General features: G+C 61.3%; 57 protein-coding genes and 2 pseudogenes (2 of these 59 cut by a window edge). 35 read left to right on the forward strand and 24 right to left on the reverse strand.

Annotated elements, in window-relative coordinates:
* On the reverse strand, window positions 1–67 hold the 5' portion of the coding sequence (locus LB554_RS17950; protein ID WP_140620253.1) for a hypothetical protein. The gene continues 140 nt to the left of window position 1, outside the view; only the first 67 of its 207 coding nucleotides appear in the window; its start codon is at window positions 65–67; its stop codon lies beyond the left edge, outside the window.
* A 56-nt stretch (window positions 68–123) separates the two neighbouring features.
* Between LB554_RS17950 and LB554_RS29535 the strand changes: the two genes are divergently transcribed.
* Both LB554_RS29535 and LB554_RS17960 read left to right on the forward strand, forming a co-directional pair.
* Window positions 124–621, forward strand: a complete 498-nt coding sequence (locus LB554_RS29535; RefSeq protein ID WP_318013208.1) for a hypothetical protein — start codon at window positions 124–126, stop codon at window positions 619–621.
* A gap of 369 nt (window positions 622–990) precedes the next feature.
* Complete coding sequence (locus tag LB554_RS17960) at window positions 991–1,212, forward strand: DUF768 domain-containing protein (RefSeq protein ID WP_140716696.1); 222 nt, start codon at window positions 991–993, stop codon at window positions 1,210–1,212.
* A 316-nt stretch (window positions 1,213–1,528) separates the two neighbouring features.
* Here LB554_RS17960 and LB554_RS17965 read toward each other — a convergent pair whose 3' ends face one another.
* The 8 genes from LB554_RS17965 to LB554_RS18005 all read right to left on the reverse strand — a co-directional run bounded on the left by LB554_RS17965 (window position 1,529) and on the right by LB554_RS18005 (window position 11,009).
* Entirely contained in the window at window positions 1,529–2,044 is a 516-nt protein-coding gene (locus tag LB554_RS17965) for a response regulator (RefSeq protein WP_224585976.1), read from the reverse strand.
* 1,301 nt (window positions 2,045–3,345) lie between these two features.
* The gene (locus tag LB554_RS17970) at window positions 3,346–3,933 is read right to left on the reverse strand and encodes a cytochrome b (protein ID WP_224585977.1); all 588 of its coding nucleotides are present in this window, start codon (window positions 3,931–3,933) and stop codon (window positions 3,346–3,348) included.
* Window positions 3,930–4,421: a DUF4142 domain-containing protein gene (locus LB554_RS17975; protein ID WP_224585979.1), complete on the reverse strand. Its 492-nt coding sequence runs from the start codon at window positions 4,419–4,421 to the stop codon at window positions 3,930–3,932. The genes LB554_RS17970 and LB554_RS17975 overlap by 4 nt, the downstream gene beginning before the upstream one ends.
* 536 nt (window positions 4,422–4,957) lie before the next feature.
* Window positions 4,958–6,190 (reverse strand): allantoicase, encoded by a 1,233-nt coding sequence (gene alc, locus LB554_RS17985; RefSeq protein WP_224585981.1) that lies wholly within the window; start codon window positions 6,188–6,190, stop codon window positions 4,958–4,960.
* Window positions 6,187–6,966 carry an aspartate/glutamate racemase family protein gene (locus LB554_RS17990; protein ID WP_224585983.1) on the reverse strand — a complete coding sequence of 260 codons (780 nt, stop codon included), beginning with the start codon at window positions 6,964–6,966 and terminating at the stop codon, window positions 6,187–6,189. The genes alc and LB554_RS17990 overlap by 4 nt, the downstream gene beginning before the upstream one ends.
* A gap of 1 nt (window position 6,967) precedes the next feature.
* A complete protein-coding gene (gene allB, locus LB554_RS17995; RefSeq protein ID WP_224585985.1) occupies window positions 6,968–8,350 on the reverse strand; it encodes an allantoinase AllB in 1,383 nt (460 codons plus the stop codon).
* A 91-nt stretch (window positions 8,351–8,441) separates the two neighbouring features.
* Window positions 8,442–9,896, reverse strand: coding sequence for a hypothetical protein (locus LB554_RS18000; protein WP_224585986.1), 1,455 nt, complete (start codon window positions 9,894–9,896; stop codon window positions 8,442–8,444).
* A 156-nt stretch (window positions 9,897–10,052) separates the two neighbouring features.
* Window positions 10,053–11,009 carry a LysR family transcriptional regulator gene (locus tag LB554_RS18005; protein WP_224585988.1) on the reverse strand — a complete coding sequence of 319 codons (957 nt, stop codon included), beginning with the start codon at window positions 11,007–11,009 and terminating at the stop codon, window positions 10,053–10,055.
* Window positions 11,010–11,240: 231 nt separating this feature from the next.
* Here LB554_RS18005 and LB554_RS29630 point away from each other — a divergent pair.
* A pseudogene (locus LB554_RS29630) lies at window positions 11,241–11,330 on the forward strand (helix-turn-helix domain-containing protein); the annotation flags it as partial.
* A gap of 94 nt (window positions 11,331–11,424) precedes the next feature.
* On the opposite strand, the gene LB554_RS18015 reads toward LB554_RS29630, so the two are convergent.
* Both LB554_RS18015 and LB554_RS18020 read right to left on the reverse strand, forming a co-directional pair.
* Window positions 11,425–12,216 (reverse strand): hypothetical protein, encoded by a 792-nt coding sequence (locus tag LB554_RS18015; RefSeq protein WP_224585990.1) that lies wholly within the window; start codon window positions 12,214–12,216, stop codon window positions 11,425–11,427.
* The gene (locus tag LB554_RS18020) at window positions 12,213–13,085 is read right to left on the reverse strand and encodes a recombinase family protein (protein WP_224585992.1); all 873 of its coding nucleotides are present in this window, start codon (window positions 13,083–13,085) and stop codon (window positions 12,213–12,215) included. Before LB554_RS18020 ends, LB554_RS18015 begins: the two co-directional genes overlap by 4 nt.
* 696 nt (window positions 13,086–13,781) lie before the next feature.
* On the opposite strand from LB554_RS18020, the gene LB554_RS18025 reads away from it, so the two are divergent.
* Window positions 13,782–14,240: a MucR family transcriptional regulator gene (locus LB554_RS18025; protein WP_224585994.1), complete on the forward strand. Its 459-nt coding sequence runs from the start codon at window positions 13,782–13,784 to the stop codon at window positions 14,238–14,240.
* Between the two features lie 1,263 nt (window positions 14,241–15,503).
* On the opposite strand, the gene LB554_RS29460 is transcribed toward LB554_RS18025, so the two are convergent.
* The 8 genes from LB554_RS29460 to LB554_RS18065 form a co-directional block, all read right to left on the reverse strand.
* A complete protein-coding gene (locus tag LB554_RS29460; protein WP_263485860.1) occupies window positions 15,504–15,638 on the reverse strand; it encodes a hypothetical protein in 135 nt (44 codons plus the stop codon).
* 191 nt (window positions 15,639–15,829) lie between these two features.
* On the reverse strand, window positions 15,830–16,621 hold the full coding sequence (locus LB554_RS18035) for a sugar isomerase domain-containing protein (protein WP_224585996.1): 792 nt from the start codon (window positions 16,619–16,621) through the stop codon (window positions 15,830–15,832).
* Between the two features lie 36 nt (window positions 16,622–16,657).
* The gene (locus tag LB554_RS18040; protein WP_015316345.1) at window positions 16,658–17,428 is read right to left on the reverse strand and encodes a GntR family transcriptional regulator; all 771 of its coding nucleotides are present in this window, start codon (window positions 17,426–17,428) and stop codon (window positions 16,658–16,660) included.
* Window positions 17,425–18,300 carry an ROK family protein gene (locus tag LB554_RS18045; protein ID WP_224585998.1) on the reverse strand — a complete coding sequence of 292 codons (876 nt, stop codon included), beginning with the start codon at window positions 18,298–18,300 and terminating at the stop codon, window positions 17,425–17,427. Before LB554_RS18045 ends, LB554_RS18040 begins: the two co-directional genes overlap by 4 nt.
* A complete protein-coding gene (locus LB554_RS18050) occupies window positions 18,297–19,037 on the reverse strand; it encodes a PIG-L deacetylase family protein (RefSeq protein WP_224585999.1) in 741 nt (246 codons plus the stop codon). The genes LB554_RS18045 and LB554_RS18050 overlap by 4 nt, the downstream gene beginning before the upstream one ends.
* Window positions 19,034–19,891, reverse strand: coding sequence for a carbohydrate ABC transporter permease (locus LB554_RS18055; RefSeq protein ID WP_015316342.1), 858 nt, complete (start codon window positions 19,889–19,891; stop codon window positions 19,034–19,036). The genes LB554_RS18050 and LB554_RS18055 overlap by 4 nt, the downstream gene beginning before the upstream one ends.
* Window positions 19,888–20,820 carry a carbohydrate ABC transporter permease gene (locus LB554_RS18060; protein ID WP_224586001.1) on the reverse strand — a complete coding sequence of 311 codons (933 nt, stop codon included), beginning with the start codon at window positions 20,818–20,820 and terminating at the stop codon, window positions 19,888–19,890. The genes LB554_RS18055 and LB554_RS18060 overlap by 4 nt, the downstream gene beginning before the upstream one ends.
* Before the next feature lie 50 nt (window positions 20,821–20,870).
* The gene (locus LB554_RS18065; RefSeq protein ID WP_224586003.1) at window positions 20,871–22,142 is read right to left on the reverse strand and encodes an extracellular solute-binding protein; all 1,272 of its coding nucleotides are present in this window, start codon (window positions 22,140–22,142) and stop codon (window positions 20,871–20,873) included.
* Window positions 22,143–22,463: 321 nt separating this feature from the next.
* On the opposite strand from LB554_RS18065, the gene LB554_RS18070 reads away from it, so the two are divergent.
* The 3 genes from LB554_RS18070 to LB554_RS18080 are packed head-to-tail and all read left to right on the forward strand — an operon-like array spanning window position 22,464 to window position 25,518.
* On the forward strand, window positions 22,464–23,756 hold the full coding sequence (locus LB554_RS18070; protein WP_224586005.1) for an ABC transporter substrate-binding protein: 1,293 nt from the start codon (window positions 22,464–22,466) through the stop codon (window positions 23,754–23,756).
* Window positions 23,756–24,646, forward strand: a complete 891-nt coding sequence (locus LB554_RS18075) for a carbohydrate ABC transporter permease (protein ID WP_224586007.1) — start codon at window positions 23,756–23,758, stop codon at window positions 24,644–24,646. Before LB554_RS18070 ends, LB554_RS18075 begins: the two co-directional genes overlap by 1 nt.
* Window positions 24,643–25,518 (forward strand): carbohydrate ABC transporter permease, encoded by an 876-nt coding sequence (locus LB554_RS18080; protein ID WP_224586008.1) that lies wholly within the window; start codon window positions 24,643–24,645, stop codon window positions 25,516–25,518. Before LB554_RS18075 ends, LB554_RS18080 begins: the two co-directional genes overlap by 4 nt.
* Window positions 25,519–25,645: 127 nt before the next feature.
* Here the strand turns inward: LB554_RS18080 and LB554_RS18085 are convergent, their stop codons facing one another.
* Window positions 25,646–25,918, reverse strand: a complete 273-nt coding sequence (locus LB554_RS18085) for a hypothetical protein (protein WP_224586009.1) — start codon at window positions 25,916–25,918, stop codon at window positions 25,646–25,648.
* Window positions 25,919–26,603: 685 nt separating this feature from the next.
* Here LB554_RS18085 and LB554_RS18090 point away from each other — a divergent pair.
* The 4 genes from LB554_RS18090 (at window position 26,604) to LB554_RS18105 (ending at window position 30,002) form a co-directional block, all read left to right on the forward strand.
* Window positions 26,604–27,572: a GAF domain-containing protein gene (locus LB554_RS18090; RefSeq protein WP_224586010.1), complete on the forward strand. Its 969-nt coding sequence runs from the start codon at window positions 26,604–26,606 to the stop codon at window positions 27,570–27,572.
* A 134-nt stretch (window positions 27,573–27,706) separates the two neighbouring features.
* The gene (gene adh / locus LB554_RS18095) at window positions 27,707–29,224 is read left to right on the forward strand and encodes an aldehyde dehydrogenase (RefSeq protein WP_224586011.1); all 1,518 of its coding nucleotides are present in this window, start codon (window positions 27,707–27,709) and stop codon (window positions 29,222–29,224) included.
* A 64-nt stretch (window positions 29,225–29,288) separates the two neighbouring features.
* Entirely contained in the window at window positions 29,289–29,675 is a 387-nt protein-coding gene (locus LB554_RS18100; RefSeq protein ID WP_224586012.1) for a DUF779 domain-containing protein, read from the forward strand.
* A 111-nt stretch (window positions 29,676–29,786) separates the two neighbouring features.
* Window positions 29,787–30,002, forward strand: coding sequence for a DUF1858 domain-containing protein (locus tag LB554_RS18105; protein ID WP_224586013.1), 216 nt, complete (start codon window positions 29,787–29,789; stop codon window positions 30,000–30,002).
* On the opposite strand, the gene LB554_RS18110 is transcribed toward LB554_RS18105, so the two are convergent.
* Window positions 29,999–30,703: a Crp/Fnr family transcriptional regulator gene (locus LB554_RS18110; RefSeq protein WP_224586014.1), complete on the reverse strand. Its 705-nt coding sequence runs from the start codon at window positions 30,701–30,703 to the stop codon at window positions 29,999–30,001. The two genes, LB554_RS18105 and LB554_RS18110, sit on opposite strands and share 4 nt — an antisense overlap.
* A gap of 327 nt (window positions 30,704–31,030) precedes the next feature.
* Here LB554_RS18110 and LB554_RS18115 point away from each other — a divergent pair, with 327 nt between their 5' ends.
* From LB554_RS18115 to LB554_RS18135, 6 genes and pseudogenes are all read left to right on the forward strand, one after another.
* On the forward strand, window positions 31,031–31,474 hold the full coding sequence (locus tag LB554_RS18115; RefSeq protein ID WP_224586015.1) for a pseudoazurin: 444 nt from the start codon (window positions 31,031–31,033) through the stop codon (window positions 31,472–31,474).
* Between the two features lie 244 nt (window positions 31,475–31,718).
* Window positions 31,719–32,825 (forward strand): copper-containing nitrite reductase, encoded by a 1,107-nt coding sequence (gene nirK, locus LB554_RS18120; RefSeq protein ID WP_224586016.1) that lies wholly within the window; start codon window positions 31,719–31,721, stop codon window positions 32,823–32,825.
* A 74-nt stretch (window positions 32,826–32,899) separates the two neighbouring features.
* Window positions 32,900–33,289, forward strand: a pseudogene (locus LB554_RS29545) (SUMF1/EgtB/PvdO family nonheme iron enzyme); the annotation flags it as partial.
* A gap of 79 nt (window positions 33,290–33,368) precedes the next feature.
* On the forward strand, window positions 33,369–33,773 hold the full coding sequence (locus LB554_RS29550; RefSeq protein ID WP_318013209.1) for an SUMF1/EgtB/PvdO family nonheme iron enzyme: 405 nt from the start codon (window positions 33,369–33,371) through the stop codon (window positions 33,771–33,773).
* Between the two features lie 26 nt (window positions 33,774–33,799).
* Window positions 33,800–34,252 (forward strand): group III truncated hemoglobin, encoded by a 453-nt coding sequence (locus LB554_RS18130; protein ID WP_224586018.1) that lies wholly within the window; start codon window positions 33,800–33,802, stop codon window positions 34,250–34,252.
* Window positions 34,253–34,334: 82 nt separating this feature from the next.
* Window positions 34,335–34,766, forward strand: coding sequence for a potassium channel family protein (locus LB554_RS18135; protein ID WP_224586019.1), 432 nt, complete (start codon window positions 34,335–34,337; stop codon window positions 34,764–34,766).
* Window positions 34,767–34,787: 21 nt separating this feature from the next.
* Here LB554_RS18135 and hemN read toward each other — a convergent pair whose 3' ends face one another.
* Window positions 34,788–36,137, reverse strand: a complete 1,350-nt coding sequence (gene hemN / locus LB554_RS18140; RefSeq protein WP_224586129.1) for an oxygen-independent coproporphyrinogen III oxidase — start codon at window positions 36,135–36,137, stop codon at window positions 34,788–34,790.
* 149 nt (window positions 36,138–36,286) lie between these two features.
* Here hemN and LB554_RS18145 point away from each other — a divergent pair, with 149 nt between their 5' ends.
* A complete protein-coding gene (locus tag LB554_RS18145) occupies window positions 36,287–37,015 on the forward strand; it encodes a Crp/Fnr family transcriptional regulator (RefSeq protein WP_224586021.1) in 729 nt (242 codons plus the stop codon).
* 90 nt (window positions 37,016–37,105) lie between these two features.
* On the opposite strand, the gene LB554_RS18150 is transcribed toward LB554_RS18145, so the two are convergent.
* Window positions 37,106–37,627 carry a hemerythrin domain-containing protein gene (locus LB554_RS18150; RefSeq protein ID WP_224586023.1) on the reverse strand — a complete coding sequence of 174 codons (522 nt, stop codon included), beginning with the start codon at window positions 37,625–37,627 and terminating at the stop codon, window positions 37,106–37,108.
* A 147-nt stretch (window positions 37,628–37,774) separates the two neighbouring features.
* On the opposite strand from LB554_RS18150, the gene ccoN reads away from it, so the two are divergent.
* From ccoN to LB554_RS18225, 14 genes are all read left to right on the forward strand, one after another.
* Window positions 37,775–39,385 carry a cytochrome-c oxidase, cbb3-type subunit I gene (gene ccoN, locus LB554_RS18155; protein WP_224586025.1) on the forward strand — a complete coding sequence of 537 codons (1,611 nt, stop codon included), beginning with the start codon at window positions 37,775–37,777 and terminating at the stop codon, window positions 39,383–39,385.
* 10 nt (window positions 39,386–39,395) lie between these two features.
* On the forward strand, window positions 39,396–40,127 hold the full coding sequence (gene ccoO, locus LB554_RS18160; protein ID WP_224586027.1) for a cytochrome-c oxidase, cbb3-type subunit II: 732 nt from the start codon (window positions 39,396–39,398) through the stop codon (window positions 40,125–40,127).
* A gap of 11 nt (window positions 40,128–40,138) precedes the next feature.
* Window positions 40,139–40,288, forward strand: coding sequence for a cbb3-type cytochrome c oxidase subunit 3 (locus tag LB554_RS18165; RefSeq protein ID WP_140533974.1), 150 nt, complete (start codon window positions 40,139–40,141; stop codon window positions 40,286–40,288).
* 2 nt (window positions 40,289–40,290) lie between these two features.
* A complete protein-coding gene (gene ccoP, locus LB554_RS18170) occupies window positions 40,291–41,154 on the forward strand; it encodes a cytochrome-c oxidase, cbb3-type subunit III (protein ID WP_224586029.1) in 864 nt (287 codons plus the stop codon).
* Between the two features lie 170 nt (window positions 41,155–41,324).
* Entirely contained in the window at window positions 41,325–42,890 is a 1,566-nt protein-coding gene (gene ccoG / locus LB554_RS18175) for a cytochrome c oxidase accessory protein CcoG (RefSeq protein ID WP_263485862.1), read from the forward strand.
* Complete coding sequence (locus LB554_RS18180; RefSeq protein WP_224586033.1) at window positions 42,887–43,384, forward strand: FixH family protein; 498 nt, start codon at window positions 42,887–42,889, stop codon at window positions 43,382–43,384. The genes ccoG and LB554_RS18180 overlap by 4 nt, the downstream gene beginning before the upstream one ends.
* Window positions 43,381–45,675, forward strand: a complete 2,295-nt coding sequence (locus LB554_RS18185; RefSeq protein ID WP_224586036.1) for a cation-translocating P-type ATPase — start codon at window positions 43,381–43,383, stop codon at window positions 45,673–45,675. The genes LB554_RS18180 and LB554_RS18185 overlap by 4 nt, the downstream gene beginning before the upstream one ends.
* On the forward strand, window positions 45,672–45,821 hold the full coding sequence (gene ccoS / locus LB554_RS18190) for a cbb3-type cytochrome oxidase assembly protein CcoS (RefSeq protein WP_224586038.1): 150 nt from the start codon (window positions 45,672–45,674) through the stop codon (window positions 45,819–45,821). The genes LB554_RS18185 and ccoS overlap by 4 nt, the downstream gene beginning before the upstream one ends.
* 107 nt (window positions 45,822–45,928) lie before the next feature.
* A complete protein-coding gene (locus LB554_RS18195) occupies window positions 45,929–46,609 on the forward strand; it encodes a CBS domain-containing protein (RefSeq protein ID WP_318013211.1) in 681 nt (226 codons plus the stop codon).
* Window positions 46,610–46,854: 245 nt separating this feature from the next.
* Complete coding sequence (locus LB554_RS18200; RefSeq protein WP_224586042.1) at window positions 46,855–48,369, forward strand: PAS domain-containing sensor histidine kinase; 1,515 nt, start codon at window positions 46,855–46,857, stop codon at window positions 48,367–48,369.
* A complete protein-coding gene (gene fixJ, locus LB554_RS18205) occupies window positions 48,356–48,970 on the forward strand; it encodes a response regulator FixJ (RefSeq protein ID WP_224586043.1) in 615 nt (204 codons plus the stop codon). The genes LB554_RS18200 and fixJ overlap by 14 nt, the downstream gene beginning before the upstream one ends.
* A 444-nt stretch (window positions 48,971–49,414) precedes the next feature.
* Complete coding sequence (gene hemA / locus LB554_RS18215; protein ID WP_224586045.1) at window positions 49,415–50,692, forward strand: 5-aminolevulinate synthase; 1,278 nt, start codon at window positions 49,415–49,417, stop codon at window positions 50,690–50,692.
* A gap of 69 nt (window positions 50,693–50,761) precedes the next feature.
* Entirely contained in the window at window positions 50,762–51,211 is a 450-nt protein-coding gene (locus tag LB554_RS18220; RefSeq protein ID WP_224586047.1) for a pyridoxamine 5'-phosphate oxidase family protein, read from the forward strand.
* Between the two features lie 209 nt (window positions 51,212–51,420).
* Window positions 51,421–52,071: a helix-turn-helix domain-containing protein gene (locus LB554_RS18225; protein WP_224586049.1), complete on the forward strand. Its 651-nt coding sequence runs from the start codon at window positions 51,421–51,423 to the stop codon at window positions 52,069–52,071.
* Window positions 52,072–52,697: 626 nt separating this feature from the next.
* On the opposite strand, the gene LB554_RS18230 is transcribed toward LB554_RS18225, so the two are convergent.
* A complete protein-coding gene (locus LB554_RS18230) occupies window positions 52,698–53,603 on the reverse strand; it encodes a LysR substrate-binding domain-containing protein (protein ID WP_224586051.1) in 906 nt (301 codons plus the stop codon).
* Between the two features lie 252 nt (window positions 53,604–53,855).
* Between LB554_RS18230 and LB554_RS18235 the strand changes: the two genes are divergently transcribed.
* The 3 genes from LB554_RS18235 to LB554_RS18245 all read left to right on the forward strand — a co-directional run.
* Complete coding sequence (locus LB554_RS18235; RefSeq protein WP_224586052.1) at window positions 53,856–54,698, forward strand: transporter substrate-binding domain-containing protein; 843 nt, start codon at window positions 53,856–53,858, stop codon at window positions 54,696–54,698.
* 125 nt (window positions 54,699–54,823) lie between these two features.
* On the forward strand, window positions 54,824–55,531 hold the full coding sequence (locus LB554_RS18240; RefSeq protein ID WP_224586053.1) for an ABC transporter permease: 708 nt from the start codon (window positions 54,824–54,826) through the stop codon (window positions 55,529–55,531).
* A protein-coding gene (locus LB554_RS18245; RefSeq protein WP_224586054.1) for an ABC transporter permease crosses the window boundary here: on the forward strand, window positions 55,531–55,982 show its 5' portion. The gene runs 271 nt beyond the window's last position; only the first 452 of its 723 coding nucleotides appear in the window; it begins with the start codon at window positions 55,531–55,533; its stop codon lies off the right edge, out of view. Before LB554_RS18240 ends, LB554_RS18245 begins: the two co-directional genes overlap by 1 nt.

The following is a 55,982-nucleotide window of genomic DNA, read 5'->3' on the forward strand; positions in this document are numbered from 1 at the left end:
TCGTTTCGTCGTCCCGCAGCATGCCTATGCCAATTCCTGTGGGCATATACGGTGGTCTATCTGCCATGGTTTCCTCCTTCAGAGATAGCGCTCCCCATCATCTCGGTGCTCGAAATAGAACCAATGCGGATCCTGGCGAGGCCGAGCAAAGCCGAACGCTCCGTGCTTCGCACACCCTGTGTGCTCGCACACGTGCCCGAGCACTCTGGCGCGCTCGCGCGGCGCCGGCGTTATGCCGTCGGGAAGCCTGATTGGTTCGTCGCTCATCTGCGGAAAGATTCCATAAGACCGCTTGACGGGCAAGGAATTTGTTCCTTTTCTGTTCTCATGGCGCACGATCCGATCGACACGCTGGGGAAGGCGACGCGGCACAATATGCTTGTGAAAGCGGAATGCAGTTGCGGCAACATCCGCTACTGCAGATCGGCCGATTTGATGATGGTCTATGGCGGCGGCGTTGATCCTTTGAAGCTGAAATTCGACTGCAACCGATGCAAGCCATCGATCAAGATCACGCTCCTCGAGGTCCATCCCGAACACCTTCCCAAGAGGCTGATGATCCACAAGCCGATGAAGGTGGACGGCAAGATAACGTGGTATACTGAGAGGTTTCGCGGATGAGCGAATGAACGCTATGCGATTGCCCGCTACAGCGTGGCCTAGGCGCTTCAGCCATCGACGATGAAAGACATTCCTGGGATCGGCAGGGTGTTAATAATATGCAGCACCCCGACTGCTTCTCAATCGGCCTCGCGCGGAACGGCTTCCATCGGCCACCCGCTAGCGTCAAAATGACACCGAACGATGCGAGACGGCGAAGATGGACAAGCGGCGAGATACGAGGACCATCGAGATGTGCTGTCTTCTAGCCGCCGTGCCAGTGTCACTGCTCCTCACGGTGGTATTCGCGGGAATGGTCCTTGGCTGACCTGATACGCCTTCGACCGTCAATTAGCGGAACCTAACGTTCACTGTGAGATTTATCGCTGCATGAGTACGCGCGGCACGAACTTCCTTGACCAGTGGATCCGGTCCAACGTTCCGACGACAGTCGGTGCGGACGTCATCTCAGTCGCCGAGCTGACACAAAAGCTTTTCGCCGATGCCAAAACGCTCGGCATCAGCAGCACTGAGATTGAGGAAGACACTGGCAGCGTCTATGAGACGGTCCTTGATGCGATCGTCCACCACAATGCCGGGTTGGCCGACTGACTGGCCCGCTCACATCGGCAGGTCAGTTGGAATTCGGATTGGATCGGCGACATCGAAGCCGACCGCTCGCGGTTCGCATCAGCAGCAGGCGACAGCCGCTTAGTGTCGGCTATCCCACCTTGGATGCATGTCAGCCCTTCGCTCACGGGCTGTCCCGGAAACAGTCTGAGGAACTCTGGACGTAAGCCGTCACCTCGTGTCGCCGCAATCTTATGGAACTCCCAGAGTCCAAACATTGGCGAATCCTCCCTTAAAATCTGTGCGGGAGTCTGACGTCGGCGTTACTACCCGCCACCCGTTCCTTGCCTTGCTCATGTCACACCGGGGCCTTGAGTAACGTCGTCAGCGCTATGACCACCTGAGCCATGAAAAAGGGTTTGTGGATCATGATGCTATTCGACACTCCCCCACGTGAAGCAGCGGGGTCGGCGGTGACGTAGACTACTGCAATCTTGGGATTTCCCAGCCGAGCGTATCGGGCAACTTCCCAGCCCCGCTGTTTTCCTGGCCCGAGATGAATATCCGTGACGAGAGCGCTGATTTGCGATGGTTGGCCGTCGAAAAACATCATTGCCATTTCGGCATTGCTGGCGAGGAACACCTCGAAGCCGGCTGAGGCGAGTGCGAATTCAAGGTCAAGCAATATGACCGGCTCGTCTTCGGCAACCAGGACTTTGCAGCCATGCATCGTGGACCGTCCGTTGAGCGTTGGCGCGCGAATCTTTCCATCAATGAACGGATGGGTATGTTCCAGCCACCGATGGCAAATGATCGCGAAGGTGATGCCTGCACCGCGATGGCAGCTTGGCCGATTGACGATAGGGCTTGCCAACCATGTCGAGAAAAGGAATATAATCCTCCCTGTTGCGGCGCCCCTTCTATCAAACGGAGATCGCCAATGGCTAGGTCCAACCATCCAAGCAGCTTTCCCAGGCTGAAATCGATCGCTTTCTCATGGCGGCGGAAGCGCTGCACAAAAGCATCGTGCAGCCGTTTATATCACCGCACTGCGAGCATTACCCCTACGCGAACCCTGCATGAGGCTGTTGAAGTCTGTGCGGGAAGTGACGGGGAAGGAAGTCGAGTTCATTCAGTGGAATGCCACCGGGGCGGTGCGGCCGGCGCCTTCGTCAAGCATTTGATGGGGGCGGCCCGGTTGCCGGGGGTGTGCTTAGGCTTGGGGGCCGGCAACCGAGCCATGCCGGAGATCCTCCCGGCAGAAGGGATCATGGCCTAATATTAGCGTTAGCGCAAATATGAGCCAATCAACCCGCTGATGGCGCAAGCTGCGCGCAGGTGCCGGAACTGCTCGCATCAAGCCGAAGTGAAGGCGACCGCGCTGATCCGCCGATACGGCAAGGACGCGCTATTCAGGAGGTCTATACCCGCGATTTGCTCGCGGTGTGGCCGAGCATAACGGCGGCCAAGACAAAGAGATAGCCCTCGTGCAGGCTTAGAACCAACCAATTCGGTGGGTCATTCATTTCGGACGGTCGCATGCGCATTCGGTCAATCCCGGAGATAACAGCGCCACCGAGTTCCGTACTCAGAGAGCCACTCGTAGGGAGAACCATCGTCGGCTTAGCGTAACCGAGACTCCCTAGGAAGCCCGAGGTGTCTGCTTTCGGGCAACTGCAAAACTCAATTCCTTGACCGAGATGAGGCGCATTGCCGACAGGCAGCCTTGGGCCAACTTTTCGGTCCGCAGGCACACAATGGTACGGCGGACGCACCGGAAGTGGCGGGATACTTCCGCCATGCCTTTGAGCAGATGTTCAGTGTTATGCGACCCGGCTCAAGCGATCGACACACCCCGCGCGAACCTGTTGCTCGTTACAGGCTCACCCAGCGCATCGAGCCGCGGGATCACGCCGAGGCCAAGGGGGTCGGGGCGGTAACTCAGCCATGCTGAACGCCGAATCGCCCTTAGAAACGCAAAAAACCGCCCCGGTTAGACCGGGACGGTTATTGATTATGATAATTGGTTGCGGGGACCGGATTCTGTCCTGCGGCGTCGGCTTCGGCTTCTTATCAAAAGCAGCGCGGCCGCGCGCGACTATAGCACCAGCGGCTTGACCGTCGGCCCGGTGCACGATACCTCCGAAACGGTCTCCGGTGACCTGCGGACGGAAACTACCTGCCCTTAGTCGTCTGCTGACGACGAACTCCCATTCTGCCGAGAACCTTATCCCGCAAAACGTAATGGTGAACGAGCGCCGCGATGGCGTGCCCTGCCGCCAAGATCACAATCGCCCATCCGACATAGTTGTGTAGCTCTTCGAAGGTGTGGGCGAGGTCTCGGTTCTGCGCCATCAGGGCAGGAATCGTGAATAGCCCGAAGAACGTGAACTCCTCTCCCTGGGCCCATCGCAACACGAAGCCCAGCACGCTCTCTGCGGCAAGGAACACGTACAGGACGATGTACATGAGCCGGGAGAGCGTTCCCGAAAGCCCGACCTCCGGCGCCAATTGGCGGCCGCCTGTCAGCCGCCAGATGATCCGGGCAAGAATTAGGACGGCGAACAGGATTCCCAGTGAGACATGTGTGCCCTCCAAGAGAGGGCGCCAGGTTCGGTCATGCGGCGTGACGTAGTTCCATACCAGCGAAGTGCCGAACAATAGGACGACGAAAACCACCGTCAGCCAATGAAACCAGAGTGTAGGCCGGTCGTAGTATTCCAGCTCGATCGTTCGACTTTCGACGCCGGACTCGCTCGTCATGGTTTGGCCAGTGACCGCGCCATTTTCAGGTGCTTCTCAAGTGTCGGCAAGGTCTTCTTGGCGAGCTTAGCGACGTTGCTGCTGCCGGTCTTCGCCTCATCCTGGAACTCGGCGATATCCTTCTTGTGGTCGGACACCATGTAGCTGGCAAACTCCTGATCGAAAGCCGTCCCCGAAAGTCCGTTCAGCTTCGTCATCTCGGCAGTTGCTTCGTCGGTGAGATCGTTGGTGTCAGCAACACCCAGTTTCTTGCCGACAGCCAGTGCCTGCTTCTTGGCCTTGCCATGGTCTTTTACGAGCGTTTGGCCGAACGCCTTGACGCCTTTGCCGTCGCCTTTTTGCGTGGCAAGGGTGCCAAGAGCGACTTCGGAATTGTCGCCTTTGATGGCGTCGGTCAGAAAATCTGAATCGCTTTTGGCGAGTGCCTGGCTGCTGGCGGTGATGCTGGCTGCGAATGCTACGGCAGTGAAGATGCGATGTGTGGACATTGACAGAGCCTTTCGGAGAGCTAGGAGCCGACCCGAACGGATGCTCGCGATCCTTGTTCCATCAACCGCCAAAAAAACCGCCCCAAGGGTCGTGACGGTCAGGAGTGAGGAGCGACGTCAGAGGGGACACATCCCCGTCTGCCATTGGCCGTTGTTGGTGACGGTGGCGGCACCGGCCACCGCGCCCAAACACAAAAAGCCCCGCACGAAGCGGGCCTCAGATTGATTACAAACCCCTTGGTTTTTGGCAGCAGTCGAAATCGAGGGGTTTTGATTCCGATTTGTTCGCGGTCTGATTCTGTGACGTTCCGTGAATCTGGGGCCGTTTTGGCTAGCCGGAGGTTTGTCAGCAGTCTGAGACCCGCACGAAGCGGGCGTTCTGGCGATGCGCAATACAGAAGGTACGAAACTTCTAGGAACCCTAGTCGGAATACCGAACCGACCGCAACTACCCGCGCTTTGCGAATTGCCCGAAACGAAACTGCATTGCTGCGAACATCAGTCGCCGCAGCACTTTACAGCCACCGACGAACCCGTCAGCTCTCATTGAATCGTCCCTCTAGCATCGTCCACAGGCCGACTAGATCCGCGCTGTGGAAGGAAACCCCGATCTCCTCAGTGAGTGGTCGTGCAGCGATCAACTGTTGCGCGACGTCGCCAGAGACACCCTGCTCCGCAAGCACCTGCCTAGCCTGCCCTGTCGGCAGCGTGTTGAACCAGCGATAACCAGATGTGAGACGCGCGGCAGGGTCGACCTTGCCCCACAGTCTCACCCGCGAGATGCCGCCATCGGGGTAGGCGTCGAGCCGGATATAGGAAACTCGCTCCCTCGTTTGCGCCACGCGAAAAACATGGCGCGTGTCCGGCTGCAGAGGCCGGCGGGAAAGCAGCGGCTGCCAGCCATCATCGCCGGGCAGCGCCTCTCCCGCACCGGAGAGCGCCACCTCGGCGGAGGCGTTGTATTTGAAATGCGCTGTGTCGATCTCGACCAGCCTGACATGGCCCGGCAGCGCCAAACGTATGACGGCATGGTCGTTGCCGCCGTCGCGCCGGCGGCGCGTTTCCCAACCGTCGCCCATGTTGCGTGCCTTGTCGGGGCGGTTAAGCATCGCGGCCGAGGTGTAGAAACCGTCGCTGCTCGTCACCACCTGGCCGCCATGGTCCTGGTTGGCAAGGTCGACGGTAAGCCCGTCGAAGACACGCGGGTCCGGCACCACATGGCCGTAGACGCGCAGCCTGGCAATGCCACCGTCCGGAAAGGTCGAGAGACGCACATGTGTGAAGCGGCGCCGGTCGGAGACGTCGAACCGGTTGTGCGCGTCGCCCTTGAGCGGCGAGCGCGGCACGATCTCGACCCATTCGGTCTCGGCCGACTGAAGAGCCTTCGGACTGGGATAGCCTTCGGCACCGCAGGCCTCGATTCGACACGTGGTCGGGAAATTGCCGGTGAAGAAAGACGTATCGACGTCAATGCCGGTGATGATGCCGGCAGCACCCAGCCGCACCAGCGCCCAATCGTGGCCGGGCTCGCGGCGCCGCTTCGTCTCCCAGCCGTCGACGATCTCGCCGCGCGGTCCGTAATTGCCCGGCACGAAAGCCGAGGGCGTCGGCGTGAGCAGACTCTCCTTCTCGCCGAAGGATTCGTCGCTCGCGGCGAGCACACTGCCGCCCAGCCAGCGCGAGGCAAGATCGACTTCGGCTGCAAAATCTTCCTGCAGCTCGGGCATGGCGTAAGCGTCATGCGCCGGGCCCTTCTCGATCATGTTCATCGCCGGCCTCCCGCGCGCAGCGCCGGCCCCGCCTGGCGCGGCCTCAAGCCCAGTGCCTCCGACAGCGGCCAACCGTCGATGCGCTTCGCGTCCGGCTTTGCGTAGGTCGAGACCTTGCTGGTCTTGAGCCCTAGGCCGATGACCGCCTCGGCCAGCCGCACCGCGGCGGCCACGCCGTCGATGACGGGGACGCCAAGCTCGGATGTGATCGTTTCTTCCAAACCGGCCATGCCGGCGCAGCCGAGGCAGATCACCTCGGCATGGTCCTGCTCGACCGCCTTGCGCGCCTCCTCGACGATCGCACGCATGGCGCTGGCGGAATCCTGATCCACCTCAAGCGTGGTCATGCCGTTGGCGCGCACCGAGGCGCAGCGGTCGGCAAGGCCGGAAAGCCGCAGCCGGTCCTCGATCGGCGGCACCGAACGCTGCAAGGTGGTGACGACCGAATAGCTGCGGCCGATCATCATCGCCATATGCGCGGAAGCCTCGCAGATCTCGATGACCGGCTGCTCGATCAGTTCCTGCAGCCCATCGCGGCCATGCTCGCCGAAGCCTGCCATGACCACGGCATCGAACGCTTCATCATAAGCAAGCACGCGGTCCATGACGGCGACGGCGGAGATGTAGCTCTCGAAGTTGCAGTCCACCGCTTCAGGCCCGAAGAAGGGCGTCAGCGTGACGATGTCGGTGCCGGGGGATGCGGCGGTCTTGGCGGCCGCGTCGATGACATCGGACATCGACTGGCTGGTGTTGACGTTGACGACAAGGATCTTCATCTCAGGCACTCCTTCTCAATTCCTGCAGCCGGCTTATTTCTCCGGCCTGCGCTTTTCTGGCGATCAGTTCGCCTATCGGGCGGCCGAAGAGGTCGATGCGCTGGCCGCGGAGGAAGGTTTCCTGCACCACGCCGCTTAGCGTCCTGCCGGCATAGGGGGTGATCGGATGGCGGTGATAGAGGCTGGCCGCATCGACGACGAATTCGGCATCGGGTGAAAACAGTGTGAAATCGGCATCGCAGCCGGTCGCGATACTGCCCTTGTGCGCCAGGCCGGCGAGCGCGGCGGGACGCTCGGCCATCCGGCGAACGACGTCGGCAAGCGAATGGCCGCGTCGGCGCGCCTCGCTCCAGGTCACGGGCAGGCCGAGCTGCAGCGAGGAGATGCCGCCCCAGGCCGCGCCGAAATCGCCGGAGACCAGCTCCTTCATCTGAGGCGTGCACGGCGAATGATCCGAGACGATCATGCTGATCGTATCCTGCCCAATGCCACCCCAGAGCCTTTCCCGGTTGACGGCTTCGCGCACCGGCGGGCCGACCTTGGCGGCGGTCTCGCCGTCACCGATCCCCTCGGCGCAAAGCGCAAGGTAGTGCGGGCAGGTCTCTACGCTCACCCGCACGCCGTCGGCGATCGCCGAAGCGATCATCGGCAGCGCGTCGGCGCTGGAAAGATGAAGGATATGCGCGCGGGCGCCGCTGGCACGGGCCGCCTCAATCACCTCGGCGATCGCCAGGTTCTCGATGCCTTTGGGGCGCGAGGCGAGGTAGTCGGCATAATGGCGGGTATGGACTTCCGGCATTGCGGCCATCGCGCCGGCGCTCTCAGCATGGACGATGAAGACCGAGCCGAGGCCTGCGACGACATCCATCACCGAGCGCATCTGCCCGGGCGTGATGCCCGGAAAATCGTCGGTGCCGGTATCGCAGAGGAAAGACTTGAAGCCGAGCACACCGGCCTCATGCAGCCTCGGCAGGTCGTCGAGGTTCGACGGGATGGCGCCGCCCCAGAAGCCGACATCGACATAGCACTGACCGTCGGCTGCCTCGCGCTTGGCGGCAAATGCCTCGAGCGTGACTGTGGTTGGCACGCTGTCCAGCGGCATGTCGACCAGCGTTGTAATGCCACCGGCCGCCGCAGCGCGGGTCGCGGTCAGGAACCCTTCCCATTCGGTGTTGCCGGGCTCGCAGATGTGGACGTGACTGTCGACGAGGCCAGGCAACAGCACGGTGTCGGCATCGAGCGTCATGGTTTCCCGGGCGTTGGCGGGGGCATCGAGCGCGGCGACACGGACGATCTTGCCGCCGACGACGCCGACTGACACGGCGCGCTCGCCTTCCGGCAGGATGGCGCGCGGAGCGCGGATGAGGAGATCGAGGGATATCATGGCAATTCCTCCCCGTGCGGCCTGCCGCAACGGACACTGGAGCTTGGATTCCTGTCCGGAGGCTGGCTGCAGCCTCCGGACAGATTGTGCTTCAGATGCGGGCGAAGCCGAGCAGTGCCTTCACGTCGGCCCGCTTGTGGACCAGCGTCACGCCGATCAGGTAGACGACCGCGCCGGTCAGCCAGGCCTGGAGAGCCGGGAAACCGATATAGTCGCTGTTGATCGCAGGGATGAGGCCTGCGGTGTAGACGCCGACCAGCGTGCCAGCGGCAAGCGCGATGACCCCCGGCCAGTTAGCGATGCCGAGCTCGCTCCAATTGGCAACGCGATACATCGGCCGCTTGATGCCGAACAGCCAGGGCAGCAGGAACAGGTCGATCGCCATGATCGTGCTAGCGACCGGCACGGTGCTGGAGCCGATGCTGGTAGTCAGGTTGAACGTATCCTGGAGGTTGGGCAGGTAGAAAGTCAGCACGGCGGCGATTAGGCCGAGGGCGACGACCGTGTACTGGCGCTTCCAGCCGCGAATGCCGGACAGCACGTTCTGCGCGCCGTTGACGGCGATGTAAAGGTTGCCGTCCTGCACCGCCCACTGGTTGATGACGATGACGCCGATACCAAGCAGCGCGCTCCCAAACATGGTGAAGTTGACGAAGTAGCTGATGCTCGGGCCGAAATCGGGCTGGTTGGAGAGCGCGGCGATCATGTAGCCCATCACCGGGAAGAGCAGCGCGCCGACCAGATAGGAGATAACAATGGTCGGGATGTTCCACCATGCGGCGCGTCCGGCCTTGGCATAGCGGAAGAAGTCTGGCTCATTGCCCCAGGTCGACAGGCCGACCATGCTGCCGATGACCATGAGCATCCCAGTTTTCGTGTCGACGTGCGGCACCGCCGCCAGCACGCTGCTGGACACGGTGGTGAAAGCCAGGATGGTGGCGAAGATGCCCCAGACCAGGATCACCGGCACGGCGACGAACTGGGCGAAGCGCTGCACGCCCTCGAAGCCAAAATAGGTGTTGACGATCATCACTATTGCTAGCAGCGCGGTGATGGCGCCGACCGCCGGCACGGTCATCAGCCCACCGGCGATGTCGATGATGAACTTGACCGTGAACAGGTAGAAGGCCATGCCGTTGACGACGAGAAGCAGCGAAACGAGGCCGCTGCCGATGGTGCCGAAGATGCTGCGCGCCATTACAGAATGGGTCTGGCCGGTGGTGGCGCCGGCATTGGCCGAGCCAATGCAGTAGAGGCTCATGACGACTGCCGCGATCAGCATCGCCACAGTCAGTTCGGAGAGCGTCAGTCCCTGGAAGCGGGCGCCGTAGCCGACCAGCACGGTGCCGAACACCGCCTGCATTGAGAGGAACTGCGCCAGCATGCGGAAGTTGGAGCGCCGCTTCGCCTGCGGCACGACGGATTCGGTATAGTCGGCAATGTCCGCCTCGGTGACGGACAGGATGGTCTCGACGCCGTCGGCGATCGCCGGCTGCGCGTCGTTCGGCAATGGCCGCCTGGGCGAAGTTGGTGTTTGCAAGGTCATCTCAGTGTCCCCTTTGCGAGGTGTTCCCCTGGTCGACATGCCGGCCCAAGCCTGCCTCACGGCAGCATCAACGAGACCGATGCAACGTCGCCATGCTTGACCATGAAACGCCCGCTCTTTGCCTTCAACGCCCAAAGATCGAACACGGTGCATTAATTAGATCAATGCATTCGCCCGCAGGGTTTTCTCGACAATTTCGGCGATGAAAAGGTCGCGCGCAATGTGCGCCGGGCTTTGCGGATCGGTGACCACGAACATGTTGTTGTGCGGTACGTCAGCGCCCTCCAGCAGAGGCCATAGCCGTCCTGCATCGACGTCCGGCTGCGCATAGCCCTCCGGCAGGAAGCAGAGGCCGACGCCGAGCACTGCAAGCCGCTTGGCCTCCTCGAGATGGTCGGACATGCCGGCGATGTTGCGGCCAAGGCCATGCTCCAGCCGGAATTGGGTGAGCTCGTCACCCTCGTCGGCGCCCGTGAGCACGAAGGCTTCCTGCGCAAGGTCGGCCGGGTTGGGAACGCTCTTGCCGAAGAGCCGGTGCGGGCGTCCGCAATAGGGCCGATGCACCTCGGTGAAAAGATGGAGGTATGCGAGCTCGGCGCGCTTGACCCGCGACGGCGAGATGCCGACGTCGATCCTATGCTGCATGAGTGAGTTGACCACCTCGGTCCAGGCGGCAACCTCGACGATCAGCTCGACGGCAGGATATTTGGCATGGAAGGCGCCGATCGCCTCGTCGAGCGCCGGCGCGACAAGATTGGAGACAAGCATGACCCTCAGATGCCCGCGGATTTCGGCCTTGGCGTCCGAAAGCCTCGCCGGGATTGCGCGGATGGAGTCAGCGAAGCCCCGGCAGCGCTCGGCGAGAATGCGGCCCTCTTCCGTCAGCTCGAAGCCGGTCGGCCCGCGATAACAGAGGGTGACGCCCAGCCGCTCCTCCAGGCGCCGCAAGGCAAGGCTCAGTGCCGGCTGCTTGCGGTTAAGCTCCTGAGCGGCCTTTGTAACGCTACGTGCGCTGGCGATCTCGTGAAAGAATTTGAGCAGATTCCAGTCGAGGTTTCTGGCGAACTGCAGGTCTCGGCGGGATTTATCCGCGCGGTCTGGCTTTGGCTTCACTGTTCATTCGAATCCGTGGATGACAAACGGGCTGAGCAGATCAATGGCGGGTGTTAGGCACCGCAAGCGAGGACTCCGAGCTTTGCGAAATACCAAATATCGACTCGCCACCTGCTTATAGCAGCTGGATAGCCAGCGCGAAGCCAGTGCGCCAAGTTATGAAGGCCGACCGAGGTCGGCACTAAATGGAACCAGTGGCTTGATTTCACCAACCTCTGATTTTCATCAACTCATCTCGCTAAGCTTGTGAACTGCTCAAGGATGCAGGTCTATCGAATTCTGGCTGAACACGGCGCGCCAACAACTGCCATCTCACAATGAGGCTCCGAGATGCCCGGTCTTGCGGTGGTTGGGCGGACAGATCGCGGTGGGAACCTGCCTCGTGGCCGTAGCGGCCGCGCTCGCTGTCAGCCCGTTAGTCGCTTTCCCCCGTTTGATCGTTTGCGGCCCGAGTCCAAAGGCGCTTCTTCGCCGCCCTTACGATAGAACTCTGATCGGACAAATAGCCAACTCGGGCGTAGGCCGCCTTCAGGCCACCAAGCCGCCGTCGGAAGAATTTGCTGGTCGGTATAGTAGGGTCTGAATCGATGACATCTACCGACAAGTGCCCATGCTGATCCATCAACCTTCGCAGGTGATCCAGAAGCTGGTCGTCTGTGATGCGGCTGCCGTCTTCATTGCAGCGGACAGTCGAGCGCCTCACTCCCTTCGCATGTCGCTCGTGCTGGCTTTGCAATGAAGCCTCACGGCGGGCGGTCGTATTAGCTTCGCCAAACCCCGCCAGATGAAACGCGTTGGTCAGACCGCCAAACCTACGAATAAAATACCTAGCAGTGGGCGATTGGAGATCTTTGTTGATGATCGCCGCCGTTAGGTACCCATGCTCGGCGTGGATGCGGCGCAGTTCATTGAGGAGATCCTCGTTGGTGTAGGGGTTGCCCTCCGCGTTTAGTTTCCATCGGCTCGGCATTTCATAGCCGACCGACAGATAAGCAGCGTAAAGGCTCCCGTAACGTTTCCGCAATGTCTGGGGCAAAGGCAAATAAGGACAGTCGTGCACGAGCGAATGTGTCAGACGCCCATGCTGCTCATATAGCCGGGTAAGGCGTTCGTGGAGGTCTTGATCACTCAAGTGCAACCTCGTGATCTCTTTCAACCTGCGCCCCGCCGCTCGGAACAGCTTCACGGGAATGACGGGTTCCATCATCTGGGAGCGGGACCACGTTTCAGGTAGAGTCCGGAAGGTTGGCCCAAATTGTTAATACGCCGTCCAAAGACGTAGCGGCCGATGTAGATTTCGTTTGTCAGGAGATGACGGATGGCGGCTACAGTCCAATCGCCGCCGTGGAAAAATGTGCGCCCCTCTGATGCCAACGCTTTCGCAATCTCGCCGAGGCGCATTTTCTCATCGACGAACATTTCGAAAATTCGACGTACGAGGTCCGTTTCCTCTTTCGGCCCGCGAGTGAGAACGACCCGATCAGTGACAACCGCTTTGCGTTCGCCGGTTTGCAGGATCATGCGCCGGACACCGCCCTCGTCGATCAACTGCCTCCTGGTTCCGTAGGGAGGTTCGCCGCCTTGTTTGAAGCCAAGCCGCGCCTGTTGGCGCTGAGCGCGCGACACCTTCCTTGATAATTCGCGGCTGTATTCCGCTGCCATGACGCGTTTAATCTGCTTCACGATTGAGGATGTCGCGCTGCCGTCGTTCTCGAAGGCTTCCGCACAGTAGGCGACCGAAACGCCTGCCTCTCGGCACAAGAACTCGTAATGGGCTGACTGATCCACGTCCTGAAATCGCCCCCACCGGCTGATATCCAAAACAAGAATAACCTCATAAGGGGCCTTGCCACCCATCACGTCGCTGAGCAGTTGCTTGAGGGCCGCTCGTCCGCGCAGTGACAGGCCGCTCCTTCCAGCGTCCTTGTAGGTTTGGACCACCTGATAGCCACGCGATTTAGCGTAAGCCGCGATCCCTGCGCTCTGATTGTCAAGCGAATAGCGTTGGTGCTCGGTTGACATACGCATGTATTGAGCCGCCGGAATCAGGCCGGTGCGTACGACTGGCAGTTTCAAAGTTCTTCCTCGGGAGTCAGAGCTCACAATCTGCCAGAGCTGGTATCCGAAGCATGGCGGCAGTCAAGGCTAGGCTTCCGTCCAGACTAAGGTCTGAAGGTCGAGTGGTACAGGCCAAACCTGCGATCAGCGGCGTTCTCTTCATTCGAGTGCTGCGTTCTCGAGTAGGGCGACCATGCGATCGTCTTAATGATGCGAAGGTCAACATGCTGTGCTCAAGGTAATAGCCCGGTACCTAGCGACGTCCGCCGTCGGTGTGCGAACGAGACCGTTGGAATTGGCTGAGATGGACGCGCATAGCCGAGGTTCGGCAGAACTATCGGGGTTCGTCCTGGCGTTCACGATCAGGGAACGCACGCGCGCCAGCAAGTCGACGCTTCCTCAAGCTTTTATCAATGTCAATCTAAGTCACAATCTGTCCCATAAGCACTCGCATTCGGGCTGAGGCGCGACGCAAAAATCCGAAAAGCTTCCAGAAAGCCAGCCAAACCGGATGCTGGGCAGAGACCGTCGCTCCACGAGCCTCTTATGTCCTACGGTCGCGACTACTTCCGAAGAAACATCAAAGGGTTGTCGGAAGTCCGCACGAATTCTGCGTCGGCTCCACTGCAGTTCGACAGACCAGGCTTAGAAGGACGGTTGCGTCGTTGATCATCAACCAATAGAGAGGGGACAAATCAGAAAAAAGGACCACCAATGACCAACGAATCCGACAGCCGCCCTGCCGAACTAGCTGAGTTAACAGCCGACATTGTCTCCGCATATGTCAGCAACAATCCATTGCCGGTGTCTGGCTTGCCGGACTTGATAGCATCGGTTCATGCTTCGCTGTCCGGACTTGGCACGCCGATCCCGCCTGTCGTTGAACCGCAAACTCCCGCGGTCAACCCGAAGAGGTCGGTGACGCCCGACTTCATTATCTGCCTCGAAGACGGCAAGAAGTTCAAATCCTTGAAGCGACATCTTAGCACGGACTTCGGCCTGACACCGGACGCCTATCGCGCCAAATGGAACTTGCCGCATGACTACCCTATGACAGCTCCGAATTACGCCGCTCAGCGCTCGCAACTGGCGAAGTCCAACGGGCTTGGCCGCAAGGCTGAACCCGGGGCACCAGCCAAGAAGGCACCTGCGAAGCGGAAAGCCAAAGCGTAGTCCGTAACCACCTGAGGCAACGGAAAGACTCAGCTATGTCTGGAGAGCGGCGGACCTGAAAAGGACCGTCTGGCCGGCGCCATTCGGGCAACCTCCCAGAGGCCGCCGGTCTTTTCTCCCATCGGGGCGGCAATAGCCGGCGAACACATCTCAAGCAAGCACCTATCGCCAGCGCCTGATGCTATCATCGGGCCGCTTCGCGACGATTGACAACGGCCTCCGATACGGCGCGAAGGTCACCATCCTGCCCGGCCCGTGTAGGAGCTCGCGCCTCATCCCATGCGTCAACGACGTCGAGAATGCTCTCGGCAACCACCGCTTGGCCAAAATCTGATGATACCACCTCGCGATCTGTGGCGCGGTAGACTCCATAGCCAACTTTGCTGAGCAGCCCATCGTTGCACAGCGCGCTCGCGGTTACGCTTGAAGGTTCTGGCGTAATTTCGAGAGGGATCGGCAGCTCACAGTCGCAGTTTCATTCGGCCGGGGGAGCCAGTGCTGCGAACGCAGTATATTGCCGCCTGCCCTCCACAGTCCCTCTAGTTCCGACAAGCGTGTGGAAAAAGCCTGAAATTCCGATCGCCTGGTTCCAATTCGTCGATCCCACGTCGACCCCAAGCACGAACGCGTCGGGGCGATGGTGCCGGACGGCTGACTCGAGTCCGACCGACCTTGCACACTTTGTTGGCAGTCGATCCGATTTCTAACCAGCCATATCCGGTGCTTCTACTCCCTCGCACAGTGGCTTCCATTTCCCGCGCAACTGCATGATCGAGGGTTTGGGAGCGTGCTTGAGGCTGCTCACATGCTCCCGACGTCGGATATTTGGAGAGCCTGATGGACAACAGGAAGTTTTGACAGCTGACGAAGTGTCGGAACGCTATCGTGGCAGCATCTCTCTTGGAACGCTGCGAAATTGGCGAGCGAAGAGGATTGGACCGGCGTACGTCAAGCTTGGCAAAGCGGAGTTGTACCCAATTGAGGAACTCGAGATGTGGGAGCAAAGAATACTGAGCGTGACGTGCGTCAACGCGGTTCAACATGAACGGCGGTGAGTGAGCATAATTGGCGACGGAGGAACATCCAATACCGCCCCCAAAAGCCGCTCCTCACACTCTTGGCGACAAGGATTAATATATTTCAATAAGATAATGGGCGGTGAGAGGAAGTTCCACAACGAACCCACTCGATACCCGTCCGGCATGATGGATCACTCGGCGTCAGTGCCGTGCTTCAAAACAACTCAATGAGCGCTTCTTTATTTCAAAGCATGGCGCCTGGTTGTGGACCGGCCAAGACAGATTTGTAAGATGATAATATTACGCCGTTTTTTGAGATTTCATCGGCCACTGGTGCAGGGATTGGGATTTGTTCGCAATGGCCGATCTTGATCGTCATGCTCTTTTTCCCGAAGAGCGCCGCAGCATCTATTGCACGAACATCAGATTGTTCTGAATGCGCGTTTGCGGTGCGATTCCGAACGCGCCAGCCAAGCCATGCTGGCACATCTGAGAACCGTCGAACGCAATCTGCTCGGACGGTAGCAATCAGGATCGAGAAGCGCACGTGGCGCCTCTCGATTCCAAACATCACTCGCCGCGCATCGTTGCCTGGAAGGTTGGCAGGTGCTTCTTCTGCGCTTCCAGCATGCGCTCCCGGTAGACGCCGTAAATGACGTCGGTGTCGTGTAGCGTCACGCCAGCGATGGTCGGCGAGGCGAAGACCGGGAGTTCGATGCCGCGCTTGGCGAGCTGCTCGGCCGTGCGGGCGATCAGCTCATGCGCCAGGATCATGGCAAGCACCGTCGACGAGCCCGACACCGGACGGCTCCAGCCCTCGACCGGCACGATCGCATCCTCGATTGGGGAGCAGGTGTCGATGACGAGGTCAGCCACATCGGCCAGCCGCTTGCCCGACGAATGCGTCGCCGGCTTGTCGAGATTGTTTTTGCTGGTCACCGCGACGACGAAGATGCCGCGCTTCCTCGCGTAGAGCGCGGTATCGATGCCCGACGAGTTACGGCCGCTGTGGCCGAAGATGATCATCGAGTCACCCTTGTTCAGCGGCTGGTGGTCGAGGAATTTCTCGGCGTATTTCTCGGTCCGCTCCAGCCACAACAGCTCGCGCACGCCGCCGGCGCCGAGCACATTGTGCCACATTACCCTTGGGTCGGTCAGCGGGTTGAAGCCGACATAGCTGCCGTAGCGCGGAAACACTTCTTGCACCGGCAGCACCGAATGGCCAGAACCATAGAGATGCACCAGCCCGCCGCCTTGGAGCGAATCGGCGAAGCGGCTGGCGGCCTCGCCGAAGGCCTCCTCATTGGCTTTTGCCGCCTGGTCGATGAGCGCGGTGAGACGATGAATGTAGAGATCGGACACGTGGGTACTCCTGTTTAAGTGTCGGCTTGGGATGGATCAGCTTCTTGAGGTTGACGGGACACGCCCGGCGCGCAGCGTCGAGCGGATTTCGTAGCGGTCGCCCCGCATGATCGAGACAGTGAATTCGAACGAGCCGCGCTCATCCGTGGTGATGCGCTCGACGACGAAAGCGGGACTGCCTGCGGGCAGGTCAAGCAACTCGGCATCGCCCGCGCCTACCGCGCCTACGCGATAGATTTCGCGTGCCGCCACCGGCACGATGCCGTAATGGCGCTCCAGCGCCTCATAGAGCGATCCCTGCAGCAGGCCGGCATCGAGGAAGCCAGGCACGCGCGCGGCCGTCAGCTGCGCTGTCTGGATGCCGATCGGTTCGCTGTTGCCGAGTCTAAGCCTGCGAATGCGCACCACGGGGTCACCCTCCTCGATCTCCAATGCGCCGGCAGCGGCGGCATTGGCCGTCGTCAGGCTGCAGTCGAGCAGGCGCGAGCCGGCGACCACGCCCATATTGCGCATTTCCTGGGTGAAGCTGGTCAACGCGCGCGTGCCGGCAACGAGCGTGGTGGATCGCACGAAGGTGCCACGGCCGTGTTCGCGTCGCAGCAGCCCACCTTCCTCCAGATTGCGCAGAGCGTGACGCAGTGTGATTCGGCTGACGCCAAACAGCGCGCAGAGCCTGTCCTCGGCCGGGATCTGGTCGCCCGTCGCCCATTCGCCGCTCGTGACAATGGCGCGGATCGCTTCCTCGACCTGGTACCAGAGCGGCTCCGGCTTTCTGCGATCCGGTTGCTGAAAGCTCGCTTCGCTCATCGCACCTGCCTCCACCTTTCCCCCAAACCGCCGGCGAGCGCCGCGCCGACAAGGCCGGCATCCGAGCCGAACTGGCCAGGCTCGATCGCGATGCCGCGCAGATGCGACGGCAACTGGCGACGCAGGGACGCGAGCAGCGGCGGCCGCATCACGTTGAGCGCTTCCGCCAGTCCGCCCGATATTAGCACCGCCTGCGGATCAAGCAGCGCCACGGCACCGGCAAGCGCGGTGCCGAGCTGGCGCGCCGGCACTTCAAGCAGGGTCCGCGCCGCCAGTTCGCCTGCCTGGGCAGCGGCAATCAGCTGGCGCCCGTTGGCCAGCCCGATCTGGCCGGCAAGCGCGTCGAGCGCGCGGCCGGAGGCGACGCGCTCCAGCCAGCCACTGCGCTCGCCGCCATGGTCTTTGATGTCAGCGCAGGCCCAACCGAACGAGCAGGCGCCGGCATGCGCGCCGGCAACGATACGGCCATTGGCAAGCACCGCCGAACCGATGCCGGTACCAATAGCCAGCAGGATGACGTCCGACATGGCCTTGGCGCTGCCTTCGACGGCTTCCGCCAGCAGCGCGATCTGCGCATCATTGCCAAGCCCAATGCGCAGCTTCGGGAACAAGGTCTGGAGGTCGACGCCGTCGAGAAAGGGCAGGTTCGGAATCCAGCGGCAAACCGAGCCCTCGGCGAGGCCCGGCACGGCAATGCCGAGCGCCTCGACCGATCCGGTGTCGGCGCACAACGCGTGGATGCGAGCAACGAAGGCATCCAGACTTGGCGGCGCCGGCTCACGGCTAAGCACCCTCAATGCGCTGATGTCGCCGGTATGGATGGCGGCCCGCAGATTGGTGCCGCCGAGGTCGATGGCCAGCACGCGCCTCATCGGCCGCGCCCTCCGCTGGCTGGCGGCGCGAACAGGCCACTGCCGGCATTCCACGAATGCGATGCCGCCGCGAACGCCTGCGCATGGCGTGTCCCACGCAGACAACCGCGCAGCCGATAGAGCGCGCTGTAATAGTCGACATAGGGAAAGCTGCTCAGGCCGCGTGCCAGCTCGTACTCCTTGACCGCCTCGCTCCAGGCCTCGAAGCCGTCGCTAACATCGACCAGATGCTCGGGCCGGAAGCCGTCATCGTCCTCCCAGTTCTCGCCGAACAAGAGCAATTGCGGCGTATGCGCCGCATGATCACTCGCGACAGTCGGCAGCGCTGCGTAAAAGATGCCGGCTTGCGTCAGATGCGCGGCGGTGCGATGATCCTTGTGCCAGCTGCCGTGCCAATGGGTGATGACGATCTCAGGTTTCAGCTCGCGAATGACGTCGCACACCTCAAGCGCCGTCTGGTCGTCTGAAGGCAGGAAGGCGTCGCGAAGGCCAAGGCTGCGCACCTTGACCCCAAGTCGTGCCGCCGCCCTGCCCGCCTCCTCTTCCTTCTGAGCGCCATAGTGCTCGGGGATGAGGCAAGGGTGACCCTGTTCGCCCATGGTCAGATGCAGAAAGGTCACCGAAGCACCGCGCTTGACGGCGGCCGCCGCCAGCGGACCGGCAATCACCTCGGCATCGAAGGCGTGCGCGCCGACGACCAGCATGGAATTAGCGGCGTAGATCCTGTCCTCGATCATTTCATACCTCCCCCGGCGCCGACGCCTTCGCGAATCTGGCGGGCGAGCAGACAATACATGATCAAAATTGGGGCCATGGAGATCGCCAGCGAGGCGAAGACCAGGCCCCAATCGGTGCGGAACTGGCCGACGAAAACGCTTATCGCCAGCGGCACGGTTTTGTAGCGGTCGTCGAAGATGAAGATTAGCGGGAAGAAGAAGTCGTTCCACACGGCAATCGCGGTGAAGATGGCGACGATCGAAACGGCGGGCTTCACCATCGGCAGGATGACCTGGAACAGGATGCGGACCTCGCCGGCGCCATCCATGCGGGCCGCCTCGTCGAGTTCAGAGGGCAGCACGCGCATGAAATTGGCGAAGATGAAGACGGCGAAGGGAATGCGGATCGCCGAATAGACGAGGATCAGCCCGGTCAGAGAATCGAGCAGACCGAGATTGCGCATCAGCGTGAACAGCTCGACCGAGGCGAGCCGGATCGGCAGCATGATGCCCGACAGGAACAGGCCGAGCATGACGGCGTTCCAGCCGAGCTTGTAGCGGCTGAGCGGATAGGCGGCCATCGCCGAGACGACAATGGTGAGGATGACCGCGCCGCCGGTAACGATCAGGCTGTTGACGAAATTCTGGCCGAGATTGGCCCGCGTCCAGGCGTTGACGAAATTGTCGAAGGCCCAGCTCTTCGGCAGTCCGAGCCGATTGTCGTAGATCTCGGCCGTGGTCTTGAAGCAGGAGACGACGAGGATGTAGAGCGGCAGCAACACGGCCGCCGTCCACACGACCAGCACCGTCCAGCCCGGCAACCGCGCAACCTGCCGCGAGAGGACTGGCCGACGTGAAATGACCAGCGCGCTCATAGCTGCACCGTGCGGCGGTCAAAGAAGCGCAGCATCATAAGCGTGCCGGTGCTGAGGATCAGGAACAGCATGGTGCCCAGCGCCAGTGCCAAGCCAATATCGGTGATGCCGACGGCGCCTTCCGCGCCGAAGGCCAGCCGGTAGAAATAGGTCACCAGCGTGTCGGTCGAATAGCTCGGATTGCCCTGCACGCCCTGCATCACATAGACCATGTCGAACTGGTTGAAGGTGTTGATGAACGACAAGGTCGTCAGCGTGCCGAGCGCTGGCATCAGCAGCGGCAGCGCGATCGAGAACAGCATGCGCGCATCGCTAGCGCCGTCGAGCTTCGCCGCCTCGAAGATCTGGCTGGAAATCTGCCTGAGACCGGCCGTGTAGATGAGCACCGGCAGGCCCATCCAGTTCCAGGTGTCGACGGCGATCAGCATCCCGAGCGCCGTGTGGCTGTTGCCGAGTACCGTGAGGCTGCCCTGGTGCAGACCAAGCCCATTCAGCGCCCACTCGACGACGCCACCCGGCGCGAGGAGCAGACGCCACAGCGCGCCGACGATGACCGGGCTCAGCACCGCCGGGAAGAAGAAGACCGACTGGAAGAAGGCGGCGCCCTTGTCGCGCAGGAACAGCAGCCAGGCGAACAAGAGCCCGATGCCGTTCTGGAAGACCATGATGCCGAAGAACCAGGCGGTGTTGTGCCACAGCGCCCCGTAGACCCGCGCGCCGCTTGGAAAAACGAACAGCCGCGAAAAATTGGCCAGGCCGGCGAACTCGACCATGCGCAGCCCCTTCCAGAGGAAGAAGCTGCCCCACAGCGACATTGCCAGGGGATAGAGGACGAACAGCGCATAGACCGCCAGAGCCGGCAGGATGAAAAGCACGGCCATGCGCTCTTGCGTGCGGCGAAGGCTGCTTTTGCGGCGGAGGGTGGTCATACGTTGTTCTGTCCGGTAGGGGCCGGCCGCTGTGCGACCGCCCCGGCTCCTTACTGCTTCGGCTTGAACCAGGTGGCGACGGCGGCCTGCATGTCGGCCGCCAGCTTCTCCGGCGTGATGTTGCCTTCGACCATGTCGATGATCTCGGACTGCAAGACGGAAGAGGCGGTCGGCGACTGCCAGCGGAAACCGACCAGCGTCAGGTAGGGTGTCGAGTTCTTCGACATCGCCATCATCTCGGCCAACACCGGGTCCTTCACGGTCACATCCGTGCGGGCCGGCGGCCAGCCGAGTTCGTCGGCGAACATCTGCGCGAATTCGGCCGAGGCCATGAAGTCCAGGACCTTGATAGCAGCTTCCTTGTTGGCACTTTCGGAGACAAGGCCATAGGAGCCGTCGGAGAAAGCCGAGGTGTAGAGTTTTGCCCCGGCATCGTCGGCAGGGAACGGGAAGATCGAGAATTTCAGCTTGGGATTCTGCGCCTTGAAGCTGCCGTTCTCGAACGAACCGCCGAGGAACATCGCCGCCTTGCCGCCGATGAACAGCTGCGTGGCAGTGGTGTAGTCGATGCCGGCGAAACCATCGGGAAAATAGGGCTTCAGCTCAGCGAAGCGCTTCAGCGCCGCGACATAGCGCGGGTCCTCGAAGGTGGCCTTGCCGGTCATCATCTCGTCGTAGAAGCCCGGGCCGTAGACGGTCGGGCCGACCACACCGACGCCGATCTCCAGCTCCCAGGCCGAGCCGTTGGCGCCGCCGGTGGCGATCGGGGTGATGCCGGCCGCCTTTAGCTTCTCGCAGGCGGCGGCGAAATCCTTGTAGGTTTTGGGGATTTCGATCCCTTGGGCGGCAAAGATGTCTTGGTTGTAGAAGACGCCCATCATCGGCACCGAATAGGGTACGCCGTAGAGCTTGCCGTCGGCGCGGCCACGGGCGCCGCCAAGGGCCGCGTCCGGCATGTTCTTCAAATCGGGCACGCTGTCGTCGAGGACGTCGAGATAGCCGGCATCGACGAAGGGCTGCAATTCGCCATAGGCCTTGAGCTGGGCGATGTCAGGCCCGCGGCCGCCGCGCAGCGCCGTGCTCAGCCGGTTCTGGTAGTCGGCATCAGGCGTGAACTGGATGTTGACCGTGATGCCAGGGTTCTTGGCCTCGAAGGCATCGAAAATGCGGCGCATCGCGGCCTCGTCCTCGGTGCGCCAGCTCCACAGCGTCACCGTGCTATCGGCCTTTGCCGGGAGGGTCGTGAAGATGCCGGCGCCGGCGGCGGCAAGGCCGCCGATCAGTCCAAGCGCGGCGCGTCGGTGAATTGAAAGCATGCTCATTGCCAGTCTCCCATTGTTCTCTTTCTTTGGCGTCTCGCGGCGTTTCTATGTCACGAGAGAGTCATCGGCTCGGGAAAGTCATTATAATGATATAGCGGCGTTCGCAAGAGGTCTGGTGCGCCCTGGATACGAAGATGGCGCGACTGATTCATCCGCGACACCGGTTAGTGCGTTGTTTATATGGGAAAATATCGTGACGAAAAGGCAGTGCAACTAAAATGCGGCAATCCGGCTTGCCGCTTTTTCACCAGCAAGCCCTTGCGCCGTCACCTTAACTTGTCATAACGTCATCGTGATCGGTGGGCCTTGAGGAGGATGAGGATGTCGTTTGCCTGGACTTCGAAACTGGCACTTGTCGCGAGCCTGACCATGCTGTCCGCGACTGCCTGGGCGCAGTCGGTCAACATCTCCTACCTAACGCATTGGTCGCCAGAGACGGTCGCCTTGCTGGAGGCAGCCGCGAAGGATTATGCGAAGGCAAATCCTGACGTCAGCGTCAGCGTGCGCGCCGTTCCGTTCGGCGATTTGTTGACCACGCTGCGCTCGCAGGGCGGCGGCGCGGATGGTCCAACGATCGGCGGCATTTACGATCTGTGGCTGCCCGAACTCGCGCGCGACAAGCTTGTCGCGCCTGCTCCCGATGCGGTGGCCAGCGAGGTTAAGGCCTCATGGCCGGCCGGCATTGCCAGTGCGGCATCGGTCGGCGGCAAGCTCTATGGCATCCCCAACGAGATCGACGTCTACGCGCTGAATTACAACAAGGCGCTGTTTAAGCAGGCCGGCATCGCGGCAGCACCCAAGACATGGGACCAGCTCAAGGATGCGGCCAAGAAGCTGACCAACAAGGATGCCGGCCAGCAAGGGTTCGGCATGATCAATTCCTGGGCGGCCGGCGTCGTCCATCCCTTCGCCTCGCTGCTGGTCTCCAATGGCGGCGAACTGGTCAAGGATGGGAAACCGGTGCTGGACAGCCCGCAAGCCGCCGAGACTTTTCAGCTCTACGAGGACTTGATCAAGTCCGGCGTCAGCGTGCCGGCGATGGCCACGGCCGACGCCAACACCACCGGCCCCTTCCTGGATAATTTCGTCTCCGGCAAGACCGGCATGATCATCATGGCCAACTGGTGGGAGAGCGCGCTGAAGACCGGCATGGGCGACAAGTTCGCTGACATTGCCACCGCGCCGATCCCCGTGGGCCCGAGCGGCGATAAGCCGCATTCGATCTCCTATTCCTGGATGACAGTTGTCAACGCCAATGCAGATGCTGTCGAGCAGAAGGCGGCGTGGGACTTTCTCGCCTGGTTGAACAATCCGAAGTCTGGCAAGGACGGCGCCTCGGCGATGTCCGGCATCTTGATGTCCATGGGCATTCTGCCCTCGCGCACCTCCGACATCGAGGCGCAGAAGGACAAGCTCGGCTCGGAGTTCCTCTCCGGTTATGTCAGCGTGCTCGCCGATGCAAAACCCTTCCCGGTGGTGCCGGGCGGCCAGGAATTTTCAGAATCCCTGCAGCAGACACTCGAGGCGTTGCAGTATGGCCAGGTCTCGGCCAAGGATGCACAGGCAACGGCGCAGGCCGACGCCACCTCGATCCTGGAGCGCGCCGCCAAGTAATGATTCAGAGGTACCGTGCCTCGGCGGCCATCATGCTGGCGCCCGCCGTGACGCTGATCGGCATCTTCATCCTGTTGCCGATGCTGCTCACCGCCTGGCTGTCGTTCCAGGACTGGTCGACGCAGACGCCGTTTTCCAGCGCCAGCTTCATCGGCCTCGACAATTACCGTGAGATCTTCGGGCCGACCTCGGTCGGACGCGATTTCAAGGGCGCGCTGGTCAACACCTCGATCTACACCGTTCTCTCCGTCGTCCTTATCCTACCGCTGTCGGTGGCCTTCGGCCTGATGGTCTACCAGCATGACGTGCCCGGCGGCACGGCGCTGCGGACGGTGCTGTTTTCCACCTACATGGTCCCGATGATCGCGGTGGCGCTGGTCTGGTCGAAGCTCTATTCGCCGAGCGAAGGGCCGCTCAACCAGATGCTCGGCCTGATCGGCATCGGCCCGCAGCCGTGGCTTTCGTCGCCACGCTCGGCGCTGGTCTCGATCGTCTTCCTCAACGTCTGGCAGCAGGTCGGCTATTTCACCGTGCTGGCCATTGCCGGGCTGACGCAGATTCCCGGCAGCCTCTACGAAGCGGCAAAGCTCGACGGCGCCAACCGGTACGAACAGTTTCGCTTCATCACACTGCCGCTGATGCGACGCACACTTCTGTTCAGCGCAGTCATCGCCATCATCAATGCGGTGCAAGTGTTCGAGCCTGTGGCGCTGATCACGCAAGGAGGGCCGGTGGGCTCGACAAATGTCTTGACCTACCACATCCGCCGCGTCGGCATCGAGCGCGCACAGGGCGGGCTGGGCTCGGCCATGGCCGTCATGCTGATGCTGTCGCTGATCGTCGTGGTCTGCGCGCTGTTTGCTCTTGCCAACCGGAAGGACGACGAATGAGCCCGATTGGGTCTTCGGGATCGTCGAGCCGATTGTCGCGAAAGCGCCCGACCGGCGGCAACGCACTGCTGGCGACGCTGATGCTGCTGGTGGCCGTGGCGTCGGCCTTCCCGCTGGTGTGGATGGTGTTGTCGAGCCTAAAGACGCCGGCCGAGAGCATGCAGGTGCCACCGGTGTGGATACCCCATACGCCGAGCCTGGACGCCTATGAGAAGGTCTCTGGCGTGGTCAATGTCGGCCGCTCGATGTGGAACTCTCTGGTCATCGCCTCGATCACCACCGTCGGCATCCTCGTCACCAGCATGATGGCCGGCTATGCTTTCGCAAAATACCACTTCCCTGGCCGCTCGCTTTTGTTTTCGGTGCTGATCGCCACCATGTTCCTGCCGCCGATCGTGACGTTGATCCCGCTCTACCGCCTGGTCGGCTCGATCGGCCTAAATGCCAGCTTGGCCGGCATCATCGTGCCCAACCTCGCCAATGCGTTCGGCATCTTCCTGATGCGCCAGTTCATATCAGGCGTGCCCGACGAGTTGATCGACGCCGCGCGCATGGACGGCGCCTCGGAGCTGCTGATCCTCTACAAGATCGTCGCGCCCAGTGTCGCCCCGGCGATCGCGGCGCTCGCTTTGTTCGCCTTCGTCTATCACTGGAACAGTTATCTGTGGCCACTGACCGTGCTGCAGGGCAATGCCGACGCCTACCCGATCGTCATCAGCCTCAGCCGACTACTCAGCTACAACAGAGGCGCGGTCAACACTGGGCTGGTGATGGCTGGCGCGACGCTCGCCGTGCTGCCGCCGCTCATTCTGTTCGTCTTTCTGCAGCGCTTCTTCGTCGATTCCATCGTCGGCTCGGCGATCAAGGGGTAGCTGCGCTCAACAAACCAAGCCGACATAGTTCTTGGCCTGCGTGGAGGCGGCGCGCAAGAGCACAAGGTAGTCGAGCTCGGCCTGCTTTTGTTGTGTCCGGATTTGCAGGGCAATTGTCGCCCAGCGACTAAGCCGATATACGCCGGAGCTGTGTGATCTGGTCGTCCAGCATTCGGTAACCTGCAATGAGACCGGTGGTCCATATCGCCAGGTCGCCCAGCGCAGGACTGGTCTGCGCTGCTATGAGATTCCTGTGTGCGGCTTCGCCACGCAGGCCCGCGAGCGAAACGACCAGTGATTTGATGGTCGGGTCGAAACCGTTGATGTCGACCCCGATGAGGGCCATCAGGTTGAATGGGTAATTGAAGGACATCCCGGGGTTCTTGGTAATCTGGTTCAAATAGATTTTATTGGTTGCGGGGACAGGATTTGAATCCGCTGACCTCGCATGCGAAGTCCCTTCAGCAGACGAACTCGGTTGCAGCGCTGTATTGGCGGTAGCGCTCTCCCGTTACTAAAATCATCATAAGCCATTGAAATAACGAGACAATGGCGGCTAGATGGTAGCGCCTGCAGTGGAAATTGTCAACAATTTCAATGCTGAGCTATCAACCTCACAGGGTGAAAAGGCCACTCCATTCTTCCATGAATACCCGCAGGATCTGATCGGACAAGGGTTTACGAGGTAGGTAACTATCGTATTCTGCCGGTCGAAGAACGCTTGGAGAGGCATGCCCGGCGCCAAGGTCGGATCATCTTTGTCTAACGGGTTGCAGTGCCGGGTGCGCCACAATCGCGCGCACAATTTTGACAAGCCTTTCGACGCCCTTGTTGCTGCAAGGCAAGCGCGGTCCAACATTTGATTTGCGCCGGATCAATTCCTGCCTTTTGCCAATAGGCTAAGCTGGTGGAATTGATTGACCGTGGGCCTCGTGCGGACAGCCGCGGGCGCTGCCGGACGGCACAAGCTAGTTCCTTCGACGAATTGCCGGGCTAGTGATGACTTGGGAAACAACTTGGCAGGGCAAGTCCCGAGAGGAAATGTAACCGGACAGGCAGCTGAAGTTTCGAAGCGGGAGGACAGCGTGAACGGGCAGCCAGAAGGCCATCATGTAGACCGCGTCCAGGCAGCTATCGATTCCGACGCGGCAGCGAAATCGGCGTTGGTCGCATCGTGGCAACGTTCATCGAAGCTGCATCGGCTTGATCCGGCGGAGCACAAATCCCCCAAGCGTCTGACGGATGCCGAGTTTAGGAAAGCCAGGCAGAATATCGAGCCGCTGCAAATGGCGGCGCAGTCCACGCTCGACAGGCTCTATCTTGCGGTGGGCGGAGTTGGCTGCTGCGTGCTTCTGGCCGACCGCGACGGAGTGGCCGTGGATCGCCGTGGTGCTGCCTCTGACGACGAGACCTTCAAAGATTGGGGATTGTGGACGGGCTCGATCTGGAGCGAGGAAAGTGAAGGCACCAATGGCATTGGAACCTGCCTTGCCGAACGTCGAGCGCTGACCATCCATCGCGATCAGCACTTCTATGCGCGCAACATGTTGCTGAGTTGCACGACAGCCCCGATCTTTGACCACGAAGGCAATCTGGCAGCGGCGCTCGACGTTTCGTCCTGTCGCGCCGATCTCACCGAAGCATTCACGAACCTGATCTCGATGGCCGTCGCGGACGCCGCCCGTCGCATCGAAGCGGAGAACTTCCGCCGCGCATTCACGCGGGCGCGCGTCCTTCTCCTTCCGGAAACGAATAGCGGGCTCGGTGGCTTGATCGCGATCGACTCCGACGATCTGGTGGTCGGCGCGACGCGCTCGGCGCGGATCGCGCTGGGCATTTCCCAGGAATCGCTGACACGAAGCTTGGCCGCAATGGACGTGTTGAGTGGTGCCGAAGGGATGGAAGGCAGCCTCGACCGAGCGGAGCGTGCTGCACTTCAGCGAGCCTTGGCTCATACCTCGGGCAACATCTCGGCGGCCGCCGAGGCGCTCGGAATCAGCCGCGCGACGCTCCATCGCAAATTGAAACGCTTCGAACTTCGGCGCACCCACTGAGTCTGCCCGCCAACTGTCGCAGTTCTGCGACACTCGCACGAACGACTGGGTTTCGACGGCCTGACAATCAGCATCTGCGCGAGCATATCTCCTCTACGCGTCGCATTCCGCGGCGTTAGCTTTGGGAGGTGAATATGAACAAGGTTGAATTCTCACGCCCGGTCAAGGTGCCCTTCGACAGGCGTTATGGAAATTTCATCGGCGGCAAATGGGCAGAGCCGCGCTCCGGCCGCTATTTCGAAAACTTCTCCCCGGTAAATGGTCAGTTGCTGTGCGAAGTGGCGCGCTCGGACGCTCAGGACATCGAGGCCGCCTTGGACGCGGCACACGCCGCCAAGGACGCCTGGGCGCGCACCAGCGTCGCCGAGCGGTCGCTCATCCTCAACCGCATCGCCGACCGCATGGAGGAGAACCTCGATCTTCTGGCGTGCGCCGAAACCTGGGACAACGGCAAGCCGATCCGTGAAACGACGGCGGCCGATCTGCCGCTTGCCATTGACCATTTCCGCTATTTCGCCGGCGCCCTGCGCGGCCAGGAAGGCAGCCTTTCCCAGATCGACGACGACACCGTCGCCTACCACTTCCATGAGCCGCTGGGCGTGGTCGGCCAGATCATCCCCTGGAACTTTCCGCTGCTGATGGCCTGCTGGAAGCTTGCCCCCGCGCTTGCGGCCGGCAACTGCGTCGTGCTGAAGCCCGCCGAGCAGACACCGGCCGCCATCTTGCTCTGGGCCGATCTTGTCGGCGATCTGCTGCCGGCGGGCGTGCTCAACATCGTCAACGGCTTCGGCCTCGAGGCCGGCAAGCCGCTCGCCTCCTCGCCGCGCATTGCCAAAATCGCCTTTACCGGCGAGACCACGACGGGCCGGCTGATCATGCAGTATGCCAGCCAGAACCTCATTCCCGTCACGCTCGAACTGGGCGGGAAGTCGCCGAACATATTCTTCAAGGATGTCGTCGCCGAGGACGACGATTTCTTCGACAAGGCGATTGAGGGCTTCGTGATGTTCGCACTCAACCAGGGCGAGGTCTGCACCTGCCCGAGCCGCGCCCTCATCCATGAATCGATCTATGACCGGTTCATGGAGCGCGCCCTGAAGCGCGTCGAGGCAATCGTGCAAGGCGATCCACTCGATCCCGCCACCATGATCGGCGCGCAGGCTTCGTCCGAGCAGTTGGAAAAGATCCTGTCCTACATCGACATCGGCCGCCAGGAAGGCGCCGAGGTGCTGACCGGCGGCGCCCGCAACATCCTGCCTGGCGACCTGGCAGGCGGATATTACGTCAAGCCCACCGTGTTCAAGGGCCACAACAAGATGCGCATCTTCCAGGAGGAGATCTTTGGGCCAGTTGTCTCAGTGATGACCTTCAAGGACGACGAAGATGCGCTGTCGATCGCCAACGACACGCTCTATGGTCTCGGCGCCGGCATTTGGACGCGCGACGGCAACCGGGCCTACCGCTTCGGCCGGGCGATCCAGGCGGGCCGCGTCTGGACCAATTGCTACCACGCCTATCCGGCGCACGCAGCGTTCGGTGGCTACAAGCAGTCCGGCATCGGCCGCGAGACGCACAAGATGATGCTCGACCACTATCAGCAGACCAAGAACATGCTGGTCAGCTACAGTCCGAAGAAGCTCGGCTTCTTTTGATAGCCTCCCAAGGAAGAGAGGGCGCGGCTTGCCGCGCCCTATTGCCGAAGAACGGGGGAAGATCATGGACGAGACGTCGCTGGGCAAAGTGTCCGCCACGCCGGAGGCCGAGGTGCTGCTTGCCGAGATCATCGCCGATCACGGCCCGGTGCTGTTTCACCGGTCCGGCGGCTGCTGTGACGGGTCTTCGCCGATGTGCTATCCGCGCTCCGATTTCATCATCGGCGACAATGATGTCAGGCTGGGCGAAATCGGCGACACGCCGGTCTACATCAGCGCCTCCCAGTATGAGGCGTGGAAGCACACCGATCTCAACATCGACGTCGTACCCGGTCGCGGCGGAATGTTCTCGCTCGACAACGGCCGGGAGAAGCGGTTCCTGACGCGGTCGATGATATGCACGCTTGAGCCGGGAGCCGACTCCGGTTTTTTCCAGCGTGCCGGCCCCTAAGGCGATATCTGCCTCTCTCCGGCCGAACAGGCTGCTCCCTGTTTGTTTCAGCGCAACGAGCATCCGGGAAGGACGGCGCACGATGTCCGCTTCCAAACGCGGACGGAAGTCATGAAACGCAAATTCGGTGACGATGCGACGATGGACGAAATCATGCGGAAGGCCCCGGCGGCGATCCGCATCGTGCTGCGGCACGGCATGCTTTGCGTCGGTTGCCCCATCGCCTCGTTCCACACCATTGCCGATGCCGCGCGCGAGCACGACCTGAATGAAGAAAAACTGCGTTGCGAATTGCTCGCGGCGATGGATGGCGGCTATCCGGACTAGCCCTTTTCCACGTGGCCTTCCGCCACCAGCAGGAGCCGGTGCGGTTCGACCACCGTCACCTTCTGACGCCCGCTTTTGACTAGGCCCTGGTCTTCCCAGGCCGAGAGCAGCCGGCTCACAGTATGCAGCGTCGTTCCGGTGATCTCGGCTATGTCCTGGCGCGAGATCGGGAAGTCGATCAATATCCCCTCCTCGGTCTTCCTGCCTGACTGCTTGACCAGCTTGAGCAACGCATGCGCGACGCGCTGTTCCACCTGTTCGGTGGACATCTCGATGACGCGCGTGTGTGCGTCCTGCAGTCTTGCCCCCACGCTCTTGTAGGTGTTAGCCGTGAAACTGGGAAAGTTGGCCGCAAATGTCGGCCAGAGCTGGCTTGGCCAGGCCAGAAGCACGCAGTCGGCGGCGGCGATAGCATTTGCCGGGTAGGTTGTGCGGCCCAGCGCGTGGGCGATGCCCAGCAATTCGCCCGGACTTATGTAGCGGACAGTCACGTCCTGACCATCCGGCGTCGATTTCACCACACGCACATGTCCGTCGAGCAGCAGGAAAAAAGAAAGGGCATCCTGCTCCTGCTCAAAGACTGGCTGATCCTTAGCTATCCTCATGGACCTCGCCTGCCCGACTATGCGGTCGAGATCCGCGGCGGCCATGCCCTCGAAAACAGACAGGCCGGCAATCAGCGAACGATCAAGGCTACCCAACCGTATTACTCCTCAGCTTGATCGCCACAACGCGTCCGGGTCATTTGGCTGGACTGTGTCATGGGCGACCGACTGGCGGCAAGTGATGCATACCGTCTTCAACTCCCGATCTTGCTACACCGGGCCAGATTCCGCCGAACCGGCGGAGCTTGGAAAGGGGCAACTGTCGACATCATTGCCGGGCCTGCTCGGTGAACCTTTCCTGAACCCGCAGCCGGCACCGACATTTTCTTCACCCAATTTGCGCCAGCGCAAATCGCCACGACGTCCGACGATCTAGAAGGACGCACGGTCGATACCGTGACGAACTCAAGAAAGGACTTCCCCATGAAACTGCCCCTGATCGCCGCTATCGCTCTTCTAACCCTTTCTGGCGCCGCAAGCGCCGAGGAGCATGTGGTCCAGATGCTGAACAAGGGCGAGAAAGGTGCGATGGTCTTCCAGCCCGCTTTTACCCGTGCGGTTCCGGGAGACACGGTGAAGTTCGTGCCGACCGACAAATCCCACAACGCCGAAACCATCAAGGGCATGCTGCCGGACGGCGCGGAAGCCTTCAAGGGAAAGCCGAGTGAGGAAATCACCGTGACCCTTACCAAGGAAGGCGTCTATGGCGTCAAGTGCGCGCCGCACTACGGCATGGGCATGGTGGCACTGATCGTCGTCGGCAAGCCCGTCAATCTGGAAGCGGCGCAAGCAGTCAAGCAGGTTGGCAAGGCCAAGACAGTGTTCGCGGATTTGTTCAGCGAAGCGAGCAAGGCCGCCTCCAACTGACCTGCCCTCTTTACAAGGATACCCTCCGGTTCATGATCTCCGGAGGGAACGGCCGGGCGGACCAGGGGAGAGGTCCAGTCCGGCCGCTTTCGTTTTGCTAAGATTTCGCCCGGCCTTCCACGACAACTCTTCCTGTCTCGTCCAACCCTTGGATGAATGAAATCAGATTTGCGCTAGCGCAAAGACGTTCGCGACAAGACGACTAAGGTCTGGCCAGAAATTGGTTCAGGCACAGGAGATGGAAATGCTTACGAGACGTGAAGCGTTATTGGGTTCGGTTTTTACCGCTGCCGCCATCGCGGCGACTACAGCCATGCCGGCTGCTGCTGCAAGCGCAAAGGAGGTGGCCGGACTGCCCCGTGAAAAGGTCACGCTGGTCGCACCGCCTTTCGTGCACGCTCACGATCAGGTCGCCCAGGGCGGTCCGAAAGTCGTCGAATTCACCATGACAATCGAGGAAAAGCCGATCGTCATCGATGCCGACGGCACGCAGCTCAACGCCATGACCTACAATGGTTCGATCCCAGGCCCTCTGATGGTCGTCCACGAGGGTGACTATCTCGAACTCACCCTGATCAACCCCGATACCAACACGCTCGCCCACAACATCGACTTCCACGCCGCGACCGGCGCCCTCGGCGGCGGTGCGCTGACGCTTATCAATCCGGGCGAGCAGACAAAGCTTCGCTTCAAGGCAACACGGCCCGGCACGTTCGTCTATCATTGCGCCCCGGGCGGCCCCATGATCCCGTGGCATGTCGTTTCAGGCATGAGCGGCGCCGTGATGATATTGCCGCGCGATGGCCTCAAGGACGACAAGGGCAAGCAGATCCGCTACGACCACATCTACTATATCGGCGAGAACGACTTCTACATTCCTCGCGACGAAAGCGGAAAGTTCAAGAAGTACGAGTCGGCCGGCGACAATTACGACGACACGGTGAAGGTGATGCGTGGTTTGATCCCGACCCATGTCGTGTTCAACGGCAAGGCCGGATCGCTGACCGGCGAAAACGCCATGAAGGCCAAGGTCGACGAAACAGTCCTGATCGTCCATTCCCAGGCCAATCGCGACACGCGTCCGCACCTGATCGGTGGCCATGGCGATTTCGTCTGGGAGCAGGGCAAATTCGCCAACCCTCCGGCCAAGGATCTCGAAACCTGGTTCATTCGCGGCGGGTCGGCCGGTGCCGCGCTCTACACCTTCCTGCAGCCTGGCATCTACGCCTATGTGAACCACAATCTGATCGAGGCCGTCGAACTCGGCGCGACCGCCCACTTCATGGTCGAAGGAAGCTGGGACGACGATCTGATGATGCAGATCGAGGCGGCAAGAGCCATCGCGTCATAGCGAGGAACCGGCGCTGAAGCCAATGCGACCTTGCGGCAATCCTGCAGGGTCGCTTCACACCCGGACGAAAAGCCATGTCCTTCAACCCAGTCATAGCCCTAGCAGGGGTTGCTTCCGCCGCGCTGGTTGCGATCGGAGTTGCCACGGCGTTTGACCGGCTTTCGCCAGTTGCCGGCCAAATCGTCGGGGACCCGGAACTCGTGAGCCTTGTGCCTGGATCGTTCCGCCATCCCGAGCCGGGTGAATTCCTGAAGGACAGCCATCCCGTAGCGGCGCCCGTCATCCGCGTCAGCATCGATGCTCCTCTGGAAATCATGAAGTACCAGGTGAGCGCGTTGGAATACGGCCGCTGTGTGGCGGCCGATGCCTGCAAGCCCGCCGACGAACGCGCCGACGGAAACTTTCCGGTCACTGGCGTGAGCCACATCGACGCTGAAGCCTATGCCAATTGGCTGTCAGCCCAGACTGGCGAATCCTGGCGACTGCCGACCGACGCGGAGTGGGCCTTTGCCGCCGGCGAGAAGTTCCGAGGCGACATAGAAGGTGGGCGTCAACGATCCCGCCAACCCGGCGCAGCGGTGGCTTGCCCTATACCGCACCGAGGCTTCGCTCGGTCGCAAATCGGACCCCAACCCGAGGTTTCCCGGCGCTTTCGGTTCAAACTCGAAAGAGGTTGCCGACATTGCCGGCAACGTCTGGGAGTGGACGTCGACGTGCTACGTGCATGCGACGCTGAGCGCGGATGGTGCGGGCAGATCGGGCTCGATTGAGAATTGCGGCGTGCATGTCGTGGAAGGGTTCCACCGCACCTATATGTCCAACTTCATCCGGGACGGGAAGAGCGGCGGCTGCGCGGTCGGCACCCCTCCCGACAATCTTGGTTTTCGCCTTGTCCGCGAACGGCTGAGCTTCGCGCAGGCCGTCCTTCGACATTTCGGACTTTCGTAATCCCGGCAGAGGGCGTGCACACCACAATGACCATGAAATCAACATTGACTGAGCGGGCGCGCCCTCTTGCCGAGCAGCCTCTGGACAATCCCGGCGTCGATCGCACGTCGATCGGGAAATTCGTCCGTGAATTCTACGCCAAGATCCGCAAGAACGAACGGCTGGGGCCGATCTTCGCGCGCGAGATCACCGGCGACTGGGGACCGCATATCGAGAAGATGACCGACTTCTGGTGTTCCGTCATTCTCAAGAGCGGCGACTACCACGGACGCCCGGTGCCGGCGCACCTCAGGCTCAAGGATGTGAGCGAGGCCGACTTCGATATCTGGCTGACCGTGTTCGGTGAAACAGCCGGCGAACTCTTTGCTCCCGAAGCGGCCGCGGTATTTGTCGATCGGGCCCAGCGCATAGCGACGAGCCTGAAGCTGGCGATGTTCTTTCGCCTCGCTCCCGCAACGGCAGCTGGCAGGGAACCCTGATTTCAGCCGAGCCGGCGCTTTCGAAGCCGCCGGTTTTGACTTTGCGCAAGGAAAACGGGGCTCGCAGGGCCTAGTCTCTCGCATGCTTCTCAATCTCGCCATCGGCACGCTGGTCATAAGCCTGACTGTCGTGATCCACACTTTTGGCCTCATCGCCGTCACGCATGCGATGCGACATCTGGTTGCAAAGTTTCGCATGCATGGCCGTCGAAGCCGCGTCGTCGCGATGATCAGCGTCGTGATGGGTCTGTTTACCGTTATGACGACGGAAGTCTGGCTTTGGGCCGCCATCTTTCAGTTGGTCGGAGTGTTGCCGGATTTTGAGACCGCACTGTACTTTTCGACCATAACCTTTTCGACGGTTGGCTATGGCGACGTCGTGCCAGCGCACGAGTGGCGTGTGCTGGCGGCGCTCGAAGGCGTGAATGGGCTTCTTCTGATCGGCTGGTCGACCGCCTATCTGATCGCGGCCGGAACGCGCATCGGCCCATTCAGGGTCGGCGAACACTTCTAGAGAACGGACCGGCTTTCGCGTTCAGACGGCCAGGGAGTGTCTGCCTGCCCCGCTTTGGAAATACTTGTCGAATTTTGCCGCCACGATCCTGACAAGCGGGCGGCTATCCTCAGGCACGACAAAGCTCTCGCCGTCGAGTTGAAGCAGCCGTCCCGCGCCGCTGATGGCAAGGCGGCTTGCCTGATGCAGCAGCCCTTGGCCGGTTTCGCCGAAGCGCTCGACAAGGTCGACCGCCGAAAAGGCAAAATGGCACATCAGCCGCTCGATGATCCAGCCTCGCGCAAGATCATCAACGCTGAGCTCGATGCCGCGTGCTATCGCCAATTGTCCGGAACTCACCACCTTCTCGTATTCACCCATCGCGACGATGTTCTGCGCGTAGCCCTGACGGAACCGGCCGATCGCCGAGGGGCCAAGGCCGATGAGCGTTTCACACTGATCTTCGGTATAGCCCTGGAAATTGCGGCGGATCTTGCCGGCGCGCGCCGAGGCTGCGAGCGCATCGTCCGGTTTGGCAAAATGATCCAATCCCAGCGCCTCGTAGCCTGCGTCCACGATCAGCCGCGCGGCAAGCTGCGATTGCGCCAGACGCGCGGTGGAGTCGGGAAGCCAGGCTTCATCGATCATAGTCTGATGTTTCTTGAACCATGGGACATGCGCGTAGCCGAACAGCGCAATCCTGTCTGGCTTCAGCGTGAGCGCCTGCGCAACCGTGGCAGCTACGCTTTCGAGCGTCTGGTGCGGCAGTCCATAGAGCAGATCGAGGTTGACCGAACTGACGCCGCGCGCACGAACCGCGTCCACTACGCTCTTGGTCAGCAGGAAGCTCTGTTCGCGATTGATCGCTTTCTGGACCTTGGGATCGAAATCCTGCACGCCGAGGCTCGCTCTCGTCATGCCGATCGCCGCGAATGCATCGAGACGGCCTTCGTCCATGTCGTTGGGATCGATTTCGACGCTGAGGCTGGCGTCATCGAGAAAATCGAAATGATCTCGCAACGCTTTTCCAAGCGCCAAAATGTCCTCGGGTTTCAATATGGTTGGCGATCCGCCGCCGAAGTGGACGGCGCGCACCTTGCCCTTGCCGCTCACCAGTTCGCCGACGGTCTCGATCTCCCTGTGCAGCGAGCGCAAGAACGTCGCCACCGGCACATAATGCCGTGTCTGCTTGGTATGGCAGGCACAGAACCAGCACAGCTTGTCGCAATAGGGGACGTGCAAATAGAGCGATATTTCATCGTCGACGTCTATGGATTGCAGCCAGCCGCGGACGATCTGGGCGTCGACACCAGGATGGAAGTGGGGCGCGGTCGGATAGCTTGTGTAGCGAGGCACGCTCTCGCCCAATCTCGCGGTCATTTCCGGGTTCACGTCGCTGTTTACTGGCTTTTGCATGGCCGGCAGTTTGACCCCGATCGACTGCCGGAGCTTTGATTTTGATCAAGGTGCCGAGGACGAACTGACGCGACCATGGCCGAAGTAGCGATGCTGTCTGCTGGCATCCGATCCCAGGTGATGCGATGGCCGTGCGACAGGACATTCACAGTTCCGATATTCCGCTGCTTTGCCAATCTTGCGAGGCGCGACATCGCGGGGTCTGCGGAGCGCTCGACTCCGATCAGTTGGTCAGCTTGTCGAAAACCTCCGTCAAGCGCAACGTTCAGCCAGGAGCGGAGCTGATCGGCGACGCCGAGATGATCGACAGCTATTCGAACGTTCTCAGCGGCGTGGTCAAGTTGACCAAGAGCCTTTCGGACGGGCGCCAGCAAATCGTCGGCCTTCGGTTCGCGCCCGACTTCCTGGGCCGGCCGTTCGAATTCGAAAGTGCGATCAATGCCGAGGCGGCGACAGATGTTTCCCTGTGTTCGTTCCCGAGGGCGACGATCGAGCGCATGTTGAGGGCATCGCCCGAGCTGGAGCGCCGCCTGCTCAAACAGACGCTCAAGGAGCTTGACCAGGCGCGCGACTGGATGGTGACGCTCGGACGCAAGACCGCTTCCGAAAAAGTGGCGAGCTTCCTGCTGATGATTGCAACGAACGTCGATCCGACAAATGCCCAGGACACTGGATCTGCGATCTTCGACCTGCCGCTGACGCGGGCGGATATCGCGGACTTTCTTGGCCTGACGATCGAGACGGTCAGCCGTCAGCTGACCAGGCTACGCGCGGACGCAGTGATTCGCATCGAGAACAACCGTCGTGTCTTTGTCGACGATATGAGCCGCTTGGAACGACGGACCGGTGCCTAGAGAAATTCCCGGAAAAGTGCGTAGCGGCTCTCCGTCCGAAATTGCGCAAAAACAAAGAGTTAGGGCGCTTCCGTGACACGCTGAACCGCTCTAGCCAACCCTGCCTGCGGGGATCGTCGGCAGCACATGCTCCCTTTCGAACGCCACGTGCCGGCGCATGCTGTCGAAGAAACCGCGAAGCATGAAGCCGAGCGCTTCGGCGTTGGCGATGGCGCCACCGTGCCCGATCGCAAGCAGCGTGTCTGTCAGGTCCTGCGCCGCGCACTCATCCTCGACGTGTTCGGCTTTCAAGCGGCGAACCGAGGCGGTCCGCGCCGCGTCATCGGCGCCCTTGCCGGCAAAGGCCGGGAAGACATATTCCTCCTCATATCCGTGGCACATGCGCAGCAGCGGCACCAGTTCGTTGGCGACGAGCAGGCATTTCAATCGGTCCACCCGTGAGGGCAGTCCGTCGGCGATCGCCTCCATCTCATCACAGATCCGCATCTTCTGGCCATGCCATCGAGCGACGTCCAGGCACGGCAGCCGGCCGCCGTGAAGGCAGGCTTCGACAACCGGACAGCCGTCCGGTGCATCGCACCTGATGACAACTGACGACTTGCCGCTGGCCATTGGAACCTCCTCGCACGGGATCAATGCGCAAAGATTGTCCGACTGGCAAAGCGTGGACTTTGACATGGATCAAGGCACCGGACCGTCGGCCGCGGAATAGCTGTCGAAACAGTTCACGTTCCGCATTTCGGCACTCGGGGATACATCATGAAATTCGGCACAGAGATTTTCGTCCTGAGCTTGTTCGCGTTTGCAGCCCTGGTGGCCGCCGGCTTCGGAGTGGATGAGCCCTTTCGGCAGCATATGTGGGTGCTGTTTTTCGTGCTTGCCGGATTCACGGGGGTACTGTTGCGCAACATAAGTTTCGCACCAGCCGCTCCGGTCGACCCCACAGCCTACATGGACGGTCCCATCCGCTACGGGGCTATTGCGACGATGTTCTGGGGCGTTGTCGGCATGCTCGTCGGCGTGGTCATCGCGCTCCAGCTCGCCTATCCGGATCTCAATATCCAGCCCTGGTTCAATTTTGGCCGGCTACGGCCCCTTCATACGTCCGGCGTCGTCTTTGCCTTCGGCGGCAACGCGCTGCTTTGCACCTCGCTCTATGTCGTGCAACGCACCTGCCGTGCGCGCCTGTTCGGCGGCGATCTCGCCTGGTTCGTGTTCTGGGGCTATCAGCTCTTCATCGTCATGGCCGCGACCGGTTATCTGCTCGGCATCACCGAGAGCCGCGAATATGCGGAGCCGGAATGGTACGTGGATCTGTGGCTGACCATCGTCTGGGTCGCCTACCTCATCCTCTTCCTCGGCACGATCCTGAAGCGCAAGGAACCGCATATCTACGTCGCCAACTGGTTCTATCTGTCGTTCATCGTGACTATTGCGATGCTGCATGTTGTCAACAACCTGTCGATGCCGGCCTCGTTCCTCGGCTCGAAGAGCTACTCCGCTTTTTCCGGCGTCCAGGATGCCCTGACGCAGTGGTGGTACGGCCACAACGCCGTCGGCTTCTTCCTGACGGCCGGCTTCCTCGGCATGATGTATTACTTCGTCCCCAAGCAGGCGAACCGGCCGGTCTATTCCTACCGGCTGTCGATCATCCACTTCTGGGCGATCATCTTCCTCTACATTTGGGCGGGGCCGCACCACCTCCACTACACGGCCCTACCCGATTGGGCGCAGACGCTCGGCATGGTGTTCTCCATCATGCTGTGGATGCCGTCATGGGGCGGGATGATCAACGGCCTGATGACGCTCTCGGGCGCCTGGGACAAGATCCGCACCGATCCGATCATCCGCATGATGGTGATGGCAATCGCTTTCTATGGCATGTCGACCTTCGAAGGTCCGATGATGTCGATCAAGACGGTGAACTCGCTGTCGCACTACACCGACTGGACGATCGGCCATGTCCATTCGGGCGCGCTCGGCTGGGTCGGCATGATCTCGTTCGGCGCGATCTACTACATGGTGCCGAAGCTGTGGAACCGCGAACGGCTCTATTCGCTCAGGCTCGTCACCTGGCACTTCTGGCTGGCGACGCTTGGCATCGTCGTCTACGCCGCGGTGATGTGGGTTTCTGGCATCATGCAGGGCCTGATGTGGCGCGAATACGACGAGCAGGGCTTCCTGGTTTACTCCTTCGCCGAAACCGTCGCCGCCATGCACCCCTACTATGTCATGCGCGCCGCGGGCGGCGCGATGTATCTCTCCGGCGCGCTGATCATGGCCTGGAACATCACCATGACCATCCTTGGCTACCACCGCGAGGAACAAGCTTTGCCGGGCTCCGTGCCCGCCCTCCAGCCTGCCGAATAAGGAGCCAGAAATGGGCTTGATGGACAAACACGCGCTGATCGAGAGGAATGCCACGCTTCTTCTCGTCGGATCCCTGCTGGTCGTGACGGTCGGCGGCATCGTCGAGATCGCGCCGCTCTTCTATCTCGACAATACGATCGAGAAAGTCGAAGGCATGCGGCCCTATTCGCCGCTCGAACTCGCGGGACGCAACATCTACGTGCGCGAGGGCTGCTACCTCTGCCACAGCCAGATGATCCGGCCTTTCCGCGACGAAGTCGAACGCTATGGCCACTACAGCCTAGCGGCCGAGTCGATGTACGACCATCCCTTCCAGTGGGGATCGAAGCGAACCGGCCCCGACCTCGCGCGCGTCGGTGACCGCTACTCCAACAGCTGGCACGTCCAGCATCTTACCGACCCGCGCTCGGTGGTGCCGGAATCAGTCATGCCGAGCTACGGCTTCCTGAAGGATACGCCGATCGATGTGAGGGACTTCTCCACGCATCTCGTCGCCAACAGGCGCGTCGGCGTCCCCTACTCCGACGACATGATCGCCGCTGCCAATGCCGATCTGATGGCACAGGCGGATCCCAACGCCGACACATCCGGCCTGGAAGCTCGCTATCCGAAGGCCAAGGTCGGCGACTTCGACGGCAATCCGCAGCAGGTCACCGAGATGGATGCGCTGGTAGCCTATCTCCAGATGCTCGGCATGCTGGTCGATTTCAAGACCTACGACGAAGCCGCCGGCTACCGCTGAGGGGAATGACCATGGACTACAATCTGATGCGGGAATTCGCCGACAGCTGGGGCCTGCTCGCCATGGCGCTGTTTTTCGTCGGCTGCATTGCTTTCGCCTTGCGTCCTGGCGGCCGGGCGCAGGCCGACCAGGCCGCCCGGATCCCACTCGAGGACGACTGATCATGAGCAACGAGCATATCGACGAAATCTCGGGCATCTCGACGACCGGTCACGAGTGGGACGGGATAAAGGAACTCAACAACCCGCTGCCGAGGTGGTGGGTGATAACCTTCTACATCACCATTGCCTGGGCAATCGGCTATACAATCGCCTATCCGGCGTGGCCCATGCTGAGCTCGGCGACCAAGGGCGTGCTCGGCTATTCCAGTCGCAATGAAGTCAAGAGCGAACTGGCCGCCGCGGAAGCCGCCAAGGCCAAATATGTCACGGCGATAGAGCAGAAGACGGTCTCCGAGATTGCCGCCAACGATGCGCTGCGCGAATTCGCCGTCGCCGCCGGTGGTGCTGCTTTCAAGGTGAATTGCGTTCAGTGTCATGGCTCGGGCGCACAGGGCTCCAAGGGCTTTCCAAACCTCAACGACGACGACTGGCTGTGGGGTGGCAAGGCCGAGTATATCCAGCAGACGATCATGCACGGCATTCGTTTCACGTCGGATGCGGATACGAGGCAGTCGGAAATGCCTGCCTTTGGCGACGTCATCACGGCTGATCAGATCAAGCAGGTCAGCACCTATGTCGCCAGTCTCTCCGGCCAGGTTCAGGATGCAAGCCTGATCGAGCCAGGGGCCAAGGTCTTCGCCGAAAGCTGCGTGGCCTGTCATGGCGACAAGGCAAAAGGCAATCGCGAACTCGGCGCACCCGATCTTACCGATGCGATCTGGCTCTATGGTTCGGGCGAGACCGCCATCGCCGCCCAGGTCCAGTCGCCGAAGCACGGCGTCATGCCGGCGTGGACCGGACGGCTCGGCGAGACCAAGGTCAAGGAGCTCGCTGTCTACGTCCATTCGCTTGGCGGCGGAGAATAGGAAGCGGGGACTATTCTCGGCCCTCAGCCGCTCAAGCGACGAGGCCCGGCATTGCCGGGCCTCGACTTGTTTTCCCGCCTTCCGATTTTTTGACCTGCATCAACACGGTTCAACGCGACTTGCGGCAACACTGTTCAAAGAGGCGGCCCCGTCATTTGCCGCCGATGGAGATGCAGGTGTTGGATCAGACGCAGGTGGAGCGGCTCGAGGCCGAGGCGGTCAATTCCGCCAAGACGCGGCAGCCGCTCTATGCCGCGCGCAAGAAGATCTTCCCGAAGCGGGCATCGGGCCGCTTTCGCCAGTTCAAATGGCTGGTGATGGCAGTCACGCTCGGCATCTACTACCTGACGCCCTGGCTGCGGTGGGACCGCGGGCCGTTCGCCCCTCATCAAGCCGTGCTGCTCGATCTGGCGAACCGCCGCTTCTACTTCTTCTTCATCGAGATATGGCCGCAGGAATTCTACTATGTCGCCGGCCTTCTGATGATGGCCGGCATCGGCCTGTTCCTGATCACGTCGACGGTTGGCCGTGCCTGGTGCGGCTATACCTGCCCGCAGACCGTCTGGGTCGACCTGTTCCTGGTGGTGGAGCGCGCGATCGAAGGCGATCGCAACGCCCGTATGAAGCTCGATGCCGGCCCGTGGACGATGCGCAAGTTGGGATTGCGGGCCTCGAAGCACGCCATCTGGCTGGTCATCGCCGCCGCGACGGGCGGCGCCTGGATTTTCTATTTCGCCGATGCGCCGACATTGATCGGCGACGTCGCCAATGGCGTCGCGGCGCCGGTGGCTTACGCAACCATCGCCGTGCTGACGGCGACCACCTACACGTTAGGCGGACTGATGCGCGAGCAGGTCTGCACCTACATGTGTCCGTGGCCGCGCATTCAGGCGGCCATGCTGGACGAGAATTCGCTCACCGTCACCTACAATGACTGGCGCGGCGAGCCGCGCTCGCGCCACACCAAGAAGGCACTTGCCGCCGGACAGCCGATTGGCGATTGCGTGGACTGCAATGCCTGCGTCGCCGTCTGCCCGATGGGCATCGACATTCGCGACGGCCAGCAGCTCGAATGCATCACCTGCGCGCTCTGCATCGACGCCTGCGACGGCGTCATGGACAAGCTTGGCAGGGAGCGCGGACTGATCTCCTATGCGACGTTATCGGACTACAACGCCAACATGGCTGTTGCCACGGCGGACGGTTCATGCGCGGTGGACCCCACGCTGGTGCCCAACGCCGATGGCGGCTTCTCCGGCGGGCTGACACACTTCCATCTTCGCAAGATCTTCCGGCTGCGCACCTTCATCTACCTTGGCGCATGGTCGGCGGTCGGACTCGCCCTCATCGTTTCGCTGCTCACACGCGAGCGGCTTGAGCTGAACGTCCTGCATGATCGCAACCCGCAATTCGTCACGCTCTCCGACGGCTCTATCCGCAACGGCTATACCGTCAAGCTGCTCAACATGATCCCCGAGCCGAGGGCGATCGTCGTCACCTTGCAAGGCTTGCCGGGCGCCGAGATGAATGCGGTCGGCATCGAGCTTCCGCCCGCACGCTCGTTCGACACGCTGGCCGAACCCGATCGGTTGAAGGTGCTCAAGGTCTTCGTGCGCCAGCCGGCGGACCAGATCAAAGGAGTTGCTCAGAGTTTCAAGTTCCGCATCGAGGACAAGTCAGGCCTCGAGTCCGCCGACTACACCGCCACGTTCAATGCACCGGAGCCCGCCAGATGAACGCCCATCCGCAGAAATCCCGCGAGTTCACCGGCAGGCATATGCTGCTCACCATCCTCGGCTTCTTCGGTGTGGTGATCGGCGTCAACGTCACCATGGCAACGCTCGCCAGCACGAGTTGGACGGGTCTCGTCGTCGAAAACACCTATGTGGCCAGCCAGCAATTCAACGCGAAAGCCAAGGAAGGACGGGCGCAAGCAGCACTTGGCTGGACCGGCAAGCTGACGATCGCATCGGGCAATGTGCGCTACGCCTTGAGCGACGCCGCTGGAAGGTCTGTTCCGCTGCATGGCGTCAAGGTGCTGTTTCGTCATCCTGCCTATGAGGCTGAGGACAAGGCCATCACCCTGGCGTCAGGCCCGGACCAGGAGTTCAGCGCGCGACACACGCCGAGGGACGGTGTCTGGATCGTTGAAATCGACGCCGATGCCGGCCTCGCCGAACCGTATCGCGATGTTCGTCGCATCATGATTTCCAAAGGGGCGATCCAATGAGCTGCTGTGCACCCGGCGCCGAAATGGCATTGGACCTGGACAACGTGACATCCATTCTGCCTTCGAGCCAGGAAATCAAATTGGCAAGCCGCTCGCTCGGCGACGGGCTTCGCCAGACCGACCTGTCGGTGCCGATGGTCCATTGCGGCGCCTGCATACAGTCGATCGAGACGGCGATCGGCAAGCTCGATCATGTCGATGCAGCCCGCGTCAACCTGTCGACGAAACGGGTTTCGATCCGTTGGCATGGAGAGGAGGTCCCGCCATTCGTGGTCACGCTTGGCCGGCTGGGCCACCAGGCGCATTTGTTCGATCCCGAAGTCGAAGAGAAGGACAAGACGCTCTCCGAACTGATCCGCGCCGTCGCGGTCGCTGGCTTTGCCGCCGGCAACATCATGCTGCTCTCCGTATCGGTCTGGTCCGGCGCCGAAGGCGCCACGCGCGACCTGTTCCATTGGGTTTCGGCGCTGATAGCCATCCCTGCCCTGGCCTTCGCCGGCGGCATCTACTTCCGCTCGGCCTGGAGCGCGCTTCGCCACGGCCGCATGAACATGGACGTGCCGATCGCCGTCGGTGTCTCGCTCGCCTATGCCATGAGCCTCTACGAGACCATCAACCATGGCGACCACGCTTATTTCGACGCGTCGGTGTCGCTGCTGTTCTTCCTGCTGATCGGCCGCACGCTGGACCACGTGATGCGCGAGCGAGCCCGGACCACCGTCAACGGCCTGTCGCGGCTGGCCGCGCGCGGGGCCATGGTGCTGCGCGGCGACGGCACGCGCGACTACCTGCCCGTCGGCGAGATTGAACCGGGCATGCACATGCTGATCGCGGCCGGAGAAAGGATACCCGTCGACGGCACCATCATTCACGGAACGTCGGATCTCGACTGTTCGTTGGTTTCCGGCGAGAGCACGCCAGGCACGGTCACACCGGGCGGGGCGGTGCAGGCCGGAACGCTCAATCTTACCGGCCCGCTGACGATCGAGGCGACCGCTGCCGCCAAGGATTCCTTCCTGGCGGAGATGGTTCGGCTGATGGAGGCCGCCGAGGGTGGCCGCGCGCGCTACCGCCGCATCGCCGATCGCGTCTCCGCGCTCTACGCCCCAGTGGTCCATCTGACGGCGTTAGTGACCTTCATCGGCTGGATGCTGGCTACCGGCGACTGGCACCGGGCGATCACGATAGCCATCGCCGTTCTCATCATCACTTGCCCGTGTGCCCTCGGCCTTGCCGTGCCGATCGTGCAAGTCGTTGCGGCGCGGCGTCTGTTCGAGAATGGCGTGATGGTCAAGGACGGATCGGCGATGGAGCGCCTGGCGACAATCGACACGGCGGTGTTCGACAAGACCGGCACGCTCACACTCGGCCAGCCTCGGCTCGACAACGCATCGTCGATCAACCCGACAATGCTGGCGATGGCAGCGGATATGGCGGCGCACTCCCGTCACCCGTTCTCGAAGGCCATCGCCGGCTTCGCGGGTTTTGCCGGTCAGCCGACCGTGGACGCGGTGAGCGAGCACCCCGGCTTCGGGATCGAAGCCACAGCCGAAGGCAGCACGTGGCGCCTCGGCAGGCGCGGCTGGGCGGGATGGAAGGCAAGGACAGGTGGCGAAGGCAAATTTGGGGGGTTTGGCGGGACCGTCCTTTCGAAGAACGGAACCATCGTCGCGACCTTCGCTTTCGAGGACGCGCTGCGCGCCGATGCCCGTACCGCAATCGCGCAGCTAAGAGACGCAAAGGTCTCGGTGGAGATGCTGTCGGGAGACACCGCGATTGCCTGCGGTAAAGTCGCGGCAACACTTGATGTCGACCGCTTCGTTCCATGCCTCCTCCCTTCCGGCAAGGTCGACGAGATCGAAGCGCTGGCCAGGGCGGGGCACAAGGTCCTCATGGTCGGCGATGGCCTCAACGACACGCCGGCGCTCGGCGCGGCCCATGTCTCGTTTGCCCCGGCGACCGCCGCCGACGTCGGCCGAAACGTCGCCGATTTCGTCTTCTTGCGCGAGAGCCTTTCAGCCGTGCCTCTTGCCCTGGACATCTCGCGGCAGGCCGGGCGGCTGATCCGGCAAAACATCGCCATCGCGATCGTCTACAACACCATTGCGGTGCCAATCGCCATTCTGGGGCACGTCACGCCGTTGATCGCCGCGATCGCCATGTCGGCGTCATCGCTGCTTGTCATCGGAAATGCGCTGCGCCTGCAAGGGTCCATGCCAAGTGTTCCAGCCAGAGCTGTTCCCGGTGACAGACGCTCTGCGGGCATCAGGAAGTTGGCGCACACATCATGACGACGCTCATCTATCTCATACCGGTGGCCCTGTTTCTCGGTGCGCTCGGCCTGTTCGGCTTTCTGTGGGCCTTGCGCAGCGGCCAGTATGAGGATCTCGACGGCGCCGCGGAGCGAATTCTCATCCGGGACGAGAGATCGAATTGACGGCCTTTCGATTGGGAAATGACGCAGATCAAGGCCAATCATGAGCTTGCCCTCTACAGGAGACCGTCCGGATAGCGAAGGAGGCGGGAATGCGGGCCGAAGCCATAATGTCGACGCCGGTCATCACGGTTGATCCAGGTTCCTCGATCGCCGAGGCCGCCGAATTGATGCTTTCCAGGAAGATCAGCTGCCTGCTGGTCGCTCGCAACGACGGGACCATGGCGGGCATCATCAGCGAGGGCGATTTCTTGCGTCGTGCGGAACTCGGCACACAGCGTGTTCGGCCCCGCTGGCTGCAATTCCTCCTCGGCCCCGGCAAGGTCGCGCAGGAATATGTCCGTGCAAATGGAAGGCGCGTCGACGAAGTGATGACGACGGATGTCGTGTCGGCATCGCCCGGTGCCCCGCTTGCCGAGATCGTCGATTTGATGAGCCGCAATCGCATCAAGAATGTCCCGGTCGTCGAGGGCGGAAAAGCTGTGGGCATCATTACCCGCACCGACCTTCTGGGTGCCCTGGTTCGCTTGCTGCCGAAATCAGGCGCGGCGACCGCAGACGACGAGCAGATCCGCAAGCGCGTCGTTGCCGAACTTCAGGGCCAGACGTGGAGTGGCGGCGACCTGATAGGCGTAAAGGTGAACAGCGGGATTGTCGAACTGAGCGGTGCCATTTTTGACGAGCGTCAAAGGCAGGCGGCAATCGTTGCCGCCGAAAACGTTGCCGGGGTCAGGGCCGTCGAGGACGGTCTCTTCTGCGCCGAGCCGTTTTCCGTCCTGCTTGTTTCGTAGCAGGCCGCGGAACCGCCATCATTGCAAGCTCGCAACCGAACTTCCACGCACTCGGCTGCTTGGCCGGCAACACACGTTGCCACTTTGCCGTCGACCCGTTTGCGCACACGGCGATGAGTGCTAAATCACCCGCTACTGCCGGTTCCCAAATCAGGGACTGCATGTGAACATGGATGTGCCGGTCCACCCGGCGGCGACACGGAGGCGACTTCGCTCGCCGATCGTGCGGAAGGAGCGGAATAGCTTTGCCAGAAAATGAACGTCTTGCGTTGATGTTCGAACAGGCTCCGGGCTTCATGACCTTGCTGAGCGAGCCGGGCCATGTGTTCGAACTGACCAATGCTGCCTACCAACGCCTGATCGGTCAAAGGCAGGTCATCGGAAAGTCGGTGCGGGAGGCTTTGCCTGAGCTTGAGGGCCAAGGGTTCTACGAACTGTTGGACCAGGTATACGACACTGGCAAGCCCCATTTGGGACGTGGCGTCAAAGTCGTCTTTCGCAATGGTCATGACGCAGCTGAAGAGCGCATTTTGGACTTCGTTTTCCAGCCGATCAGGGCCGGGGACGGGACCATCACCGCCATTTTCGTCCAAGGCACGGATGTCAGCGACTTGTCCTTCGCTAATGCCGCATTGCAGTTGCGTGAAGATCATCTACGCTCGATCCTGGCGACGGTGCCTGATGCCATGGTCGTCATCGATGAGCAGGCCCGGATCCAGTCCTTCAGCACGGCTGCCGAAACGCTGTTTGGCTACCAGTCCAGCGAAGTCATTGGCCAAAATGTCAGCATGCTGATGCCGTCGCCCTATCAGGAGGAGCATGACGCCTACTTGCATCGCTACCTGACGACCGGGGAGCGCCGGATTATCGGGCTGGGCCGCACGGTCACCGGAATGCGCAAAGACGGGTCGACCTTTCCGATGGAGCTTTCCGTCGGCGAGATGCATCCCGGCACCGGGCGTTTCTTTACCGGATTTTGCCGTGATCTGACTGAGCGCCACAAGGCGGAAGCGAGGATCCAGGAGCAGCAGCAGGAGTTGCTCCACATGGCGCGGTTTACCGCTCTCGGCGAAATGGCTTCGACGTTGGCGCATGAGATCAACCAGCCGCTGACGGCGATCACGAACTATCTCAAAGGCAGCCGGCGGCTCCTCGAGAAGAGCCAGGACGACAATGCCGTCATGTTGCGGGAAGCCGTCGAAAAGGCGGCCGAGCAGGCCTTGAGAGCTGGCGACGTCATTCGTCACCTTCGGGACTTTGTCGCTCGCGGCGAGAGCGAGCGTCAGGTTGAACGCCTGCCGGCATTGATCGAGGAGGCGTCTTCCTTGGCTCTTGTCGGCGCGAGAGAAGCCGATGTGCGGGTCAGCTATCATCTTGACCCGGCAGCCGAGCTCGTCTTGACCGATCGCATCCAGATCCAGCAAGTGCTGCTGAACCTGATGCGAAACGCGGTGGAGGCTATGCAGGGCACGCAACGCCGCGAGTTGCGCGTGGCAACCACCGCACGTGACGACGGCATGGCCGAAGTGAGCGTGATCGACACCGGCCCCGGACTGGCGCCCGAGGTTTCGGCACAGCTTTTCCAGCCTTTCGTCACCACCAAGAAACAGGGTATGGGTGTCGGCCTGTCCATTTGCCGCACTATCGTCGAATCGCACGGTGGCCATATCTGGGCCGAGGCAATGCCCGGTGGCGGAACCGCTTTCCGGTTCACGTTGCGCCTCGTGGAAAAAGAAGAGGTCGCTGATGGCCGGCAATGATGTCGTGCATGTGGTTGACGATGACGTCGATGTCCGCAAGTCACTCGGCTTTCTTCTTGCGACAGCCGATTTTGCGGTGCGGCTGCACGAGTCCGCGTCAGCCTTCCTGGCAACGGCGCCGAAGACTATCGACGGCTGTATCGTAACCGACGTGCGCATGCCCGGAATCGACGGTATCGAGTTCCTGCGGCAGCTCAGGTCGCGGGGCCATGCGGTTCCCGTGATTGTCATGACAGGTCACGCCGATGTCGCGCTGGCCGTCCAGGCGATGAAGGAAGGGGCGGCCGATTTCATCGAAAAGCCGTTTGACGATCAAATCCTGATCGATGCAATCCGCTCGGCCCTCGACAACCGCGATCATGCGGTCGCGACGCACCCACAGGCCGCGGATATCCGGCGTAGCCTGTCGACGCTTTCGGAGCGCGAGCGCCAGGTGCTTGACGGGCTTGTCTCCGGCCTGCCGAACAAGACGATTGCCTATGATCTCGGGATCAGCCCGCGCACAGTCGAGATCCATCGCGCAAATGTCATGAGCAAGATGGGGGCGGGCAGCCTGTCGCATCTCGTGCGCATGGCCTTGATCGCTGACTCCAAGCATTAAGGCGAGTCTTGAAGTGAGCTGACCTGCGCGGATTCTGATTTCCAATCGCGCCAGTGGGTTGGACGGATATCCACGCGCACGCCGGTAGCGGCATCCCTCCAGCCTTCGCGTCCTTTTTCGCACGGGAATATGAGCGCGTGCAGGCCCTCCTCGTCAATGACGGCCAGTTCCAGGCTGCGACCAGATGGAGCGCTTGCGATCGGATTCCACATCCTCCCACGATCGACCAAACGATCGTTCCGCGCTTTGATTTGAATCATTTTTGAAACCATTCGAGCCTGTGCTTTGTACGGATGTGCGGCCGTCCTGCTGCGGTCCCGTGAGAATCTCCGGCTGCCCCGAAATTTGACGTGGCTCAATGCGGGGCTGTTTCCCCCATTGCAAGGTGAAGTCCAGGGCTTCGATGCCCGTTCCGACCAATTCTTGGCCAGAGGAATACTTGAGATGAACTATCAGCGGTTCTTCGAGGAAGCGATCGACCAGCTCCATGCCGAGCGGCGCTACCGCGTTTTCGCCGATCTCGAGCGCATTGTCGGCAGGTTTCCGCGCGCCATCTGGCGTTCCAACGGCCGCGTCGAGGAAATCACCGTCTGGTGTTCCAACGACTATCTCGGCATGGGCCAGAACCCGGATGTCATCGCCGCTTTCCAGAACGCGGCCGGCAAGATGGGCTCCGGCGCCGGCGGCACCCGCAACATTTCCGGCACTTCCAACCCACTGGTCGAGCTCGAACTCGAGCTTGCCGACCTGCACGACAAGGAAGCCGCGCTGGTCTTCACCTCCGGCTTCGTCTCCAACGAGGCCTCGATCTCGACCATTGCGCGGCTTTTGCCCAATTGCCTGATCATTTCGGACGAGCTGAACCACGCTTCGATGATTGAGGGCGTGCGCCGCTCGGGCGCCGAAAAGAAGATCTTCCGCCATAATGACGTCGCGCATCTGGAAAGCCTGCTGCAGGCGGCAGGGCGCGAACGCGCCAAGCTGATCGTGTTCGAGAGCGTCTATTCGATGGACGGCGACATCGCACCGATCCGGCAGATCGTCGAACTTGCCGAGCGCTATAACGCCATGACCTATATTGACGAGGTCCATGCCGTCGGCATGTACGGACCGCGCGGCGGCGGCATCACCGAGCGCGAAGGCCTGGCCGACCGCATCGACATCATCGAAGGCACGCTGGCCAAGGCGTTTGGCACGCTGGGCGGCTATATCGCCGGCAACAGCGCCATCATCGACGCCGTGCGCTCCTACGCGCCGGGTTTCATCTTCACCACGGCGCTGCCGCCGGCCATTGCCGCTGCCGCCACCACCTCCATCCGCCATCTGAAGCGCTCGCAGGCCGAGCGTGATGCACAGCAACAGCAGGCGACGCGCACCAAGCAGGTGCTGTCCGCCGCCGGCCTGCCGGTGATGGAGTCGCCCACGCACATCGTGCCGGTGCTGGTCGGCGACCCCGAGCTTTGCAAGATGGCCTGCGACCGCCTGCTCGGCGTGCACGGCATCTACATCCAGCCGATCAACTACCCGACCGTGCCGCGCGGCACCGAGCGGTTGCGCATCACGCCGACGCCGTTCCACACGGATGCGCTGATTGCGGGCCTGCAGGACGCGCTGGTCGAGACATGGGATGCGCTGGGCATTCCCTATGGTTCGGCAGGCCGGCTGGCTGTGGCCAAGAGCGACTGGGGCATTCCGCTGCTGGTCGCGACGTCGGGTGGGTGAAAATTCGACGCTGTAACGCGGCAAAGAGACACCTGAGCAAAACGTCTGCAAGGACTAGGAGGGCATACGATGCTTGTCCGCACGCTTTCTACACTGGAATGCACGAAGCTCTTGACGGCCAATCGTATCGGCCACCTGGCCTGCGCGAGAGATGGGCAACCCTACATCGTGCCGCTCTACTACGCCCATGCGGACAATCACCTCTACGCGTTTTCCATACTGGGCAGGAAGATCGACTGGATGCGCGCCAACCCATTGGTGTCGGTACAAGTCGACGAACACGGTCCGGGGCGAGGATGGAAGAGTGCGATTGTCGAAGGCCGCTACGAAGAACTCCCAGACACGGTCGGACATAAGGTCCAGCGCGATCATGCGTGGGCGATGCTGAGCAAGCATGCCGATTGGTGGGAACCCGGCGCCCTGAAGCCGGACACATTCCCGGTCTCGGACCACCTTCCCCACGTCTTCTTTCGGATCTTGATCGGGCAAGTGTCCGGCCGGGAGGCCGTTCAAAGCTGATATCCCGCCGGCAGGCATCTTGTCAGGATCAGGCCGGTGCGGAGACCCTATCCGGATGGTCGCCGCGTCAATGGTCGCGCGCCTCAGGCTCGGCAAGCGCATCACCTGTGCCGGGCCGACTAGGTAGTTTCCCGTAGGGACATAACCGAATTTCGCCACTCCCGGATTCGCGCGATTGCTGTCGTCACGGATCAACCGGGAAGACAGCCATGTACGCTCAAGCGACCGCCTCAAAGATTCAACTGCAATCAGACCTCCCGCAGCCGCGCCTCGTCCCCGCTTTCGGCGGCGCGCCTTTGCAGCCGGTCAGCTTCTTCCCGGCCGGTTCGGAAATCTATGCGCAGGGCGAAAAAGCCGGAGCTCTCTACCAGGTCGAGTTTGGCGCCGTCCGCATCTACCGCCTGCTTGCCGACGGCCGCAGGCAGATAAGCGCCTTCCATCTGGCCGGAGAGACTTTCGGCTTCGAGGCAGACGCCACGCACCATTTCTTCGCCGAGGCGATCAATGCGACGGGTGTCCGCGTCTTCCGGATCGCCTCCGGCACGGACATGTCGCGCGAGCTTCTGCCCCTGGCGCTCAAGGGATTGACCAGAGCGCAGGAACATCTCCTCGTTCTCGGCCGCCAGAATGCCATCGAGCGCGTTGCCGCGTTCCTGCTCGATATGGCCGAGCGCCAGGGCGGCTTGCGGCAGGTCGAGCTGCCGATGTCGCGGATAGACATCGGCGACTATCTCGGTCTCACCATCGAGACCGTGTCACGGGTCTTCACCCGCCTGAAGGAGAAGGGCGTCATCCGCCTGCTCAGCCTGCGCAGCATTGAAATCATCAAGAACGATGCCCTGCGCGATATGAGCGAATGAGCCGCGGGAGCAGACCATCAGCGGCCAGCGGTTCGTCGAGGGAGCGATCGGCCAATTTCACGCCGAGCATTGTCACCGCGTTTTCGTCTACCAACGGTCCCGAAACCCTCGCCCGGTGCCCCAGCAACTATCTCAGCATGGGCCAACAACGTGATTGCGTCTTCCAGAGCGCTGCCGGCTTCCACTACGAACAAAAACGGAGGAAGTATCGTAGGTCCTCTGAATGTGGGGAAAGGCGGTAGCGGCCTCCCGCTACCACCTCAAATCCACTAATTTAGCGAAAGGGTCTCGCGCAGCCACTGACCGTGCGATGGTAGCGGCAGATAAAACAAGCATTTATCTTTAACGGCGCGCTATCGTTGACGGGTGCGCTGGTAAGGCCGCAGGTAACAAGTTCATCCAAAGGTCAATTGAATAGGTTCGGCATGTCGCTGGTCGCCTGCATTCTCAATGACGAGCCGCAGCGAAGGGTTGGGGAAATCTGCAGCTCGCTACCAACCTTATCTCAACCGCCATTAGAACGTCCGCTTGCGCATCGCAGTTCACTACCGCATCATCCTCGGCCGCAATGGCGATGCTTGGGGCTGGTGCTGATCTGACAAAGCAGTGTCGGTCTCAGCTGCATTCTAGAACAACCGCGAGCCGCCGCTCACATTCTCCTCGAGCGAGGTTCGGAATTCCCGCTCGAAGGCCTGTTGAAGCATGGAGGAGACCTGGGCTCTGTTTCTGGTCATGTAGATGTCGCAGAGGAGACCGGGGCTGAACGGACGTATCGTCAACTTGCCTTCCCATCGAGCCGCAGAGAACGGATCGACGATAGACACGCCCAGGCCCTGTGCGACCAGCGCGCAGGCCGTGTCGGCGAATGGCGTTTCGAAACGGTGGTCAACGGCAACGCCGGCGTGATCCAGAACACGCTCGATATCCTGTCGTGTGCGGTCTTCGCGGCCAAGCGCAATGAACTCTTGTCCTTCAAGCCGCGGCGCGAAGATGACGCTGTCATTGGCAAACGCATGGTCAAGCGGCGCCACGCAGACGCATTCTGTCTGGAAAATCAGATCGCAGGCAATGGCCGGATCGACCACTGGCATCTGAATGAGGCCGAGGTCGATCTCCTTGTTTGCCGTCAATTCCGCGATCCGCAGCGAGGCTGCCGGAAAGATGCCCATTCGAGCCTTCGGATGATGCCCGGCAAACGACTTCAGGAATCGGGGCAAGACGATGCTGGCAAGCGCCGGATAGACACCGATCATCAGCCGCCCGGCTTCCAGCTGCCTGATATCGCCAGCCAGGCGCCGGATCCTCGTCATTCCCTTGACGATCCGCCCGACCTCTTCGTTGAGAAGCATGGCTTCCGCCGTCGGGACGAGACGTCCCGCCCGACGAATGAAGAGCGGGATCTTCAGCGCATGTTCCAGGTTCGAAATATGCGCGCTGACCGAAGGCTGGGCGATACGCAGAACCTCGCTCGCGCCGGTCACAGTCCCCGCCTCCATGACAGCACGGAATGCTTCAAGCTGCTTGTAGTTCATCAGCCACCCCCCGAGCGGTTTGAGAGAGATTCTATAGGAAAACTCTATGGTCCCCGCAACATTTCATATTGGAATGCTTCGGCAATTTCCTTTCTAGTCAAGCGCAATGGCTCGCCAAGATGGCCTTGGGTAGGATTTCGGCCGACAGGGGAAAGATCAACGTCCTCGCATTGCCTGAGTGAGGACATCGGTTTTTTCTATGATTTAAGCGGTGGGGCTGCGGGCGTTTCATAACAAGAGAGGGAGCTTCACATGGTCAGAAATACCGTCTTGGCGGCAGCACTATCGCTGGCTGGCTTCTATCCCTGTGGTGAGGTCCTGGCGCAGGACGCGCTCCATATCCGCATAGCGACGGAAGGCGCCTATGCGCCGTGGAACTATACGCTGCCGGACGGAACACTCGCCGGCTACGAAATCGACCTCGCCAAGGAACTGTGCAAGCGCATGCAGGCACAATGCGAGATGGTCGCGCAGAACTGGGATGGGATGCTGCCGGCGCTGAATGCCGGTAAATTCGATGCGATCATCGCCTCAATGGGCGTGACACCCGAGCGAGCGGAAGTGGCCGCGTTTTCGGACCCCTACTCCACCGCGCCCAACGCTTTCCTGGCGCTGAAGGGCAGCGGGTTGGCGCAGGCCCTGCCCTGGCATGACAAGTTCGACCTGCGCGACAAGTCCTCCGGATCCAAGGACATTGTCGAAAAGCTCGACCTGGCGCTCAAGGGAAAAGTCCTCGGCATCCAGGGATCGACCACCGCCGGCAAATTTGTCGACGAGTATCTGAAGGACGTGGTCACGGTCAGATCCTACAAGACGCAGGATGAGGCAAATCTCGATCTTCTTGCCGGTCGAATCGATCTCACAATGGCCAACATCACGGTTCTCGCCGAGGCGCTGAAAAAGCCTGACATGGCCGAGGCGGAACTCTTGGGACCGACTTTCCTGCTGGCCAGCGGGACAAGCGTGGCCTTTCGCAAGAGCGACACCGCGTTGAAGGACAAGTTCAACGCCGCCATCCATGAGGTCAACGCCGACGGCTTCAACAAGGCGCTGACGGAAAAATGGTTCGGCGTCGATATCTCCGTGAAGAACTGAACGGGACAAGAGCGAGCAGCTTCGCGTCTCTCCGCGCTTGATGCCATCTGACGCGACGCGACCCACCGCCTGGGTCGCTCACTTCATACCTCCCATGCAGCTCGTTTTAGGGATGTCGGCCCGCAATGACAGATTTCGTTCTGGGATTTGGTGCGGCCGGCTGGGGACCGGCACTGCTTCAAGCAGCCATGATGACGCTTGCCGTGGCATTGACCGGCTACGCCTTCGGCCTGCTAGTTGGCAGTTTGGGCGCGTGGGTGAAGATCAACGGCGGCATTCTCCCACGCTTGATTGCCGATGCCTATACCACGGTACTTCGCGGCATACCCGATATCCTCGTCATCTATCTCTTCTACTTCGGTTCGAGCGCGGTTCTGACACCGTTGGCTGGCCTGTTCGGCGTTTCGGGTTTCATCAGCCTGCCGGGCTTCATGGCCGGTGCGCTGGCGATCGGGCTGGTGTCGGGCGCCTATCAGGCCGAAGTGATGCGCGGTGCCTATCGCGCGGTCTCGCGGGGAGAAATCGAAGCGGCGATCGCCGCCGGCATGTCCCGCTTGACGCTGTTTCGCCGCATCATCGCGCCGCTGGTCCTTCGGCATGCCCTGCCGGGTCTCGGCAATGTCTGGCAATTGGTGCTCAAGGAATCCGCCTTGGTCTCGGTCACCGGGCTCGTGGAAATCCTGCGACAAGCGCAGATCGGTGCGGGATCGACCGGCCAGCCATTCACATTCTTCTTCGCTGCCGCCGTCCTGTATCTGGCCATCTCATCATTCTCGACATGGCTTCTGCGGCGGACTGAGACGCGGCTGACGCTTGGCATGAGGCAGGCCTGATGGATTTTCCGTTCCTGTACCAGACGCTGCTGAAGCTTCTGACTGGTGTGCCGCTGACATTGCAGCTTGCGGTATCCTCAGTGGGGCTGGGTGCCGTTCTGGCCGTCATGCTCGCTTTGGCGCGGCTGTCCGGCTTGCGGCTCCTGGCCGCGCCCGCATCCTTCTACGTCTTTATCTTCCGCTCCACGCCGCTGCTGGTGCAGATCTTCCTGATCTATCATGGCCTTGGCCAGTTCCATGCCGTGCGGACAAGTTTTCTCTGGCCTCTGCTGCGCGAACCCTACTGGTGCGCGCTCATCGCCTTGACCTTGAACACCGCTGCCTATGCCTGCGAAATCGTTCGCGGGGCACTGCTGTCGGTTCCATCAGGCCAGATCGAGGCCGCGCGGGCCTGCGGCATGTCTGACTTCACGCTCCACCGTCGCATCGTCTTCCCGCTTGCCTTGCGCCA

The organism is Mesorhizobium sp. CO1-1-11 (genome assembly GCF_020164995.1).
Lineage (GTDB): Bacteria > Pseudomonadota > Alphaproteobacteria > Rhizobiales > Rhizobiaceae > Mesorhizobium > Mesorhizobium australicum.

Bases quoted from the DNA above. Each gene is read 5' to 3' on its own strand.
- LB554_RS29535 (WP_318013208.1), top strand. From the start codon at position 124: ATGCGGATCCTGGCGAGGCCGAGCAAAGCCGAACGCTCCGTGCTTCGC.
- LB554_RS17960 (WP_140716696.1), top strand. From the start codon at position 991: ATGAGTACGCGCGGCACGAACTTCCTTGACCAGTGGATCCGGTCCAAC.
- LB554_RS17970 (WP_224585977.1), bottom strand. From the start codon at position 3,933: ATGACGAGCGAGTCCGGCGTCGAAAGTCGAACGATCGAGCTGGAATAC.
- LB554_RS17975 (WP_224585979.1), bottom strand. From the start codon at position 4,421: ATGTCCACACATCGCATCTTCACTGCCGTAGCATTCGCAGCCAGCATC.
- alc (WP_224585981.1), bottom strand. From the start codon at position 6,190: ATGAACATGATCGAGAAGGGCCCGGCGCATGACGCTTACGCCATGCCC.
- LB554_RS17990 (WP_224585983.1), bottom strand. From the start codon at position 6,966: ATGAAGATCCTTGTCGTCAACGTCAACACCAGCCAGTCGATGTCCGAT.
- allB (WP_224585985.1), bottom strand. From the start codon at position 8,350: ATGATATCCCTCGATCTCCTCATCCGCGCTCCGCGCGCCATCCTGCCG.
- LB554_RS18000 (WP_224585986.1), bottom strand. From the start codon at position 9,896: ATGACCTTGCAAACACCAACTTCGCCCAGGCGGCCATTGCCGAACGAC.
- LB554_RS18015 (WP_224585990.1), bottom strand. From the start codon at position 12,216: ATGATGGAACCCGTCATTCCCGTGAAGCTGTTCCGAGCGGCGGGGCGC.
- LB554_RS18025 (WP_224585994.1), top strand. From the start codon at position 13,782: ATGACCAACGAATCCGACAGCCGCCCTGCCGAACTAGCTGAGTTAACA.
- LB554_RS29460 (WP_263485860.1), bottom strand. From the start codon at position 15,638: ATGACGATCAAGATCGGCCATTGCGAACAAATCCCAATCCCTGCACCA.
- LB554_RS18040 (WP_015316345.1), bottom strand. From the start codon at position 17,428: ATGAGCGAAGCGAGCTTTCAGCAACCGGATCGCAGAAAGCCGGAGCCG.
- LB554_RS18045 (WP_224585998.1), bottom strand. From the start codon at position 18,300: ATGAGGCGCGTGCTGGCCATCGACCTCGGCGGCACCAATCTGCGGGCC.
- LB554_RS18050 (WP_224585999.1), bottom strand. From the start codon at position 19,037: ATGATCGAGGACAGGATCTACGCCGCTAATTCCATGCTGGTCGTCGGC.
- LB554_RS18055 (WP_015316342.1), bottom strand. From the start codon at position 19,891: ATGAGCGCGCTGGTCATTTCACGTCGGCCAGTCCTCTCGCGGCAGGTT.
- LB554_RS18060 (WP_224586001.1), bottom strand. From the start codon at position 20,820: ATGACCACCCTCCGCCGCAAAAGCAGCCTTCGCCGCACGCAAGAGCGC.
- LB554_RS18065 (WP_224586003.1), bottom strand. From the start codon at position 22,142: ATGAGCATGCTTTCAATTCACCGACGCGCCGCGCTTGGACTGATCGGC.
- LB554_RS18070 (WP_224586005.1), top strand. From the start codon at position 22,464: ATGTCGTTTGCCTGGACTTCGAAACTGGCACTTGTCGCGAGCCTGACC.
- LB554_RS18075 (WP_224586007.1), top strand. From the start codon at position 23,756: ATGATTCAGAGGTACCGTGCCTCGGCGGCCATCATGCTGGCGCCCGCC.
- LB554_RS18080 (WP_224586008.1), top strand. From the start codon at position 24,643: ATGAGCCCGATTGGGTCTTCGGGATCGTCGAGCCGATTGTCGCGAAAG.
- adh (WP_224586011.1), top strand. From the start codon at position 27,707: ATGAACAAGGTTGAATTCTCACGCCCGGTCAAGGTGCCCTTCGACAGG.
- LB554_RS18100 (WP_224586012.1), top strand. From the start codon at position 29,289: ATGGACGAGACGTCGCTGGGCAAAGTGTCCGCCACGCCGGAGGCCGAG.
- LB554_RS18105 (WP_224586013.1), top strand. From the start codon at position 29,787: ATGAAACGCAAATTCGGTGACGATGCGACGATGGACGAAATCATGCGG.
- LB554_RS18115 (WP_224586015.1), top strand. From the start codon at position 31,031: ATGAAACTGCCCCTGATCGCCGCTATCGCTCTTCTAACCCTTTCTGGC.
- nirK (WP_224586016.1), top strand. From the start codon at position 31,719: ATGCTTACGAGACGTGAAGCGTTATTGGGTTCGGTTTTTACCGCTGCC.
- LB554_RS18130 (WP_224586018.1), top strand. From the start codon at position 33,800: ATGACCATGAAATCAACATTGACTGAGCGGGCGCGCCCTCTTGCCGAG.
- LB554_RS18135 (WP_224586019.1), top strand. From the start codon at position 34,335: ATGCTTCTCAATCTCGCCATCGGCACGCTGGTCATAAGCCTGACTGTC.
- LB554_RS18145 (WP_224586021.1), top strand. From the start codon at position 36,287: ATGGCCGTGCGACAGGACATTCACAGTTCCGATATTCCGCTGCTTTGC.
- LB554_RS18150 (WP_224586023.1), bottom strand. From the start codon at position 37,627: ATGGCCAGCGGCAAGTCGTCAGTTGTCATCAGGTGCGATGCACCGGAC.
- ccoN (WP_224586025.1), top strand. From the start codon at position 37,775: ATGAAATTCGGCACAGAGATTTTCGTCCTGAGCTTGTTCGCGTTTGCA.
- ccoO (WP_224586027.1), top strand. From the start codon at position 39,396: ATGGGCTTGATGGACAAACACGCGCTGATCGAGAGGAATGCCACGCTT.
- LB554_RS18165 (WP_140533974.1), top strand. From the start codon at position 40,139: ATGGACTACAATCTGATGCGGGAATTCGCCGACAGCTGGGGCCTGCTC.
- ccoP (WP_224586029.1), top strand. From the start codon at position 40,291: ATGAGCAACGAGCATATCGACGAAATCTCGGGCATCTCGACGACCGGT.
- ccoG (WP_263485862.1), top strand. From the start codon at position 41,325: ATGCAGGTGTTGGATCAGACGCAGGTGGAGCGGCTCGAGGCCGAGGCG.
- LB554_RS18180 (WP_224586033.1), top strand. From the start codon at position 42,887: ATGAACGCCCATCCGCAGAAATCCCGCGAGTTCACCGGCAGGCATATG.
- LB554_RS18185 (WP_224586036.1), top strand. From the start codon at position 43,381: ATGAGCTGCTGTGCACCCGGCGCCGAAATGGCATTGGACCTGGACAAC.
- ccoS (WP_224586038.1), top strand. From the start codon at position 45,672: ATGACGACGCTCATCTATCTCATACCGGTGGCCCTGTTTCTCGGTGCG.
- LB554_RS18195 (WP_318013211.1), top strand. From the start codon at position 45,929: ATGTCGACGCCGGTCATCACGGTTGATCCAGGTTCCTCGATCGCCGAG.
- fixJ (WP_224586043.1), top strand. From the start codon at position 48,356: ATGGCCGGCAATGATGTCGTGCATGTGGTTGACGATGACGTCGATGTC.
- hemA (WP_224586045.1), top strand. From the start codon at position 49,415: ATGAACTATCAGCGGTTCTTCGAGGAAGCGATCGACCAGCTCCATGCC.
- LB554_RS18220 (WP_224586047.1), top strand. From the start codon at position 50,762: ATGCTTGTCCGCACGCTTTCTACACTGGAATGCACGAAGCTCTTGACG.
- LB554_RS18225 (WP_224586049.1), top strand. From the start codon at position 51,421: ATGTACGCTCAAGCGACCGCCTCAAAGATTCAACTGCAATCAGACCTC.
- LB554_RS18230 (WP_224586051.1), bottom strand. From the start codon at position 53,603: ATGAACTACAAGCAGCTTGAAGCATTCCGTGCTGTCATGGAGGCGGGG.
- LB554_RS18235 (WP_224586052.1), top strand. From the start codon at position 53,856: ATGGTCAGAAATACCGTCTTGGCGGCAGCACTATCGCTGGCTGGCTTC.
- LB554_RS18240 (WP_224586053.1), top strand. From the start codon at position 54,824: ATGACAGATTTCGTTCTGGGATTTGGTGCGGCCGGCTGGGGACCGGCA.